The following is a 57671-nucleotide window of genomic DNA, read 5'->3' on the forward strand; positions in this document are numbered from 1 at the left end:
CGCTCGACTTGCATGTGTTAGGCCTGCCGCCAGCGTTCAATCTGAGCCATGATCAAACTCTTCAATTAAAAAGTTTTATGTCTTTCGACAGCTCAATGAATTCTGAATTTATTTTAATATCTTTCGATATTGAATTGACTGTGCCGAATAATTACCGAAATAACTATTCTGTTGGTCACTCAGTTTTCAATTGAGACTCTAATTTGTTTGCCTCGCTACCTAAGTAGGTTGGCTGTTAGAACTCAATCTGTACGAGTGCCCACACAGATGATTGCTTTATATTGTTAAAGAACGTTTTGAGTCGCTTTAGCGTCTCAAGGGATGCGAATAATACACCCTTTATTTTTCGAGTCAACACTTTGTTTTAAACTTTCTTTTTGGAAGATTTAAAACCGAAGTTTCATTTAACTCTCTGAGTTGTTCGTGCCTCGCTATGCGTTGGCGTTTCCCGTCTCAGTGGGGTCGCATTATAGGGAGCGGCGAATTTTACGCAAGCGTTATTTACACAAAAGAGTAATTAAAATTAAGCCCCAAGCAAGCACACACGATAAGCACAAGTTACCCACAAAATGCTGTTGATAACTCTTACTTTTACATAGTTAAACATTGCTAAAGCTTTTAATTAATACCCTAAAAATGCAAAAAGCACCTTATGTAGGTGCTTCTTAAAAGTAATAGGTATAAAAATCTAATATAAAATACTATATAACTTGCGACGATATTTTGCTGCGAGGGCATCACCATCGGGTAAAGAAGCAATAATGGCTAAAAAGCTTAGTTTTGCTTCATTGAAATTCAGATCTTTTTGCAGCACTGTAAATAGTATATCCAATGCTTCTTCTTTTCTGCCTGCTTCATTGAGTAAAATACTGAGCTCTTCTTTTAATTCTAGGTCATTTGGGTACTTTTCTACTTGTTGTTGCTTTTCTTTAATCTCTGGTGAGTCTTTTGCTTCAAGCGCAGCTTCGCATTTTGCTTTTATATTATTAAAGTAAGCATCTTGCTCTTGTGCATCTATAGTATTTATAAGCGCTTGGGCTTCATCTACCTTGTGAATTTGAATACATATGTCTGCAAGCACTAATTTGATGCGTGCATTGCCGTTGTCTATTTCATAAGCTTGCTTTGCATAATTAAATGCAGCATTTAAATCTGACTTTAATAACGCCTGTTTTGCTTGCTCTAACAGTAAGTCTTGTTGCGCAGGTAAATGCTTTGCTAGGGCTTCGCGTATTTGTGCCTCACTTTGAACACCTGCAAGCAAATCTACTGGTGCAGAGTCTTTTAATAATACAAGCGTAGGCAGTGTTTGGAGACCAACTTGTTGCGCAAGTTGAGAAGCGAGTGCTTGCTCTGTATCGCAATCTAGGTTTGCTACTACTATATAGCCTGCATATTCAGCCGCTACTTTATCTAAAATTGCAGCTTGTCCGATGCAGTCAGGACTTTGAGGGGAGAAAAAGTTAAGCAACACCAATTTTTGCTGTGATGTTTCACCGAGTACTTGTTGAAGGTTTTGCGCATTAATACTAACTATGTTGCTCATTGAATTGATTGCCATATTCATCTATTTAGGTTTTTATATGGTGGTGAACATAATAATTACAAGTCATATACCTAAATCACTCGGTATACATATTCAACAATGAGGGAAAACATGAAATTAACTTACCTAAGTGCAGCACTTTTATTAGCAAGTCCATTTGTACAGGCAAATGGACTCGATTTGAATTTAGGCAAAACCATGCCAGCTATTGAAAAGTTTTACCTCGATTTACACCAATCGCCAGAGCTTTCTTATCACGAACAAGAAACAGGTAATAAAATAGCGGATAAATTAACTCGGCTGGGTTTTAAAGTAACAAGTGATGTAGGTGGCTTTGGTGTTGTCGGCATTTACAAAAACGGAAACGGTCCAACCGTAATGATCCGTACTGACACCGATGGCTTACCTATTATAGAGCAGACAGGAAAGTCCTATGCCTCAAAAGTTAAAGTAATAGACGAGCATGGTGCGAAAGTAGGTGTAATGCACGGTTGTGGCCACGATATTCATATGAGCTCTTTTATTGGTACTGCTGAGCAATTGATAGTACACAAATCTCAATGGAAAGGCACTCTGATGATGGTTGCACAGCCTGCCGAAGAAGTTGGTGGGGGTGCTAAAGCTATGTTAAATGAAGGGCTATTTAGTAAATATGAAAAACCTGATCATATAATTGCTTTGCATGTAAGTGCTAGCGTCCCCGCTGGTAAGGTATCAATGAAAAATGAATACACTATGGCAAGTGTAGATTCTGTTGATATTACAATAAAAGGTAAAGGTGGTCATGGTGCTTATCCGCATACAACTATAGACCCTGTGATTATAGCTGCACGCACAGTACTTGCTCTGCAAACAATCACAAGCCGAGAACTTTCACCGCTTGAGCCTTCTGTTATTACAGTGGGGTCTATTCATGGTGGCTCAAAACATAATGTAATTTCGGATGAAGTAAAACTACAACTTACTCTCAGAAGCTATAACCCAAATGTTAGAAATGCTCAAATAACAGCAATAAAACGAATCACGGCAGGTATTGCACAAAGCTCTGGATTGGATGAATCAAACTACCCTGTAGTATATGTACATGAAGATGAATCTATTCCATCTACTTATAATAACCCTGCACAGACAGATATTGTTAGACACTCTATTGCCAGCGCAATTGGTGATACTAATGTGCTTGAAACACAAGCTGTAATGGCGGGTGAAGATTTTGGCCTATACGGACGCACCGATGAAAATATCCCTATTACCTTATTTTGGCTAGGAGGCGTAAACCAAGCACAATATGCAGATTCGATAAAAACAGGTGAAGTACTCCCTTCCCTACACTCTAGTAAATTTGCACCAGATTACAAAGTTGCCATTCCTACCGGAATAAAAGCAATGAGTAACGCTGCTGTTGGTTTATTTAATAAGTAACCTAAATTCTGGATAATAAATCTATCTCAAGCAGCTATTTTCAGCGCTAACTGCGTTGAACTATTTGCAATAGGCCAGTCAGGTTAAGTAATACCAATTCAACATTAAGCAATATCGTTTAATAAAATAGCTCTGTAGTTAACAAGCAACAGAGCTTTTTTTATAACTCGACTTTTTAAAGGTCGCTTTTCCACCTCGTTTAGCAAAACGTTTTTTAGGTGAGATTTTTGGCAACCTTGCAAATGCATTGTTATCACAGTTTGCTGCTAATTGTACAAACCCATTTAGATCAGCCAGTAACGGTTGCAAAAATTGCTGATAACTCATTACTTGCTGCGCAATATCACCTAAACTCGATTCCCACTTTGCGGTTAAATCAGGACTCGCTAAACCTTGCGGTAATACGCTAATAAGTGCAAGCCCTGTTTCGGTCGCTCTAATTGACTTACCTTCACGCTTTAAAAAACGCCGTTTAAATAGCAACTCAATTATTCCCGCACGTGTTGCCTCCGTACCTAAACCATCTGTGTCTTTTAATACTTTTTTAATTTGTGGATCTTTAACGTAACGGCTAATGCCCGTCATCGCAGCCAATAATGTAGCATCGGTAAAATAAGCAGGGGGTGATGTATGCTTTTCGACTACTTCGCCTTGCTCACAAAAAAGAGACATACCTTTTGTTAAAGGAGGTAACGTAGCTTCATCTTTTAGTTCAGACTTACCCATTAATACCTTAAAGCCTAAGCTTACATCTTGTTTTGCATTTGCTTTAAATAATCCGCCAGCAATTGTTATCTCTGCTTTAGTTTCGTTATATATATAGTCGGGATAAAACTGAATTAAGTAATGGCGGCTTATTAATTGATATACCTTCGCTTCGTCACCGCTCAAACTCGCTGACTTTAACTGTTTAGCTGTTGGCACAATGGCATGATGCGCAGCCACTTTTGAATCGTTAAAACATTTACTACGCTTTTTTACATCAGCCCCATTTACTAATTCACTACTTTGACCACCATTAGCAATTATTGCCTTAAAAATAGCGGATGCTTCTTGATGGTGATCTTTGGGTAAATAACGATTATCTGAACGCGGGTAAGTTATTAATTTATGTCGTTCATAAAGTATTTGGCAAATATCTAACACTTTTTGAGCAGGCATGCCAAATGCTTTAGCTGCATCTATTTGCAGAGCAGATAAATTATAAGGTAATGGAGCACTTTGCTTTTTTTGTTTTTGCTCAAGTGCCGTAAGCTCAGCATTTTGCTTTGTAATACGTGATGCAACATTTTCTGCAAGTGCTTTATTAAGTATTCGCCCTTCTTCATCTTGGTGTGGCTCACATGCTTTACTAGGGATCCACTTAGCAGCGAAAGGTTGATTATCTGGAGTAAGCAAATGCGCTAATACATCGTAAAAAGGCCTAGACACAAAGTGTGCTATTTCGTTATCTCTATTAACAACAAGACCTAGAATAGGGGTTTGTACTCGCCCTACCGAAAGTACATTACCAAACCCTGCTTTTTGCCCTGCTAACGTATATGCACGCGTTAAATTCATACCAAATAGCCAATCAGCACGGGAGCGCGCTAAGGCAGATACACTTAACGGAATAAAATCTCGATTAGAGCGCATAGTACCCAGTGATTTTTTTACTGCGGACAAATTTAAATCACTAATGAGTAAACGTTGCGTACTCTGCTTTTTAGCCTGACTTATTTTGGCTTCTTCTATTACTTGATCGACTAGTAGCTGGCCTTCACGGTCTGGATCGCCAGCGTGAATAAGTTGCGAGGCCTGTTTAATTAATTTTTTTAAAACAGTGAGCTGTTTGCGAGTTTTGGTTTTGGCTTTTAACTTCCACTGTTCAGGTATTATAGGTAAGTGTTCAAACTGCCATTTTTTAAAGCACTCATCATAGTCATCGGGTTCTGCTTGTTCTAGCAAATGCCCAATACACCACGATACACAATCGCCATTAGCGACTTCTATATAACCATCATGTTTTTTATGTGGTTTTGGTAAGGCATCAGCAATTGCTCTGCCTAGTGATGGTTTTTCTGCAATGTAGAGTTTCATGGGAGTCGCTCACTCACTGTTTATATAAACAGTAGTTTAGCACAGCTATTTTGAAGGTGGGGAGTTTTCTATTTTTGACCTTACACTACCTTGCTTAGTGAAAAGGATAATTAAAGGTAAATAGCATACAACCACCGTGGCAATATTGATAAATGGCATTAGGGTCTGATAAATAACGGTACTGTAAGCTAAATCCCACAAATGGCGATCAACTAATCGGAATAGTTGTAATATAGGTGCGCCAATAACAACTAGTTGCCCAATAACACATTGCCATAAATAAACTTTATCCTTTATACCCCAGTAAGCTATGAGTGCCATCCAAATAATATCTGTGATCGCCCAAACTAAATAACGATAAATATAAATGTCATCAAACGCTCGTAGGCTTGAAGCAGTTAGGTTACCAAAGAGGAAAAAAGCTGCGGTAAGTAATACAAATCGAAAGGCTAGGCGATCTTTAAATACAAAAAATATAAAAATAGCCGGACTTAGCATTAAAACCCAGCTTTTGCTTAAAATACTAACAATATATAAAAACCATTCAGGCAAAATACTCTGCCCTATTTTGTTTTTTTATCGTCATCAGTACCATCACCATTACCCGGCATGTCGCAATATTTATTGATTATTTTCACAGGCACTCCATTACATATGTTAAGGAAATGTACTGTAAGCTAAAATGATGAAATTGCCAAGATACTTAAGGCAATTAAGTACCTTAAATTAAAACAAACATAGTGAAATATAACACAAGCAATAACTTAGCGCACATCAATAGGAGCAGACTCTTTAGCCTTACCTTGCAGGATTGATATTTCTACCCGACGGTTTCTTCGGCGATCTTCATTTGAATCGTTTGGAACAAGTGGACGAGTATCAGCGCGCCCTACTACCATCATCCGATTTTTATCAAACCCTTGCACTGTTTGCAGTTCGCTTGCTACTGCTACAGCACGCTTTGACGATAAGTCCCAATTATTAATATATAACTCATTTGAAACCTGAAAATCGTCGGTATGTCCCGAAACAGTAATTTCACCAGGTACATCCTTTAACAGCACACCAATATCTTGAATAATAGGTTTAAACTTAGGTTGTAAAAACGCACTCCCTGAGGGAAATGAACCATTTTCACGAATACGAATAATAATTTGCTGCCCTAAAGATTCAAGCTCTATTGCACCATCTATAATTTGCTTTTCAAGCTGCTGCGCTATTTTTTTAACAAGCTCGTTAGTTTGTTCCTGATCGGCAGCTGAAGTTGCTTGCTCTGACGATTGTTCTTGCGATGTGCTACGAGATTCCCCCCCTCGTTTATCTCCTCGCTGCTCTTGCCTACCACCAGCGGAGCTTTCATCACCTGCTTGAAATTCAAGCATTTGCTGGGTCATTTCTACAGTTTGTTGCTGAATGGTTTCTATTGGGGTTGGTTCTGGTTTACCTGGAGTAAACTCCATGGCAATAACAGAGGTACCTTTGGGGATATCTTTTACTTCAATTTTATTCTGTACACCAAAAGCAAACTTCATTGAGCCTGCTATTTGTTTAAATTTAAGTACATCCATTTCTGAAAACGCAAGCAAGAGTACAAAGAAGCACATTAATAATGACATTAAATCGGCAAAAGTTCCCATCCATGCAGGTAAGCCTGGTGGTGGACATTTGCACTCTTGATCAGACATAGTTACTCCTCGGTATCTACTTTGCGCTTAGATTCAGCTAAGTAATTTTTCAAAATACCTTCGATTACTTTTGGATTTTGACCATCTTGAATACCTAAAATAGCATCTAAAATTAAACGTTGATTCATAGCTTCTTCGTCTTTACGCAGTTCAAGTTTTACCTGAATTGGGATTGCTACAACATTAGCTAAAAACGCGCCATATAAAGTTGTTAATAGTGCTACCGCCATTGCCGGGCCAATTGCTTTTGGGTCATCCATGTTAGATAACATTGCAACTAAGCCAATTAGGGTGCCAATCATTCCCATTGCTGGTGCTATATCGGCTAATGACTTAAATAAACCTGCGCCCATTTCATGGCGAGTCGTGGTTAGAGAAATATCTTTTTGAAGTGTAGCGCGAACTACATCTGCATCATGTCCGTCAACAAGCATGTCGACGCCTTTGCGCATAAATGGATTTGGGATTTCAGCTTCTTCGAGTGCTAAAAAGCCTCCTTTACGAGCTGAATCAGCAAGCTCTACAGCTTTTTCAATAAGTTCTTCTGGCGTTTCAATTTTAAACATAAACGCTTTAGCAACAACTTTACCTATCCCCAAAAATTGCGACATGGTGAAGTTTGATAAAACAATAAAGAGCGAACCACCAAATACAATTACACTTGAAGGGGCATCGGCAAACATAGCCATTTCGCCGCTACTACTCATAAACATAGACATGACAATTAAGCCAATTGCGCCTAGGATCCCAATTATGGTTGCTAAATCCACATATCCTCCAGAAGTTTCATGCTTAATGGCCTTATCATAAACTTTTATTATTAACTGCTTATCGGCAACATATTGAATTGCTTAAGCCATTTTTATAAATAAACATAAAAAGCAGCCTTTAGCACTATCTTAGATCAAGTTATAGAGGCTACCTAATTATCAATTGATTTATTAAATCAACAGACCGCTATTAAGGCTTTATTAATGCACTTGAAATATAATTTAACGTGATAAAGGTAAAAAACCAATATCATCCTTTGACCTAGTTTAGCATTCCCCCTAAAATTGACCCCTAAATTTATTATGTAAGCTGAAATAAAGATGGCGACTAAAAAACCTGAAAACTTAAGTTTCGAACAAGCACTAGAAGAATTATCTACAATCGTTAGTGACATGGAACAAGGTGACTTATCGCTTGAGCAATCGTTAAAGCAATTTGAGCGTGGAATTGCATTAGCAAGTGCTTCATCAGGGAAATTACAGCAAGCAGAGCAAAAAGTATCAATTTTGATGGGGAATGGCGAAAAGTCAGTACTTACAAATTTTGATAGTGATATGGAATAGCTGTGAGCATAAAAAATCATATTGAACGTGCTCAAAAAGATGTAGTAGCAACTTTACAACTGCATTTTAAACAGCCTCTCGATACAGAAGAAACTGTAAAGAACGCCACCCAGTATGGATTATTTAATGGGGGTAAAAGATTACGTCCATTTTTAGTTTATGCCACAGGTAAAATGCTAGGCGCAAACCAACAAGACTTAAACGTACTTGCTGCTGCAATTGAGTGCATTCATAGCTATTCGTTAGTTCATGACGACTTACCTGCAATGGACGATGACGATTTACGTCGCGGACGCCCTACTTGTCACATAGAATTTGGCGAGGCAAACGCAATTTTAGCCGGTGATGCTCTACAAACTCTTGCCTTTGAGCTTATTGCAAATCACAAATTTGAATGCTCATCACAAACACAAGTAAAAATGATTGCACAATTAGCCCAAGCATCAGGTCTACAAGGTATGGTTGGCGGACAAGGCCTCGATATAGCTGCTACGGATAAAGTAATTACCGTACAAGAGCTTGAGCGAATACATAAACTAAAAACTGGGGCTCTAATTAATTGCGCAATTACACTTGGTGCACTGTGCAGTGAAAAGGCAGATCAACAAACCTTAGAAAACTTAAGTGTTTTTGGGTATGCTATAGGGCTAGCATTTCAAGTACACGACGACATTTTAGATGTTGAAGGCGATACGGTTACTTTAGGTAAGCCGCAAGGCTCCGATATTGCCGCGAATAAAGCGACATATCCGGCGTTATTAGGTATGCTAGGCGCTAAAGTAAAGGCGCAGAATTTAATACAACAAGCCCATGAAGCGTTGGCAAATATAGATGCTGACACAACACTTCTTGCGTCGCTAGCAAATTATCTAATTGAGCGTGACCACTAATTTTTGCTCATACGTATTGCAATTAGCACTGACATTATTACCCAACATTAATTATTCGTAATAGCTTTGAATCAAATTAATGTTAGCGAAGGATATAAATAAAACCATGACACTTGATAGTAGCAAGTATCCATTACTTAATTTGGTTGACGAGCCAGCCCAATTGCGCGACTTAGCGCAAGACAAACTCCCTGCATTTAGCAATGAGCTGCGCGATTATTTACTCAACTCAGTATCGCAAAGTAGCGGTCATCTAGCTTCTGGTTTAGGGACGGTTGAACTAACCGTTGCGCTGCATTATGTTTATAACACTCCAGATGATCGCCTAGTTTGGGATGTGGGTCATCAAGCTTATCCGCATAAAATCCTTACTGGTCGTCGCGACCAAATGCACACTATTCGCCAAAAAGACGGTTTGCACCCTTTTCCTTTTCGTGATGAAAGCCAATACGATACGTTTAGCGTAGGCCATTCGAGCACCTCTATTTCAGCTGCTTTAGGTATGTCTATTGCCGCACAAAAAGAAGGTAAAGGTCGAAAGTCTGTAGCCATTATTGGTGATGGAGCTATAACCGCAGGCATGGCATTTGAAGCAATGAATCATTTAGGTGATGTAAAATCAGACATGCTTATTATTTTAAATGATAACGAAATGTCGATTTCTGAAAATGTTGGCGCATTAACAAATCACTTTGCTCGAATTTTATCAGGTAGCTTTTATACAAACATTCGTGAAGGTAGTAAAAAGTTACTCTCAGGAGTGCCTCCGGTAAAGCAACTTGCCAGTAAAATGGAAGAGCACATTAAAGGTATGATGATCCCGGGTACCTTCTTTGAAGAATTAGGCCTAAATTACATTGGTCCCATTGATGGTCACGATGTAAACATGCTTGTTGATACGCTGCGTAATATGCGTAATTTAAAAGGCCCACAGCTTTTACATATAAAAACGCAAAAAGGTAAGGGCTACAAACCGGCTGAAGCCGATCCTATTGGCTACCATGGTGTACCAAAATTCGATCCGAGCACAACTAGTCTTCCTAAATCTAAACCTAGTGCTGCTACTTTTTCAAAAGTATTCGGCGATTGGTTATGCGATATGGCCGAACAAGACAGCAAGTTAATGGCTATCACGCCTGCAATGCGCGAAGGTTCAGGCATGGTACGTTTTTCTAAAGAGCATCCAGATCAATACTTTGATGTAGCTATTGCTGAACAGCATGCCGTTACTTTAGCCGCTGGCTTTGCCTGTGAAGGTTTAAAACCTGTTGTTGCTATTTACTCAAGCTTTTTACAACGTGCGTATGACCAATTAATACATGATGTTGCACTGCAAAACTTACCTGTATTATTTGCCATTGACCGCGCAGGTATTGTTGGAGCCGACGGTGAAACTCATCAAGGTGCGTACGATTTAAGCTTTATGCGCTGCATTCCAAATATGATAATTATGGCACCAAGCGATACCAACGAATGCCGCCAAATGCTTTACACCGGTTATAAAGCAAACTGCCCTGTTGCAGTTCGTTACCCTCGAGGTAGTGCAGGTACTGCAGACATTGAAAGCACTATGCAACTACTTGAAATAGGTAAGGCGGATACAATTAAGGAAGGCAGTAAAATTGCCATTTTATCGTTCGGTACATTACTTGAAAATGCACAGCTTGCTGCAGATGAATTAGATGCAACGCTTGTTAATATGCGTTTTATTAAACCACTTGATACTGCACTTTTAAATGAGCTTGCAACTAGCCACGATGTAATTGTTACGCTTGAAGATAATGCGATTGCTGGCGGTGCCGGCTCTGCAGTTAACGAATTTTTAGCAACGCTAAAAGCTAATATTAATATCCTTAACTTAGGTATTCCTGATGAGTTTATTAAACACGGCACCCAAGATGAAATGCACAATGAAATGGGACTAGGCGAGCAAGGTATATTAACTGCTATTAAAGCATTTATAAATTAACTTCCTATACATCTAAAGTTCAGCACATTAAAAAAGGAGCCTAGGCTCCTTTTTTAATGTCAAATATTGCTCATCAGCGCATCCACACTTTAATATCAGCTAAACCATTACTTTGTAAAATACCCAATTGTTGATCAACGTTAGAATTTTGTTCAAACTCAAATGCATCAAGCTGATCATCAAACGTAATGTTTGCAACACCATCACCACCGCGCTTTTTAACTTGGTGCAGTGAAATATCCGCTAGGTTAATAGATGTCTCCCAACTAATTACCTGCCCACCTAGAAGTGGTAACGGATAGAATGACCACCCAATTGAAGCTGTAATATTAGTTGTTTTTCCATTTGGTAATTGGAATGAATTAGCCGCGATTACTTTACAAAGATCCGCTGCGTAGCTGTCTATTTTATTACATTTGAAGTCACGTAATAATAATAAAAACTCATCACCACTCCAACGCGCCACATAGTCAGAGCCCTGCGTACGTGAATTTAATAATGCAGCCATTTGTTGTAAGCAGCTATCACCAGCAATTGGGCCGTAGGCATCGTTAATACGACTGAAGTTATCAAAGTTAATAATTACCAGCACCAGTGACTTGCCTTGTGCCTGCAGCGATTGTGAATTACGTTGAAAGTGTTCAATATCTTTAGGGAGTTGATCAAACAAAAAGCGACGACTACGAAGCCCTGTTAGCTCATCTGAGTGACTAACTAATTTAAGCTGTGAATTCACTTGGCCTAATTTATCATTAGCTTGACGAAGCTCTAGGGTACGCTCGGTGATCAAGCCCTCTAATGCTTCTTGTTTTCTGCGCTCTTGCGCTCTAAACACCCAAAAAATGAGATAAAAAAGCAAAATAAAGCCACTGGTAATTAAAAGCCTAAAGTAAATGGTTTCATCAAAGCGCTCAGGCACTACAAAACCGTACTCTACCTCTTGTGCTTTAGCCCAGTCTTCACCCTGGCGTTTTGCTTCTAATTGAAACAAAAACGAACCTGGAGGTAAGTTAGTATAAATAGCTTCACGTCGAGTATTAGCATAGCGCCAGTCACTATCTAAGCCACTTAGTTTATATCTAAATTCAATACTGTTTGGTGCATAGTAATCAATAGCAGTGTAAGTAAGCGTTATATCACGTTCGTCTGTCTCTAATGATGGTTTTTTACCAAGTGCAGCGGTGGTTAAATGACGAAGTGGTGTTGTTATTGTTTCAATTGTTGGCTTTAATGCCAGCACGCCAAATAGCTCTACATTTTTAGGGATTTCAACAACACCTTGTAAGCTTGGATACCAAATAGAATTGCCAGTGTCAGCTACTGCATCATGCCCTAGTCCACTACAACATTGATTCGCTTTACCATCGAGTTGGCGGTCAAAAGATGAAATTACTTCTTCAACTTTTAAGCTTTTTATCTCTGTTTTAAATTGCGCTACAGGCATTCTGTAAACACCTTTCATGGTGCTTACCCAAACATGTTTTAACTTTTCATCATATTCTAGGCTGAATATAGAACCATACGGTAAACCATTAGCTGCATCGAGTTGGCGCCACTGCCCTTGTGTACTTCTGTAAAAAAGCCCATCGTTAAGAGAGCCAATTAAAATACCCACGCCATCTATATGTAGCACGCTAGTTACGTATGCACTTTCAAGTGTTGTTTGGTCACCAATTTTTTCAATGCCACGGTCTGTAAAGTAATATGCGCCTTTACTAGTACCAATCACACCAAAATTTGTTTTATCCAATACGTAGGTAATAAACTTACTACCTAAAAAAGCGTTATATGCAAAAGGTGTTAAACCAGCATAATTTAATCGGTATAAACCACGTCCTGTACCAATCCAAAAACCGCCTTTACTAGAGCGACTTATTGCAAATACCGGGTTATCGCGAAGCGCTCGACCAGGGACTGTATAGAGTGTCTTGTTTTCAAAAACAAATAAGCCGCGCCCAGTGGCTATATATAATCGCTCACCGTCAAATTGGAGATCGTGTACTGACGCGTATCCATATTTACTACTTGGAACTAAATTAATAAAACTTTTATCTAAATCGAAATAACCAATGCCACTTTTGTTAGCAACCCACAGTTTTCCATCGGGAGCTTGGCTAATAGCCATAACAGATTCGGTCATATTTGAAACTGCTGAATGCCTTTCTACTCGCCCTTCGTGGGCAAGCCATAAGCCTTCACTAAAACTTGCTAACCAAACGTTATTTTTATCATCTCTAAAAATATCAGCAAACCATATGCTTTGATCAAGTTGGCTTGGCTCTACCCATTGCCACTCACCAGTTTTATCTCTGAACAATAACCGCCCGTAAGTTGAGACCCACAACCCACCATCGGTATCACTCATAAACTTATAAACGGCTGAGTTATTTGCATTAGGTAAAGGAAAAGGTCTTAGTTCGTCATCTAAATCTAAAAAGTATGCACCTAGCTCAGAGGCTATATACAAATTACCATTTAAGAATGATAAATCGTGCACTATGGTTTGCGCTAAGCGCTCTGGTAACGATATTTTAGCGGTAAGTTCTAAACGTAGTTTAGAAAAATCAGATGAATTTTTTGTAAGGCGTAATAAATGACGATCGTTAACCAGCCAAATACCTTCAGGAGAGAGTGCCATTTGGCTAACAGAGCCAACAATTTGGGTAATTACGGTAGCATTTACAATAGGTAGGGGTCCATTTACTTGAGTGCGTAAATCAACTTGCCCTCTATCTACATAGTACAAACCATTGGCTGCAATCCATATGCTGCCTTTAGAGTCCTCAAGAATATCTCTTACTGGACCTTTAATATTAAACTCTTGCGCTGCAAATGTGGCTGGATTAATAACTACTAAACCACTTTTGGTACCCACCCACAACAAACCACTTGAATCGACTAAAAGTTTATTAATACCATTACTAGGCAAGAATGGGCTATTCTGCGTATTGTAGTTTGTAAATGTTGTACCATCAAAACGACTTAAGCCAAACTGAGTACCAAGCCACATATATCCTTGCTGGTCTTGTACTACGCTTTTAAGCGATTGCGAAGGTAAACCATCTTTTATATTCCATTGCTTAACTACGTAATCAGTAATTGAAGCCCAACTTGGTGTCGCGCACAACATCAGTACACAAACCAGTAAAAATCGCATCATATTGCTGCCACCTAGTTAAACAAATCAAATATAAAAAATTAAAAGGGTAGTAAACCCACTTTTATTAACGCCTGTAAGCATATAAGCGAAAAAATGCCCGCTAGTATATCGTCGGCCATAATACCTAAACCACCATGTACTCGCTTATCTAGCATACGGATTGGGCCAGGTTTAGCTATATCAAAAAAGCGAAATAACAAAAAACCCACGAGTAATGTTTGCCAGCTAAGTGCTGCGCCAATCATTGTAATGTAATAACCCGCCACTTCATCCCATACAATAGCAGGATGGTCATGTACGCCTAAATCATCAGCTGTTTTACCACACGCCCATATACCAAATATACTGATCACTACAGCAAACACAATTTGCAGCCATAGTGGATAATACATAGTCATAAAAATAAATGGCAGTGCAGCAAATGTACCAAATGTACCAGGTGCTTTAGGGGCTAACCCAGTACCAAAGCCCAGACCAAAAAACTGATGTGGACGCTTTAAATTAAACTTTCGGTTTTTGTTCAAACCAGCTCCTTTGCAAAATGCTCAAAACCTTGCTGCTTAAAATCAAACTTTTCACCGTTGTGTAAAAGCTCAATTTGGCCATCGCCACTTTTAATTTGGCCTATGCATGTTGCATCTACGCCATACTGACGTAGTTTTATATCTAACATACTTTTATTACTATCAGGTACAGTAAAAATTAATTCGTAATCATCACCGTAACTGAGAATAAATGGAAGCTGCTGATTAAAATCAAGGCTTGCTTGCATTGCATCTGAGGTCGGAATGCTTTCAATGTTCACCACAGCGTTTACTTGCGACATATCTAGTATATGACTTAGATCTGCGATTAAACCGTCCGATACATCAATAGCGGATGATGCAAGGCCTCGTAACACCTGCCCTGCAGCAACTCGTGGTGTTGGAAAGTCAAAGCGTTTATTTAAGTACTTTAAATGCTCTGGCTCAATATTTATACCTTGCTTGCGAGATTCAATTGCAAGTCCAGCATCACCTAGCGGACCCGTAACATAAATCCAATCACCTACTTTTGCACCACTACGGCGAAGTGCAGTACCTTCTGGAACAGTCCCTTTAGCACAAATAGTAATAGTTAATGGACCTTGTGTGGTATCGCCACCTATAATTTGCACATTAAAGTACTCAGCAATTTCATGCATGCCTTCAGTAAACTCTTCAATCCACTGTGGGTCAATACTTGGCAAAGTTAACGCAACTGAAACCCATGTTGGCTCAGCGCCCATTGCCGCTAAGTCACTTAAGTTAACAGCAAGCGCTCTGTGACCTAATGCTCGAGGGGAAATATCATCGAAAAAGTGTACGCCAGCAACAAGAGTGTCTGTTGTAACGGCAAGTTGGCAGTTTTGTGGAACGGTTACTAAAGCGCAATCATCCCCTATACCTAGGTTTACATCACGACGGGTGATCCCGCGACCTTTAAAGTAGCGGTTAATTAATTCAAATTCCTTCATACACAAAAAAGCCGGCCTATGCCGGCTCCCCTCTTTAACGGTTACTTACTTGCGTAAATGCTTAACAGCTTTATCAAGTACACCGTTTACAAATTTATGACTATCTTCAGCGCCAAATATTTTGGCCAGCTCAATACCTTCGTTGATAGCAACCTTGTAAGGTACATCGTCACGGAACTTAAGTTCATAGCTGCTTAAACGTAAAATTGCGCGCTCAACCATATCTAAGTCATTAAACGGACGTGTTAAATGTGGTGATACAGCTTCATCTAGTTGCTTGTAATTTACAGCAACCCCTGTCGCTAAATCTTTAAAGTATTCAACATCTATTTTAGTAACGTCTGTCTCGATCAACATTTGTTGTTCGATATCGGCAATTAGATTGCCACTTATTTGCCAAGAATAAACGGCTTGGAGTGCTAAGATACGTGCTTTACGTCTTGCTGCTGGTTTCACAAAAATTCCTTAAACTTAAATTTTATCTAACACATTAACCATTTCAAGCGCGCCTAAAGCAGCTTCGCCGCCTTTGTTGCCCATTTTGGTGCCAGCACGCTCAATTGCTTGTTCAATGCTTTCTGTGGTTAATACGCCAAATGCAACCGGGATATCATACTCAAGTGATACTTGCGCAAGACCTTTGTTTGATTCGCCAGCAACTAGGTCAAAGTGTGGTGTCCCACCTCTGATCACTACGCCTAATGCGATGATTGCATCATACTCTTTTTTTGCCGCAACGCGTTTAGCCGCTAAAGGTAATTCTACCGCGCCTGGTACATAAATAACGGTAATGTCGTCATCAGATACGCCACCAGTGCGTTTTAGCTCATCAACAGCACCTGCAAGGAGACTGCTACCAATAAAGTCATTAAAACGAGAAATGACAATGGCAAACTTCTTGCCTGGAGCGTACTTATTACCTTCAATAATTTTCATTTGATAACCCTAAAAATAAGTTCAAGCGGTTGCGATTGCGCAAAAATTGCTGCGCATCATACCATAAAAATAAAATAATAGACTAGTTAAAAGCAGAGCGCTTATTGCGGCTCAACGTAATCAACAACTTCTAAATGAAAGCCCGAAAGTGCATGGTACTTTTTAGGCCGACTCATTAATCGCATTTGTTTAATTCCAAGATCTGCAAGTATTTGCGAGCCTACGCCAACAGTACGCGATGTACCTTTAAATTTACGTGGCGTAACACTTTCGCCAGCATCAGCTGCTGCGAATGCTTTTACAGTCGCCTCTAATTCTTCAGTGCTTTCTTGTTTACCTAAAATAACTAAAGCACCTTTGTTTTTAGCAATATAAGCCATTGCTTCTGAAAGGCCCCAACTACGGTCAGCACTTCTATCTGAAAGTAGAATATCGTTAAAGGTACTTTGCAAATGTACACGTACATTTGTCGGCTCTTGCTCTTTTATATCGCCTTTAAGCAAAACGTAATGTAATTGGCCGTCAATTGTGTCTTTGTAAGTAACTAAATCAAATTTACCGTGAATAGTTGGTAACTTACATTTTGCAACTTGCTCAATTGTTGTTTCGTTTAAGTTACGGTATTCGATTAAATCAGCAATAGTACCAATTTTAATACCGTGCTCTTTCGCAAAAACTTCTAAATCAGGGCGTCGTGCCATAGTGCCATCGGCATTAAGTATTTCAACAATAACAGATGATGCTTCAAGCCCAGCTAAACGCGCTAAATCACAACCTGCTTCAGTGTGTCCTGCACGAGTTAACACGCCACCAGGTTGTGCCATAATAGGAAAAATATGACCAGGCTGAACAATATCACTTGGGACTGCGCCTTTAGCTATAGCCGCTTGTACTGTACGCGCTCTATCTGCAGCTGAAATACCGGTTGTAACACCTTTTGATGCTTCTATCGACATTGTAAAGTTAGTCGAAAATGCAGCACCATTGTTTTTAACCATTAACGGTAAATCAAGTTGCTCGCAACGCTCTTGCGTCATGGTTAAACATATTAAACCACGGCCATGAGTGGCCATAAAGTTAATCGCTTCTGCGCTAATATGCTCAGCAGCTATTATTAAATCGCCTTCATTTTCTCTATCTTCATCATCCATTAAAATAACCATTTTACCGGCTTTAATATCATCGATGATTTCTTGCGCGCTGTGTAAATTCATAAATTTGCTCGTGTAAGTTGTCAGTTTCGTTATTTAATAAAACCCGCTTTAGCGAGTAAGCTCATCGAAATATCAGAGCCCGTTGGTTGCTCTGCACCCTTTATAAGGCGCTCTAAATAACGTGCAATTTGATCGACTTCTAAATTAACTTGGGTACCTACTTTAAAATGAGCAATTGTGGTTTGCTCACTCGTGTGTGGGACAATTGTTAATTTGAATTTATTGCCCTCTACAGCGTTTACTGTCAGGCTTATACCATCAATACATACCGAACCTTTGTACGGAATGTATTTCATTAAACTTTCTTCGGTTGTAAGCCAATATTCTGTTGCTCGAGCGTTTGCTGTAATGCTTGTAATAGTTGCTATGCCATCAACATGGCCAGACACTAAATGACCGCCCAAACGCGATACAGGTTGCATGGCTTTTTCAAGATTCACCGTTTGCCCTAAAGCATAGTGAGCAAAACCGGTTAAACCAATCGTCTCGTTAGATAAATCAGCACTAAAACCGTCAATATGTTTATCAACTACGGTTAAGCAAACGCCATTGGTTGCAATGCTGTCGCCTAGCTTTACGTCTTTCATATCAAGATCAGCACTTTGGATACGAATGGCTAAGTCGCCTTGTTTTTTTTGTAATAAAGCAATTTTGCCTGTGGCTTCTATTATCCCAGTAAACATAGCGCTACTCTTTTTTATTAAGTGATTTTAATGAGTTTTTAACGCGGTGATACGTAAATCGTCACCAATGCGCGCACATTCATTAAATGTTAAATCAACGGTGTTTTGCATACTCGTCAATTCAGGAAAATTAACTAAACTTTTTGCATCATGACCCATGAGTTTAGGCGCTAAATAAAAAACAAACTCATCTATTAAATCAAGCTCTGTCATTTTACCAGCAAGTGTTGCCCCAGCTTCAAGCCAAACATTATTAAACTCTAGTTGCCCAAGCTTTTCTAAAACAGCCTGCAAATCAACTTTGCCATTGCTTTCACATACTTCAATATGTTTTACAAAATGCGGCCATTGCAATGATTTATCAACCTTAGTCGTAAATATTATTACATCACTTTGGATTTTAAATAAAGCAAGGTTGGGCGTTAAACGGTTTTGAGAGTCAATTATAACACGCACGGGCTGGCGAAGCGGTAAATTGGTAGGTAGCGTGCAAGGCAACTCGCTTAGTCGCACATTAAGTTTAGCATCGTCTACTAACACGGTATCGGCACCAGTTAAAATAGCGCAACTTTTCGCTCGGTATAATTGTACGTCTTGGCGAGCCGCTGGACTTGTGATCCACTTACTTTGTCCATTTTTAAGCGCTGTTTTACCATCTATACTTGCTGCCATTTTACAGGTCACATAAGGTAAGCCTTGCTCCATTCGCTTAAAAAAGCCAACGTTAAGTGCGCGTGCTTGTGATTCAAGTAATCCATAAGCAACTTCAATACCGGCATCGCTCAGTATTTTAAGGCCTTTGCCCGCAACCTGTGGGTTTGTATCAACCATAGCGGCAATTACTTTTACAACGCCCGCCTTTTTTAAGCCTTCAGCACACGGTGGCGTACGCCCATAATGACTACAAGGTTCAAGCGTTACATAAGCCGTTGCACCTTGTGTATTATTACCCGCTATTGCCAGTGCATTTACTTCTGCATGGCCTTGACCTGCTAATTGATGAAAACCCTCGCCAATTATTTGATTATTCTTAACTAATACACAGCCAACATTAGGGTTAGGCGTGGTAGTAAACTCGCCTTTTTTGGCAAGTTCTATGGCGCGTGCCATATACATTTCGTCATGTTCGGTAAAAGTAGTTTGGCTTTGCATTGTTATACCAATTGCGTTAAATAAGTGATCTATTATAGCGCTAAGAAAATAGCGTAATAACAAGGCGAAAATTATGACATATAGCTATTCTATATAAATAATTTTTAACGCAGTGAGTGCGCTATTTAATGCGATAGAATGATCATGTTTCATAAAATTGGTATTACTCCCCTAAGCGGGCAATCTCTTCGCCAAATTCGCGTATATCTTCAAACGAGCGATAAACAGAGGCAAATCTTACGTACGCTACTTTATCGAGCTTTTTGAGGGCTTCCATAATACATTCACCCACCAAATGGCTTGAAATTTCTCGCTCGCCCGTTGCGCGTAGTTGCGATTTTATTATATTCACTACTTCATCTACTTGCTCTGTGCTCACTGGGCGCTTTTCGAGTGCGCGATTTAAGCCATTTAATAATTTATCTTCGTTAAATGGTTCACGGCTGCCGTCTTGTTTAATAACACGAGGCATGACCAGTTCAGCGCCTTCAAATGTAGTAAAGCGCTCGTGGCAGTCGTTACACTCACGACGCCTGCGAACTTGATGGCCTCCGCCAACAAGGCGTGAATCAATAACTTTAGTATCTTTTGCGGTACAAAATGGACAATGCATAACTCGGTACTTCCGTTTTAAAACAAAAAAGACCGCTAAATAGCAGTCTTTTATCTTAGCAAAAAATTAGGGCCTGTTGTGCTCTAAATTACTGCTGCTTATGCAATTAAGCGTAAACAGGTAATTTTGCACAAATTGCTTTAACTTTTTCTTTAACTTGCGCCTGTACAGATTCATCAGTGATGTTATCTAGTACGTCACAAATCCAGCCAGCAAGCTCTTTTGATTCTGCTTCTTTAAAACCACGGCGAGTAATTGCAGGAGAACCAATACGCAAACCAGATGTTACAAACGGTGAACGTGGATCGTTTGGCACTGAGTTTTTATTAACTGTGATGTTAGCGTTACCAAGGGCTGCGTCTGCATCTTTACCAGTAATATCTTTGTCGATTAAATCGAGTAAGAATAAGTGGTTTTCAGTTTTGTCAGATACGATTTTGTAGCCACGTTCTTGCATAACTGCGACCATTGCTTTTGCGTTTTTAACAACTTGTGTTTGGTATACTTTAAACTCTGGTTGAAGTGCTTCTTTAAATGCCACTGCTTTTGCTGCAATAACATGACATAAAGGACCGCCTTGGCCACCAGGGAAAACAGCGCTGTTAAGCTTTTTGTAGATTGCTTCGTCGCCACATGCAGAAATAATCAAACCACCACGAGGGCCTGCAAGTGTTTTATGCGTAGTTGTAGTTACAACGTGTGCATGAGGAACTGGGCTTGGGTAAACGCCTGCCGCAATTAAACCCGCAACGTGAGCCATATCAACAAACAGATAAGCACCGATTTTGTCAGCAATTTCACGGAATTTAGCCCAATCAACAATACCTGAGTACGCTGAGAAACCACCAATGATCATTTTTGGTTTGTGCTCAAGTGCTAGTGCTTCAACTTGTGCATAATCAATTTCGCCCGTAGCTTCATCTAGTCCGTATTGGATTGCGTTGTAAAGCTTACCAGAAAAACTTACGTGAGAACCGTGAGTTAAGTGACCACCATGAGCTAAGCTCATACCTAGTACAGTATCGCCAGCATCTAATAATGCTAGAAAAACAGCTGCATTTGCTTGCGAACCAGCATGTGGCTGTACGTTAGCGTAGTCAGAACCAAATAATTCGTTAGCACGGTCAATTGCTAATTGCTCAACAACATCTACATGCTCACAACCGCCATAATAACGTTTGCCAGGGTAACCTTCTGCGTATTTGTTTGTAAGCTGTGAACCCTGCGCTTCTAGTACGCGTGGGCTACAGTAGTTTTCTGAAGCGATTAGTTCGATATGCTCTTCTTGGCGAGCAGTTTCTTTGGTTATCGCGTCAAATAACTCTGGATCAAAATCCGAAATATTCATGCTACGTTCTAACATTGGGGTCTCCTAGGGCAACGTGTATGGTGTTTTTTAGAGGCTTTATTGTACGCTTTAAACGACTCTTTGCCTACGCTCTTAAGTTGAGGATATTTAAACAGGGATTGAAACTATTTCACAGCCCTTTTAAGATGATATTTTTTTATAAAGCCATAATAATTTTAAATGAATTATATTTACTACATTTAATTAGTAAATATAACTAAATGTATTCATCCGTTTAAAGTTATAAAAAAAGCGGCTCAAGCCGCTTTTTCTTGTAATTTAACTTAGCCTAGTTTATCAAGTATTTCGGTACGTAACGCGTCGTAATCGGCGTTCATATCGCTTGCTAGGCATGGTTTTGCTAGTGCATCAGCAAGTGGTTTTGGCATACCTAATTCAATATTTAGAATACCCTCTACGCTTTCTTTAAACTTAGCAGGATGAGCGGTCGCTAAAAAGATACCCGCGGCACCAGGTGCACGATTTTCAACAAGACCTTGGTAAGCAATAGCAGTATGAGGCTCTGCAATATAGCCAGTTTGTTGAATTTTTTTCATCACGGCTTGCGTGTCTTGCTCGTTTACGCTTGTTGAATAAAAATTATCGTAGCTAAACCAGTTATTATCTAACATTGTTTGTACACGCGGCCAATTGTTTGGCTTACTTACATCCATCGCATTTGAAAGCGACTCAAGTGTTGCATTTGGCGTCCAGTTTTTATCAAGCATAAAGCGCGGCACAGTATCGTTTTGGTTTGTTGTTGCGCTTAATTTACCTACAGGTAAACCAATAACCGCACCAATCATTGCGGCGCACACATTACCAAAGTTACCACTAGGCACTGATATATGCGCTGTTGCGCGTTTTTCTTTCGGTAACTGTGCAATGGCTTCAAAGTAGTAACAAACCTGAGCAACTAAACGGCTAATATTAATTGAGTTAGCTGAGTTAAGCCCAAGTGTTGATTTAACTTCTTCATCTAAAAAGGCATTTTTAACTAGCTCTTGGCAATCATCAAAGCTGCCCTCAACTGCATAACAATGAATATTGTTACCTAGCGTAGTAAATAGCTTTTGCTGAGCAAGTGAAATTTTGCCTTTAGGGTATAAAATTACTACGTCGATATTTGGTTTATTGTAAAAAGCATGCGCTACAGCTGCACCGGTATCGCCCGATGTTGCTGTTAAAATAGTTACTTTTTCATCTTTATTAAACTGCGTTAAACACTCTGCCATAAAGCGACCACCAAAGTCTTTAAACGCAAGTGTAGGACCATGAAACAGCTCTAAACAGTATGTGTTATCTTGTACTTCCACCAGCTTAACGGGAAAGTTAAATGCATTTTTAACCATTTGTGCCACAGTATCGCTTGGTAGCTCATCTCCAATTAGGTGAGATAATATTTTGCCGCTGCGCGTAACAAAGTCCATATCAAGCAATGCATCAACATCGGACAGTGGGGCTAGTGATTCTGGAAAAAATACACCTTGGTTACGACCCAAACCTGTTTTTACGGCTTCAACGAACGACACTTTTTGTGAGCTATCTTTTAAATTATGTAATTGCATGACTACCTATCCTATAAAACTGTTAGTTGACGCGTGCCGTCGTTATCTAATTTACAAATGTGGCAAAAGCCTTGCTCGTTAATGTAATTGGTTTCTAACCACTGCGCGCATTGCTGTGCAGCTTCAAGTGTTTTACATACGCTAAACAAGGTGGGTCCTGCGCCCGAAATACTGACTATTTCAGCGCCCAGCGCTGGCAAGCTTGCTTTGGCTTCACTAAAACCTTTAATAAGCGGTGCGCGGTAAGGTTCTGCTATTTCATCTTTCATTATGCTTAGCGCATCGTCAAAACGATTAGTTAACAGCAAGCTACTAAATGCCGATAAACGCTGAGCAAACTCAACACTTGCATGCATGCTCAACTCTTTTGGTAAAACAGAGCGCGCTTTTGCGGTATTAAGCGAAAAACCAGGAAACGCAGCAACGTAGTACCAGTTTTCATCAACAGGCAGTGTAATTGATTTATCAGGAATTAAATCACCAGTTAACTGCAAACCACCTAAATAACATGGTGTGATGTTGTCGTAATGACGACCGCCGCTTACTACAGCTTCAAAGTCAGCCATCAGTTCAATAAGCTCAACCTGACTTAAATTAGTTTTTGCAAACTTATCAAGGGCAGCAAAAGTAGCCACAACCGAACACGCACTAGAGCCAAGTCCAGATCCAATTGGTAAGTTCTTTTTAAGCTCGAGCTTTACGCTTGGCATATTAGGCGCAACATGCGCTCTAAAATGCACTAAGCACTGGTACGCTAAATTTTCATTAGCATCACTTGGTAACTTGTGAGCGTACTCGCCTGTGCAAATAAATTCGTCGCTTGGTGCTGCGCTTACAACGGCTACATCGCCTAATAAACTGCCATCAATTGGCGCAAGCGCTGCGCCAAGTGCATCAAAACCTACAGCAAAATTACCAATAGACGCCGGAGCATATACTTCAATCATAACGATCTCCTAGCGCGATAACGTTTTTAAAATATCAGCAAATACACCTGCGGCTGTTACTTCTGAGCCAGCGCCATAACCACGAATTACAAACGGACGTGGCTGATAATATTGGCTTAAAATAGCCAGCGCGTTTTCACCATCACGAATGACACTAAGTGCATGTTTGGCATCTACTGCTTCAATACCTACTTTACAGTGGCCTTCTTTAATTGTGCCTACATAGCGAAGTACTTTGCCTTCACTAGCAGCACTTTGAATAAGCTTGTTAAAATCAGCATCTAAGCTTGGTAGTTTTGCCATAAACTCATCAACGCTATCGCCCTGTGCAAAACCTGGTGGTAATACAGACTCAACTTCAATATCGCTTAACTCTAATTTCATACCGGCTTCGCGAGCAATGATCAATAACTTACGTGCTACATCGGTACCCGATAAATCATCACGAGGATCGGGCTCAGTAAAACCGCTTTCTTTGGCTTTAATAGTTGCCTCAGAAAGTGATAAACCATCTTGAAGTGCGCCAAACATATACGAAAGTGAACCTGATAAAATACCGCTAAACTCTAATAACTCATCACCCGCACCAAATAATGACTGTAAGTTGTCGATTACTGGTAAGCCTGCACCTACGTTTGTTTCGTATAAAAATTTACGATTATTCTTTTGCGTTGCTGCAATTAAATCTTGGTAATACGTGTATGAGCTTGTTGTTGCTTTTTTATTGGCAGCAACCACATGAAAACCTGCATTTAAAAAGTCTACATACTGCGCAGCAAGTGCATCCGACGACGTACAATCAACAAGTACAGGATTTACTAAATGATTTTGCTTAACAAACTGCTCTACTAGTTTTAAATCAAATGCCTGCTCAGATGAGGCCAATTTTTGCTGCCAATCGCCAAAAGCAATACCTTCACTATCTAGGTGTAATTGACGAGAGTTAGCAACACCATACAAGTTAAGTTTAATATTACGTTTTTCAAGCCACGCTTGCTGACGCTCAAGCTGATTAATAAGCTCTTGCCCTACTAAGCCACAACCTAGTAAAAACACATCAATTGACGGCACATGCGTGAAAAAGTTTTCATGGCATATTTTCACGGCGTCGTTACATAACTCACCATCAATTACCGCAGAAATAGCACTTTCTGTAGAATCCTGTGCAATTGCCACAATATTTACTTGAGCTTGTGCAAGAGATGCAAAAAACTTAGCCGCTAAGCCACGGTGCGCGCGCATGTTATCGCCCACTAAAGTAACAATGGCTAAATTGCGCTGCACTTGTACAGGCTCAATAAGCCCTGCTTGTAACTCAAGCTCAAATGCAGTTTGTAGCGCGTCAAGTGCAAGTGCTAGGTCTGTTTCGTGCACACAAAAGCTAATGCTAAACTCGCATGATGACTGAGTGATTAATACAATTGATACGTTATCGTGAGCAAGCGCGTTAAATACCTTAGACGCCATACCTACTTTGCCTTTCATGCCTGGCCCTGAAACAGTTAACATTGCAAGGTCTTGTAGGCTCGAAAGCGCTTTTACTGGCTCATCTGATGAATAATCGTTACCAATTAATGAGCCTTGTGCGTCTGGGTTATGCGTATTTTTAATTTCGCACGGCACGCCCGCTTTAGCACATGGTAAAATTGTTTTAGGGTGAAGTACTTTTGCACCAAAGTAAGAAAGCTCCATCGCTTCTTTATAAGATAAAAAATCTACTTTAGTCGCTTTTTTAATATAACGAGGATCAGCACTGTATACACCATCAACGTCTGTCCAAATTTGGCAAATTTCAGCTTCTAAACATGCTGCTGCAATTGCTGCTGAGTAATCTGAGCCATTACGACCAAGCGTTGTAAGCTCACCTTTATCATTACTCGCTGTAAAACCAGGCATGATATAAATAGTTGCAGGGCTTTCTTTAAGCACAGCTTGAAAGCGCGCTTTACTTGTTACTAAATCAGCCTCTGCATCAATGTAGCCACCCGTTGAAGCAATACAGCTGGTTGCTTCTAAGTATCTTGCATCATGCGAGCTCAATAAAGCCTGCATTAAAGAAACGCTCACGCGCTCTCCAAAGCTAATCACAAATGCGCGAACCTGATCAGGGCAACACTGTATAAGTGACACGCCATCTAGTTTATTTTTAAGCTCGCCTAAGTTTGGCCAACTTGTAACTACACCACCACTTTTTTCAACGTCAGCTTTTAAACCTTCACAGCGGCTAACCAATGCTTGCCATTGTTGCGAAAAGTCTGAGCCTTGCTCTGCGGCACTTGCAAGTGCAACTAGCGAATCGGTCATTCCACCGGGAGCAGAAAGTACCAATAACATTTCATCTTTTAATTGTGCTTTAACTAGCTGAGCTACCTGTTGTAAGCATGCATAGTCGGCAAGCGAAGACCCACCAAATTTTAAAACTCGCATTATTTATGTTCCTCATCCCATAAAACGAAAAAAGGCCTGTGTTCTAAGTGAACACAGGCCTTTAAATTTGTTGCACCGACCTATGCCACTATCCAGTAAGAATGATGGTTGTAATAATAATGGTCAGTACGCGATTAATTGTTTTCATATGTTAAGACTGCCTTAACAAAGGCTATGCTGTCAACCCTAAATCAAAAGATAAAACATCCTTTTTTAACATGAAAAAACCTAATGAATGCCAAATTTATGCAATATTTCGTTTAAGTTAGATTTATTGATAGGTTTATCGATAAAGTCTATTGCGCCAAGTTGAGCGACTCGTTGCTTCATTTTCTCTTGTATATCGGCGGAAATAACTAAAACAAAACACTCTATTTTTTCTGTTTTTATAGTCTCGAGTACTTGTATACCATCAACTTCGGGCATCGTGAGGTCTAAGCATAGCAAATCAAAGCTTTGTGCCCGTAAAAGTTCTAGAGCATGCGCTCCATTTGTAGCTTGTTGTATTTGAGCGTCTATACATTCATTCAAACACCGCACAACTTGTTTACGGGCGACTGCAGAATCGTCACAGACTAATATCGAAAATTTCATCATGTTTACTACTACACAACCATCAAATTTATTAAAAGGTTACTAAAATACCTTCCTTCGCATTTTAGACACTTTAACACGCCTCCAAGCACTCAGCGCATTAATAATTTAATACAATGATAAATATAGAATAAATCCGTTTAAGATATAATTAACCAAGGCAAATACCAATAAAACCTTAAATACTTAATAGATAACAAACTTACTAACTCATAGCTTGTTTTAATTGCTTTGATGCTACACGCCTGCTTTTTGGGCTTATCTTGTTAAATTTTAACTTTTTTATTTATTTTTAGAGGTTTATTGACTAACTTTTAAATTACTATCGTAACGTTACAAAAATAATAAAGGATGAACAAGTCACTCATGTTACAAAAAAGTCTTTCTAAGAAGCTGCTGACTAGCGTTTTATCCGTCTATTTTTTGCTTACCTTTGTAGTGACTTGCGGACAAGTGCTTGCTGAATACGTTAATACTAAAGACTATATCCGTGATGAATTGAGTACATTACAAAAAACCTTTAGTCGCAGCTTAACACGCGCTATTTGGGAACTTAATACCAAGCAAACAATTACAACAGCAGAAGGTCTACTCGCCATCCCCATGATTGAAGGGATTATAGTTCGAGATGACAGCGGTGAAATTATTTCACAGCTAGGACGTTCGCTCGATATACATAAACTATATAACCAACAATTAGTACAAGAAGAAGTAATTTTAGAAGATAGTAAATCGGGTTTATTTGGTTATACCTTTCCACTTATTTTCGAATTTTCAGGCCGTGCAACCCAAGTTGGCGACGTTACCTTATTCTCAAGTCGAGAAGTTGTTTTTAGCCGCATTATGGTATCAATCTACTTTTTGATTGGTAACGCAATGATTAAAACCACTTTTTTGATCATTTTATTTTTAATGGCATTTAGAAAACTTCTTACAGACCCTTTAGCTGAGCTCACTGAGCAGCTAGAAAATTTAGAACTGGATGAGCTAGAAGGTCAACACATAGAAATAGAAACAGAGGAGCATAACGAACTAAAAGTGATGGAGCAGTCGTTTAACAAACTAATTGATAAAGTAGTTCAGTATAGAAAAGAGCTGGAGCACACCCAAAAAGAACTCATTATAAGTAACGAAAAGCTCGATCAGCACAACATACAACTTGAACAAGATGTAGCCCGTAAAACATCAAATTTAAGCCAAGCAATGATGGATTTACAGCAGCAAAAGTACGAACTCGAAAAACAAAAAATTGTACTCACAGAAGAAGTTGATTTACGCCGAAGTACAGAACAAGAACTAATTACAAAGCAAACTGAATCTCAACGTTATATAGAAGAGTTGAGCCTTGCACAGGAACGTTTATTAGGCACAGAAAAAATGGCCGCGCTAGGTGGACTTGTCGCAGGTATTACACACGATATAAACACCCCTATTGGTATAGGTGTAACGGCAATATCATTTTTACAAGAACGCTTAAATAAACTCGAAAACGCTTATACCGAAAAAACGCTTTCGCCAAAAGCACTAGAAGAATTCATTAACGAAGCGAAGCAAAGCGCTAGCTTACTAACAACTAATTTAGATAGAGCCTCTGAACTTATTGCTAGCTTTAAACAAATAGCGGTCGATCAGGCCAGTGAGGCAGTGAGAACAATTAACTTCAAAGATTACACTAACGAAGTCATACGCTCACTGCACCCAAAATTAAAAAAGACATCTCATACTATAAAATTAGAATGCCCAGATGATTTAGTTTTAAATTTACCCGCAGGGGCTATAAGCCAAATTTTTACCAACCTAATTATGAACTCACTTATTCATGGCTTTGAAGGTAAAAGTAACGGTGTAATGGATATTAAAATCAGCGCAGATGACACCAATTTAACTATTGATTACAAAGATGATGGGAATGGTGTTACCAACGAGCAATTGAAAAAATTATTCGACCCATTTTTTACTACCAAGCGCGATGAAGGCGGTAGCGGATTAGGTACCCATATAATGCTTAATTTAGTTAAGCAAACCCTAAGTGGATCGATTGATGCAACGAGTGAACCAGGCAGAGGTCTGCGTTACTATATTCAATTTCCGAAGAACATGGCTAAGCCACTGCCTATTTTTGATAAATATGAATAAATAAAACTACATGCGTTAAATTTGTTCATATTCAACAGTAACAAATCAGTCATTTCGAGATACTGTTTTTATTGCTATGATTGTACAAATTTTTAAATGGATCAATTCCCCTATGTGGTTTAGTAACCTTATTTGTTACCGCTTTAAGCAAGACGTTTCATACACTCAAGAAGATTTTGATAAAGCATTAGAGCAAGATTTATTTCGCCCATGTACTGGTCAAGAGCTTGCAACATTTGGTTGGACAAAAGCATTTGGAAAACACGGCGAAACACTAGCTCACTTTTCTCAAAAAAGTATTTTAGTTTGCGCTAAACGTGAAGAAAAAGTACTCCCTGCTTCTGTTATCAACGAACTAGTCGCTGAGAAAGTTGATCTGATAGAAGCTGAAGAAAACCGCCCAGTTAAAAAGAAAGAAAAAGACGAATTAAAAGAAAACATTCTTCATACTCTTCTACCTCAAGCATTTAAAAAGTCGAGCTTACAATTTGCCTTTATTGACCAAGAAAACGGTTGGGTTGTTGTAAATAGTGGCAGCTTTAATAAAGCAGAAGAGCTACTAGCACTACTTCGTAAATCGCTAGGAACGCTTCCGGTTGTACCTGCGTTTGCTAACTACGATTTAGATGTGTTTTTAACTGATTGGTTAACTAACTTTAGTACACCAGAAGGCTTTGCTATTGGCTCAGACGCTGAACTTGAAGAAGCAGACGACAGCGGCGCACAAGTAAAGCTCAAAGGTCATGACCTATCGTGTGATGAAGTTAAATCGCATTTAGAAAGTGGTAAACGCGTAACTAAACTTGCACTTGATTGGCAAGAGCGTCTTAAGTTTATGCTACAAAACGATGGCTCTATCAAACGTTTAAGCTACTCTGAAACTCTAAAAGAAGAAAACGCAGATATTCCTAAAGAAGATATGGCTTTAAAACTTGATGCTGACTTTATTTTAGCTTCTGAAGAGATAAAGCAATTACTTGAAGAACTAACTGCTGGCTTAGGTGACGTTGAAGATTTAGAAAAAGCGTAAATACCTAAATACCATAGTACCAACCTGCGTAAATATTTAACAATTTAACGAGTTAAATAGCCCCATATATAAGCAGGTTGTTATAACAGATAAAAAATCCGATAGCAGTTTACTGCTATCGGATTTTTTTATGGAATTTTTTGAAGCACTTATTTATATATTTATTAACCGCGAACAGAGTTTATACCAATCTGCTTATATACGGGGTCTATTTAACGTTGAGAAAATTACGCTAGAACTAGGCAAAAATTTTTGTATCTAGTTGTTCTAAATAAAAAATTTTTAACGACGTTATAGTGCAATTTAATTCGTTAAATTGATCAAAGATTTATGCAGGTTGGTATTAGCTAACGTTCGACGTATTAAAACCTATGGTAATCACCTTTCAAATAGGAGGTTACAGAATGGTTCAAAGGATCATCAAGGTAAGTTATATAAAGTGGTGTGAAGTTATTTATATACGCTTCAAGCTGGACTGCACAAAAACTAAAGTTTTTGATTTTAATTAAAACCATTAACTTACTTTGTGCAGATAACTTATTTTAGCTTTTAGCGTCTTCAACTTTAGGTTGGCGATATATTTTTATAATGTGGTATAAATTTACAAGCGACAATAAGCCGTTGGTAAAAATAACAGGCACTGCGCCAATGGCAACACCGTATGCAGTAAATACAATACAACCAAACATGTTGTACCAACGTAGTTTTACTACATCTGTCATTGTTAACGATGCAACCAATAAAGCTGATGCAATATAACCTAAATATTCCCAACTCAATTGTTCTCTCCTAGCCTTTAGGTTAGCATTACATGTACTGCTAGCTTATGGCACTTATAAGTATTGCAAAGTTACAACAAAATAAAAAAGCTAACCTGCTTAAAAAACCTGAAAAAGTTTGCCGGAAAATACCAGCAAATTCTTAAATCATTACACGGGAAATGAAGGTAAAATAATACTCTTAGCAAAGCTAATAATATTAATAGCAAGTTAGCGTAAATTCTTAGTGTCTTAATGCTATCGTCATTAAGATGTAATAAATAGGACAAATGTCCGAAGAGCACATTGATGTTTCAATACCATTTTTCTAGTTACCTTGTTGATCAGCTTTTAACCTTTGCCGGTAGTAGCTATCAACAATCAAAAAAAGAAGTCCTGATCCATCAAGATCAGCCTTTAAGCAAGCTTGTGCTTGTACGCAGTGGCACTGTGTCGTTTAGTTACGACGTAGGTAATGGACGACGCCTGCTGTTAGGTCAATTGGATTGTAACAATACCCTTATTGGTGAAATAGAAGCGCTAAATAATAATCCATGTATTTATACAGTTACGTGCTTTAGCGATGTAACCTATAACCTTATTGAATTAAGACATTGGCGTGCTCTGCTACTTGAAAAACCAGAACTGAGCTTATACACCGCACAAACCATTGCGGCTAAGTTTCAGGAAAACCAAAAAATCAATCTAGATAAGTTATTACTACCACTTAGCTATAACATAGCTAAAGATTGCTTGCTAAGAGCCGAGAACAACAACCCTACGCTACTTAGGGCCTACCCTACCGTGAATGCTGAAGCAGAACGCTTTGCTACCACTGAGCGAGCTTACAGACGTGTTGTTACAGAACTCGTAGAAAAAGGCTTGGTACTTAGAAGTAACGATGGCTTACAAGCCGTCGATATTCCAAAGCTAAGTGAATATGTAGATAGCTTTGCTCAGCTTTAAAATAAAAAAAGGCCTTAACGGCCTTTTTTTATTTATACAAATTACTAATTACTTCTCTAGCAAAATGTCATGAATTTTCGCAAGATCAGATTTACCAGCAATAATTTCATCCGGTGTTAAACCCGATAGTTCATGCGGGAACACTAACCACTCTTCAGACTCATGAATATAATAATCTGGAACAGTGTCTACTTTTGAGTTTTTTGGCTTGTAGTACGGACATGCAATACGAATATCACGTGGCAAGTTTAAGCGCATAAGCTCTGAAAGCTTTTCTTTTAATGCAACAATACTACGACCTGAGTCAAATACATCATCAACAATTAGTAATGAATCACCTGCATTTGCGTTCTCTACAATGTAATGTAAGCCGTGTACTTTAATTTCTTTCGACTGCTTACCAATACCGTAATAAGAAGATGTACGCACTGCAATGTGGTCAGTCTCAATGCCTTTGTAATCGTAATACTCTTGAACAGCAATACCGATCGGTGCACCACCTCGCCAAATACCAATAATAAAATCAGGACGAAAGCCATCTTGGTATACTTGTGCCGCTACGCGGAACGAATCTTCAAGCAGCTGTTGAGCTGTGATGTAGCACTTATCTGACATAATTAGAAACCCCAGTGGTGGATATAAGATTTGAGCGCAGCTTAGAGTTAAGCAAAAATTAAACTCAAACAGGTATTGGCGACGGATTTTACCGTAAATGAAATAAAATTGCTTGCCTGTAAATTAAAAAATAGGCACCCAAGGGTGCCTATTTTTAGCGTAAAAAGCGTAATTTAGTAAATATTATGCTTTTTCTTGTAGTGTACGAGCAACCGTACGCATACCTTGCGTTGTTGCGCCCGCTGCCCATTGGCTTGTACTGCCCATGTTAAATGCAGCCGCTAAATCGATGTGTACCCAGCCTTTGCCATCGTTTGGCACAAAGCGCGATAAAAAGCCTGCCGCATTCGATGCACCGCCATAACCGCCACCTTTTTGTGCACGGCTATTTGCCGTATCAGCATAAGGAGATGGGCAGTTTTGTTGATGCCATTTTTCAAGAGGCAGTGGCCAAGCAGCTTCCATTTCTTGAGATGCAAAACTCTCAACTTCACGTACAAGTTCTTTATCAAGTGCAAATAATGCATTGTACTCTTGGCCAACAGCAACAAGCGCTGCACCAGTTAGTGTTGCTGCATCAATAATAAGTGGAGCGCCAGTCTCCCCAGCTGCCATTAAACCATCAGCAAGTACTAAGCGACCTTCAGCATCCGTGTTTACAATTTCAACTGTTGTGCCATTTTTATAAGTAAGAATGTCACCTAATTTGTATGCATGACCTGAAATTAAGTTCTCAGCACAACATAAAAACAGCTTAATACGTTTTTCAATACCACGGTTAATAGCCAATGCTAAACCTGCAGTTACTGTTGCAGCGCCGCCCATGTCGCACTTCATACCAAGCATACCTTCGCTTGATTTAATTGAGTAACCACCTGAGTCAAACGTAATACCTTTACCTACAAGCGCTGCACTTACTGGTGCATTTTCGTCGCCTGTTGGGTTGTAATCAAGCTCAAGCAATACTGGTGGGCGAACACTACCGCGACCAACAGCATGAATACCTATCCACTGTTGTTCTAGTAACGCATCACCTTTAATGATTTGGTAACTTACGTGTTCAGGCGCTAATGATTGAATAAACTCAGCTGCTTTTTCGGCTAGGCTCTCTGGGTAAATGTCATCGGCTGTCCCGTTAACCATTTCACGTGCCCAAATTGCTGACGTTTTTAAGTGAGCAAGTTCTTTAATATCTGATTGTGCGTTATCAACAAACTCAACACCGTTTAACGATTTTGGTGTTACAAAGCCTTGATAAAAAGCCCACTGGCTTTCTGTACACCAAGCATCGCCTGCTAATTCAACGTTTTTAATACCTTGGATTGCAATAGTACGACCAGCTTTTTGAACATTTTTCAATGTTTCTTGCTCAGACAAATGAACAGTTGCACCGCGCTCATTAAAAGACAATGACGCATTATCGCCCCAATGACTCGCTGCTGCTTGTTCGCTTAGTTGAACAACAAATTTTTCACTCATGTTAGAATACCCTTGCACTTAAATGTGCCACCGAGTTTACTATAGAGCGCTTAAGTTCCCAACAGCTTGAGATAAATAACATAAATCACACTGCTGTGCAGTATTTACACTTTGGAAGTTATCATGAAGTACACGCCAACTCTGCAACCTGCTACCTTATTAAAACGCTACAAACGCTTTTTAGCTGATTTACAACTAAGTGATGGCAGTGAATTTACCGCCCACTGTGCTAATACAGGTAAAATGACGGGATGCGCAGAGCCTGGTTTTGCTGCTTTTTATTCAACAAGCGATAACGCAAAACGAAAATACCCGCATTCATTAGAGCTTACGCAAAATAACCTATCGCAGCTTATTTGTGTAAATACAGCGGTGGCTAATAAAGTAGTAGAAGAAGCAATAAACAATAATGTGATAAGCGAGCTACTCGACTACAGTCAATTGCAAAGCGAAGTAAAGTACGGCAGCGAAAACAGCAGAATCGACTTTTTACTCACAGACGAAAATAAGCCTGATTGCTACGTAGAAGTTAAATCAGTCACATTATTAAGCGAAGATGCACCACAAAGCGGGCAAGGCTACTTTCCTGATGCGCAAACACTGCGTGGACAAAAACATATCCGCGAACTAATAGAAATGATCGAACAAGGCCACCGAGCAGTATTACTGTTCGCTGTTTTACATGAAGGAATAAATACCGTGAGTGCAGCTGCGCATATTGATAAAAAATACGCCACGCTATTAAGCCAAGCAATAATAGCCGGCGTTGAAGTATTAGCATACAAAGCCACTATTTCTGCTAATGAAGTTTTACTTCATAAAAAAATAGTATTTGAACAGTAATGTATTAAACCAAGGGATTGAACTAAGCGTAATCTGCAAAATAAGCAAAGTACTCAAATTAAAAAAAGTTATACAAAGTGAATTATAAAAATTAACTTGTTTTTAAAGCTTTTGCCCATATAACAAGGCAAGTTTTAGAAAGCGAATATGTGAATTAATTAAAAGTGTAAATAAACTATTAATACACTTTTTACTCAGTAAGCATGGTTGAAGCTAATTCGATTAATTAAAAATAAATTTGCCTAGGGTATAAGATTCTGTTATTTATACCGCCGGCTAATGCTGAGGCATTAAATTAAGGATTTAGGAGAGAGTTATGCCAGACCAAAAGAAACATGGTTTATTGGCTCAAGCCGGTTTAGAACCATACCAAGAAAAACCAGGCGAAGAGTACATGAATGATGCACAACGTGCTCATTTTAGAGCGATTTTAGAAACTTGGCGTAATGATTTACGTAACGAAGTTGATCGTACTAAATCACACATGCAAGACGAAGCTGCTAACTTTCCTGACCCAGTTGACCGCGCTGCACAAGAAGAAGAGTTCTCGTTAGAACTTCGTACTCGTGACCGCGAACGTAAATTAATCAAAAAAATTGAAAAAACAATTAATTTGATTAAAGAAGATGATTTTGGCTTTTGTGAGTCTTGTGGCATCGAAATTGGCATACGTCGCTTAGAAGCACGTCCTACTGCCGATTTATGCGTAGACTGCAAAACACTTGCAGAAATCAAAGAAAAGCAATCTGGACGCGGCTAATTAATACTTATTAATTAGTTATGTCTCCTACAGCCGTTACTGCGCCTATGCGTAAATATCGCGGTCGTTTTGCACCGTCTCCTTCTGGGCCATTACATTTTGGCTCACTTGTAGCGGCTGTGGGTAGTTATCTAGATGCAAAAGCTAACCAAGGAGATTGGTTAGTTCGTATAGAAGACATTGACACTACGCGCGTGGTTAAAAACGCCGACTCCGATATTCTGAATACCTTACATGCCTACGCCCTTCACTGGGACGAACCTGTTGTATATCAAACGCAGCGTCAGCCTTTATACCAAGATATTACCCACTCACTTTTAAAACAAAAGCTTGTTTATGGTTGCACTTGTACTCGCAAACAAATTAAAGCCATTGGCGGTATTTATCAAGGGCATTGCCAAGCACTTAACCATAATACGGAGTCCGGTGCGCTTCGCTTAGTTCAGCAACATCCAACTACTCAATTTAATGATTTAATTCAAGGTGATATAACAGTAAATAGCGCCCTTTCCCATGAAGATTACTTAATTAAACGCAGCGATGGCTTATTTGCATATCAACTTGTTGTGGTCGTCGATGATATTGATCAAGGGATTAATCGAATTGTAAGAGGCGCTGATTTGATTGAGCCAACCGCAAGGCAAATTAGTTTGTTTAAACAACTAAATAGCCCTGTGCCTGAATTTGCTCATTTACCTTTAGCGGTTGCCAAGCCTGGTTTCAAATTATCTAAACAAAACTATGCTCCCGCCATTAGCAAACAAAATCCAAAGCCAGCTTTAATTAGTGCATTTGAGTTTTTAGGGTTGCCTGTTATAGCTGATTTAATCGATTTAAATATTGAACAATTAATCGCTTGGGGAATTAAAAACTTTAGCTTAAAACAGGTACCACAAGTATCCGAAATACAAATTTCTCAGCATCCACGTAGTCAGAAAGTCCAATTTACACATTTAAGTAAATAAAATAGCTAAAAACGGCTTAATTTCAACACATCAACTTAATTTTTAAACCCTGCTGGTATATGATAGCCGCCTAAATATATGCTAATTACGTCAAACAGCTAGTACTGGGCTATAACCGCCTTATTTGCTGTAACTTTTGATTGCGATGCAGAGTCAATCACACCTTCTAGGAGACAGACTATTATTTCCAAGCTTTTTCAATTTTGCCGACAAATAATCGGCCCGAATACCAGTGCCGAAAGCGCTTCTGTAAGCAGTGAACCTATTGTTGTCACTCGTGGTGAGCATGGTATTTCTCGCAAACAATTTAGCCCAAATGCAATCAAAGTATTATACCGCTTAAAAGACGGTGGCTACGATGCCTACCTTGTTGGTGGTTGTATTCGCGATATATTGTTAGGCCAACAGCCAAAAGATTTTGACGTAGTTACTAACGCAACGCCAGATCAAGTAAAAAAACTATTTAGAAACTGTCGCCTTATTGGCCGTCGCTTTCGCTTAGCACATATTGTATTTGGCCGTGAAATTATTGAAGTGGCGACTATGCGTGGCCATCACGAAGCGCAAGAAGACAAAAATCAAATAAGCCAATCAAGCGATGAAGGCCAATTACTACGTGACAACGTATTTGGCAGTATTGAAGAAGATGCAGAGCGCCGCGACTTTTCAATCAATGCACTTTATTACTCAATCAAAGATTTTAGTATTCACGATTACGCCAACGGCTTAGCGGCAATTAAAGCTAAACAAATTGAGCTAATCGGCGACCCTGAAACGCGTTACCGCGAAGACCCTGTTCGTATGTTACGTGCAGTTCGCTTTGCTACTAAACTTGATATGAGCATTGCGCCTAAAAGTGAAAAGCCAATTAGCGAGCTTGCAAGTTTGCTTGATAACATTCCGCCAGCACGTTTATTTGAAGAAATTCTTAAGCTGTTTTTAAACGGCAAGGCCGAAGCTAACTTTTTAATGCTGCGTAAATACGGCTTATTCCGCTCACTGTTTCCTGAGCTTGATAAAATCTTAGATAAAAACCCAAGTGGCTTAGAACACACGCTTATTCAGCAAATGTTTCAAAATACTGACAAGCGCATTAATGCTGATAAAAAAGTAACACCAGCGTTTATTTTTGCCGCACTACTTTGGTTTCCGCTGCTTGAACGTACTAAAAAGATTCAAAGCCAAGAGCAACTTGCAGAATACGACGCTTTCGCACAAGCAATGAATAAAGTACTCAGCGATAACTCACAACACATTGCGGTTCCTAAACGCTTTACTCTAGGCGCCCGCGATATTTGGCATATTCAGCACCGCTTAGATAAACGCGCAGGCCAACGTGCTTACAGACTAACGCAGCAACCTCGCTTTAAAGCCGCCTACGACTTTTTACTCTTACGCGTAGACGCAGGCGAAACACAGCATACTGAGCTTGCCCAGTGGTGGACACAATACTTAAGCCAAGATATAAACGGCCAAAAAGAGATGGTTAAAAACTTAGGTCATCAAGGTGGTCCTAAGCCGCGAAGGCGCCGTCGACCTACTAAAAAGCCAGCTGAGTAATAACATGTACTGTGTTTATTTGGGTTTAGGTGCCAACCTAAACTCACCAAAAGAGCAGCTTGATAACGCGGTAATCGCGCTTAAAAAGCTGCCCAATTGTGAATTTATAAGCGTATCGCATTACTATGCTAGTAAGCCTATGGGCCCACAAGATCAACCTGACTATATCAATGCAGTAGCGTGTATTAAAACGACCCTTAAGCCAGAGCAATTGCTTGATTTAACACAAAGCATTGAGCTTGAGCATGGACGAGTAAGAAAAGCTGAGCGTTGGGGTCCACGCACTCTTGATATAGATACTCTATTATTTGGTGATCAAATTATAAATACGGTGCGCTTAACTGTGCCTCATTATGGTTTGAATAATCGCGAGTTTGTGGTTTATCCACTATTAGAGCTTGCACCTGAACTTATTTTACCAAGCGGCATTGCATTAAAAACCATTGCAAATAACTTACCGCTCAACGACTTACAACAATTACCTCTGTAATTAACCTAGGCTTTTGCCTGCGAGGATATTATGTCTAAAATAACCGTTTCTACTTTAAATAAAATGAAAGCAGAAAATAACAAAATTACTGCATTAACAGCCTACGACGCTAGTTTTGCAAAGTTATTTCATGATAACGGCGTTGAAGTTATTTTAGTGGGCGACTCTTTGGGCATGGTACTACAAGGCGGCGATGACACCCTTGGCGTAACCAATCAAGATATTGCATATCATACCCGCTGTGTACGCGCCGGTAGTCGCGAATTATTTGTAATTGCTGACTTACCGTTTATGACCTACTCAAGCGTAAGTGATACTTGTAAAAATGCAGCTGAACTTATGCGCGCTGGCGCAAACATGATTAAGCTTGAAGGCGGAGAATGGCTTTACGAGAGCATTAAAACGCTTACTCAACAAGGTATTCCAGTTTGCGGGCATTTAGGCCTTACACCACAGTCAGTACATGTATTTGGTGGCTTTAAAATACAAGGTCGCGAAGAAGACAAAGCACAAAAAATGATTGATGATGCAAAAGCCCTAGAAGCCGCTGGCGCACAATTATTAGTACTTGAATGTATTCCAAGTGCATTGGCTAAACGCATTACAGACGCTCTAAGTATCCCAACTATTGGTATTGGTGCTGGTAGCCTAACTGATGGCCAAATACTGGTAATGCATGACCTTGTTGGTATTTCCGCAGGTTACATTCCTAAATTTTCTAAAAACTTTTTGCTCGAAACAGGCAATATGCCTACAGCCGTTCAAAAGTATTGTACAGACGTTAAAAATGGCGCATTTCCAAGCGCTGAACACGAGTTTAAATAATGCAGTCAATTACTGAAATTAGATCGTTACGTAGTCAAATTAAAGCATGGCGCCAAGCTGGCCTTAGCGTGGCACTTGTGCCAACAATGGGCAACTTGCACCGTGGGCATTTTTCGCTAGTAGAAAAAGCAAAAAACTTAGCCGATAAAGTCGTTGTGAGTATTTTTGTTAACCCAATGCAATTTGGTGCTAACGAAGATTTAGATAACTATCCTCGTACGCTAAACGAAGACAAGCAAGGCCTTGCTGAACTAGGCACTGATATTGTGTTTACTCCAAGTGTAGATACAATCTATCCAAATGGACTTGGTGCACAAAGCTTTGTAGATGTGCCTGATATTTCATTAGGTTACTGTGGTGGCTCACGTCCTGGCCACTTCAGAGGCGTTGCTACAATAGTGACTAAGTTATTTAACCTTGTACAACCAGACTACGCCTGCTTTGGTGAAAAAGATTTTCAGCAACTGCAAGTAATTAAAACCATGGCACGCGACTTATCAATTCCGGTTGAAGTTATTGGTGTACCTACAATGCGAGAAGTTTCTGGCCTTGCTATGAGCTCGCGTAATGGTTACTTATCGAACGAGCAAAAAGCGACAGCAACCGTATTATTTAAAGCACTTAATACGTGCGCTGAGCAACTTAAAAGTGGCGATAAAGACTTCGTAAAACTTGAAAGCTTAGCTAAACAAAGTTTAGAGCAAGCAGGCCTAAAGCCAGACTATTTTGAGATTGCTCAACGAGATACATTAAAAACTGCTACAATCGAAGATACTCAATTTGTTATTTTAGCCGCAGCCTATTTTGGTGGTGTTAGATTGATCGACAATATTCAAGTCGAAATTTAATATTATTGCGACTCCATTTTAAGGATAAGAAGCATGCACACTTTAATAAAAACAAGCGTAGTCGCCCTTACTTTTGCACTATTAGTAGGTTGCCAAAACCAAGTTGAAAACCCTGAAATGAATCAGTGTGCTCAACAAAATTACCAATGCGAAAGTACATGTGAACAGCAAACAACTGCTGATAGCTTAAAGCAACAAGTATGCTCTGGTAAATGTGTTGAGAGCTACAATCAGTGTAAAGTGCAAGCCGAAAAATTAGGTAATATTTAATCCCCTAAAACTTTTAATTTTAGGCACAAAAAAACCGCTCAGTGAGCGGTTTTTTATTGCTTATGGTTTATTAGTTCAAACCAAGCTTTTTAAGTTCTGTTTTTACTAGCTTTGCAGAAAGTGGTACATAACCATCTTTTTCTACAATTTGCTGACCATCTTTTGAAAGTACCATTCTTAAAAATTGTTCTTCCATAGGTGATAGCGGCTTATTCGGGTGTTTATTCACATAAACATATAAAAAGCGCGATAGCGGATATTTACCTTGCGCAACGTTATCAAGTGTTGCATCAACAAAGTTATCGCCTTTTTTAGCTAGCGGTACTGTACGTACGCCCGATGTTTTATAACCAATACCAGAGTAACCAATTGCATTTAATGAAGATGAAATTGACTGTACTACCGATGCAGAACCCGGTTGCTCATTTACGTTATTACGGAAATCACCTTTACACAGTGCTTTCTTTTTAAAGTAACCGTAAGTACCTGATACTGAGTTACGTCCGTAAAGTTGAACGTCTTTAGCTGCCCAGTCACCTGTCAGACCAACATCGCTCCAACGGTTAACTTGCTCTGATGCGCCACATTTACGAGTAGATGAAAAAATCGCATCTACTTGGTCAATACGAAGGCCTTCAATTGGATTATCTTTATGTACAAATACTGCAAGTGCATCAATAGCTACACGTACTTCTGTTGGTTTGTAACCGTAACGTTTTTCGAACGCTTCGATTTCTTTAGATTTCATTTTACGGCTCATTGGACCTAGGTTAGCTGTACCTTCGGTAAGTGCCGGTGGCGCAGTAGAAGAACCTGCCGCTTGAATTTGAATATTTACATTTGGGTAAATACGTTTGTACTCTTCAGCCCAGAACGTCATCATGTTGGCTAAAGTGTCAGAACCTACTGATGAGAAGTTACCTGAAACACCACTAATTTTTTGATACTCAGGAATATCTTGGTCTAAAGCAACTGCTTGTGCAGATACGAAAGTTGTAACAGCCACACCCATTGCGGCAACTAAGTTTTTAAATTTCATGTAGGGTTCTCCGGTTTGTTCGTCCCATTTTCTAACTGCTGCCCACTCTAAAGTGAGTACATGACAGTTACATTACTCTTAAATGACACTTTTATGACTTTGCTTTTCAGCCTAATTACTTAGCTAGCGAAACTATCTTATCTATTGAAAATTCAAAAGAAAAACACGAACCTTTGTTAACTTCACTACTAATATTTAATTTACTATCGTGGCGCGTTAGTACATGTTTTGTAATCGCAAGCCCTAAACCTGAGCCACCTGTTGTTCTGCTGCGGGCTTTATCAACACGATAAAAACGCTCAGTTAAACGGTTAATATGCTCAGGCGCAATACCATCACCATTATCGGTAACACTAAAACATGCTTTATTGTTTTTGCGTTGCCAACATACTTCCACTTTGCCACCGGGTTTTGTGTAATGAATCGCGTTAAATACTAAATTAGAAAACGCACTACGCAGTTCATCCTCAGAGCCTTTAATATCAAGGGTTTTATCAATATTAAAAATAAGCTCATGGCCTTTGTCTTGGTTAATTGAATTTGCTTCAGTGTGAATATAACCAAGTAATTGCGGTACGTTTATAGCTTTATCGTTGTCTTGACGCCGTGCCCCCTCAATACGTGAAAGCGATAGTAACTGGCTGACTAAGCTATCCATGCGCTTACATTGTTCAAGCATGGTATTTTGCGCTTTGTTCCACATTGCTGGCGGCGGCATCATGTCACCTTCCATCATCTCAAGATACCCTGTAACCACTGTAAGCGGCGTACGTAGTTCATGTGACACATTGGCTACAAAGTCTTTACGCATCTGTTCTAGCTGTTTTAAGCGCGTTACATCACGCACAACAACCATAAGTTGCGTGCTTGCATAAGGCATTACCCTAAACTCAAGTACCTGTTCAACGCTATGACCATTATCCAGCTCAAGCGCATCATCAAACTCGCCTTTGTGCATGTATTTAGCAAACTTAGGTTCGCGAATTAAATTATCAAGACGCTGACCGTGATCGGTTGGCCACTGCAGGCCAAGCACTTTAAGCGCTAATTGATTACACCACACAATACTTAAATCGTTTTGTAATACCACAACCGCATCAGGTACTGCTTCAGCTCCATCGCGAAAGCGACGAATTAAATCAGCAAGCTCATTACGTTTTTTACGATTACGGTGCTGCAGATGATAAATACCTTCAAACACTTGCTCCCATGCACCCTCGCCCTCTGGTGGATTAAAGCTACGTTGATTAAGTAGCCAATCGCTCAAACGATAAAGTTGATGGTAGTGCCAAATAAGGAGGGAAAAAGATCCTAAAAATAAAAGCAAAAATGGCGCGCCAACCAGCACACCAATTAATAGTAAGGGTAAAAAATAGATAAACAGGCGCTTTACTAACGCCTGCTTATTAACAACTCGATACATACACTCACTTTACCTTAGAGTAGTAATACATGCATATTTCACACATTAGCTAAGCTTTAAGCTGATCACAGCTTACTTGAAAAACGATACCCAGCACCACGTACAGTTTGCACTAAACGGTCGTGTCCAAGTGGGCCAATTGCTTTACGCAGACGACGAATGTGCACATCAACCGTGCGATCTTCTACGTAAACGTTAGTTCCCCATACATGATCAAGCAGTTGTTCACGACTATAAACACGCTCTGGGTGGGTCATAAAAAAGTGCAGTAATCTAAATTCGGTTGGCCCCATATCAAGCTCGTTACCTTCTGAGGTAACACGATGCGAAATAGGATCTAAACGCAGGCCATGTACTTCAATAGCCTCTTCTAATGAGGTTGGCGATACACGGCGAATAACCGCTTTAATACGTGCCATAAGCTCTTTAGGAGAAAATGGCTTAGTGACGTAATCGTCAGCACCTACTTCAAGGCCGCGTACTTTGTCTTCTTCTTCGCCACGGGCTGTAAGCATAATAATTGGGATTTGGCGGGTGTGTTCGTTTTGCTTAAACTTTTTAGCAATTTGAATACCGCTTCCACCTGGTAACATCCAATCAAGTAAAACCATATCTGGGTAAGGTTCAACCATAGCTGCAATAGCAGAGTCGTAATCTTCTGCTTCAATTGCTTGAAATCCATTTTGCTCTAAAACAAAAACCAACATCTCCCTGATAGGAGCTTCGTCATCTACGACTAGTACTTTACGTGACATTCCAATTTATCTCTTACGCTATCGAATTAGTTTTCATTATTATGACTAAGTATGACATTTTTATGAAAGTGTAACGTGTAAATTAAAATGGTGGTAAAAAAAACACAAATTAGTGACAAAAAACCTCATTAACGTCATATTTTTAAAACCTTTTTAATATTTAACGTAATAATTAGAGATTTACGATAAATTTATAAAATAGCTAATTTTTGAAATTATCTACTTTTTGTCGCTAGTTAAATCATTAAATAATACAAAATTAGCTGGGATCATTGTTTTACTAACCAATACTTTTTTACAGATCGATCGTTTAAAAGTAACTTTAAAGCTATTTTAAAATTAACAAACCCGCCTGTGTAACAATCAATACGTTTAAAAATAGATCTAAATTTTACTAAGCTCCAAATAAAGGATCAGATTTTTACCAAGCCGATCTACCCTCAGATCAGAGTTGTACCTAGTCAAAGCCATAAGTTGTTGATTGTTTGTACAAATAAATAACGATCAAATTATCTCAGAGCCTAAAATAGCGAAAAAGTGCATTTGGCTTAGTAAAGTAATGATCCGAAAAGGCTGTGTTAGTAAATGCGTGATCCCAAAGTAAGGTGTTGGTAATACAGTGATCTGATCAACAGAGGCAGTAACCTGTAATATAAAAGTACAGGCATTAAAAAAGCCAGCAACTGGGTTACTGGCTTTTAAACTATTTATTTTAAAATAGACTTATTATCTAATTTTAGGATCAAGTTCGCCGCTTAAGTATTTAAGGTGCATTTCATCAAGTGAAATTGGCTTAATTTTACTAGCCTGACCAGAAGTACCAAACGAGTTATAGCGTGCAACACAAATCTCTGTCATTGCTTTTGTAGCTTCAGCTAGGTATTTACGTGGATCGAAATTAGATGGGTTTAGCGCCATATGACGGCGAATTGCACCGGTAGATGCTAAACGTAAATCGGTATCAATATTTACCTTACGAACACCAAACTTAATGCCTTCAACAATCTGTTCAACCGGCACACCATAAGTTTCTGGAATTTCGCCACCATACTGATTAATAATTTCTAACCATTCTTGTGGAACAGAAGACGAACCATGCATCACTAAATGCGTGTTAGGAATACGCGCATGAATCGCTTTAATACGATCAATCGCTAAAATGTCATCGGTTGGTGGGCGAGTAAATTTATAAGCACCATGCGAAGTACCACAGGCAATTGCAAGTGCATCAACGTGTGTTTTATTTACAAAGTCAGCTGCTTCTTCAGGATCTGTTAGCATTTGCTCAGTGGTTAGTAACCCTTCTGCGCCAACACCATCTTCTTCGCCAGCTTCACCTGTTTCTAGTGAACCAAGCACACCTAGCTCGCCTTCAACCGATACGCCACAGGCATGCGCCATAGCAACAGTTTCGCGCGTTACTTCTATATTGTATTCGTAGCTTGAAGGGGTTTTACCGTCGCTCATTAACGAGCCATCCATCATTACTGATGAAAAACCAAGCTGAATTGAACGCTGACATACACCTGGCGATGTGCCGTGATCTTGGTGCATAACAACGGGGATATGTGGCCATTCTTCAACGGCTGCTAAAATCATATGACGAATAAATGGAGCACCAGCATAAGCACGTGCACCAGCTGATCCCTGAACGATTACTGGGCTGTTTGTTTTGTCAGCCGCTTCCATTATTGCGCGCATTTGCTCTTGATTGTTAACGTTAAAAGCAGGTACGCCGTAACCATGCTCTGCTGCATGATCTAAAAGTTGTCGCATACTGATTAAAGCCATTGGGTATTCTCCAATTTATCGACAGTAGTTCCCTACCATCTAGTTTGAACGGATGTGTTAGTTTGGCGTTATAACAACGCCACGAAAAACCACTGCTTTGCAGTAATATTCCGTCTAAATTAACTATTAAATTAGGGTGAGAGGTATTTAATAATTAATTGTCGGTGAGGGCTATTAACCCTCACCTTACGCTACTAAAATTACTTAGCGCGCGACTCTAGCATTTCAACTGCTGGAAGTTTTTTGCCTTCTAAAAACTCTAAGAACGCACCACCACCAGTAGAAATATAAGAAACTTTATCGGCAATGCCGTATTTATCAATTGCGGCTAAGGTATCACCACCACCCGCAATCGAAAATGCATTTGAGTTAGCAATTGCTTGAGCAATAGCACGAGTACCATTACCAAACTGGTCAAACTCAAACACGCCAACAGGACCATTCCATACAACAGTGCCCGCATTTGCAATAATTTTTGCAAGCTTGCTCGCTGTATCAGGACCAATATCAAAAATCATATCATCGCTTGTCACTTCGCTTACATCTTTAAGCGTAGCTACAGCAGACTCAGAAAACTCATTACCAACAACTACGTCAGTCGGTACCGGAATTTCACCATTATTAGCAATCGCTGCTGCACATAAACGGTTAGCTTCATCCATTAAATCAGGTTCGTAAAGCGATTTACCAACTGGGCTACCTGATGCAGCAATAAAGGTATTTGCAATACCGCCGCCAGTAACTAATTGGTCAACAATTTTAGAAAGTGAATCTAAAACGGTTAGCTTAGTAGATACTTTAGAACCACCAACAATCGCTACTAATGGACGCGCTGGGTTATCAAGTGCTTTGCCTAACGCTTCTAGCTCAGCTGATAACAATGGACCTGCACATGCCACATCAGCAAATAAGCCAACGCCATGGGTAGATGCTTGTGCACGATGAGCCGTACCAAATGCATCCATTACATATACATCACACAGTGCTGCAAGTTGCTTAGATAAGGCTTCGTCGTTTTTCTTCTCGCCTTTGTTAAAGCGCACATTTTCAAAAACAACAACTTCGTTATCAGCAATATCAACACCGTTTAGGTAATCTTTTTCTAAACGTACAGTTTGCTCAAGGGCATCGTTTAAGTAATCAGCGACAGGTGCTAGCGAAAACTCTTCATCATATTCCCCTTCCGTAGGACGGCCAAGGTGTGACATAACCATTACTTTAGCACCCATCTCAAGCGCTAATTTAATAGTAGGTAGTGCTGCACGAATACGCGCATCTGACGTCACTTTACCTGCTTTAACTGGTACATTTAAATCTTCACGAATTAATACGCGTTTGCCGTTTAAATCTAAATCTGCCATTTTTATGACCGACATGAACATCTCCTTAGTTAACGATACTGAACCTGAAAAATACGTTTAAAATTATTATATTAATAAATTACTTATTCACTGCCATCATAGCACGCGCTGTGTCGAGCATGCGATTAGCAAAACCCCATTCGTTATCACACCATACTAATAACTTTATCAGTCGTTTGTGACTAACACGTGTTTGTGTGCCATCAATAATACAAGAATGTGGGTCGTGATTAAAATCAACCGATACAAGCGGCTCTTCGGTATAACTTAAAATACCTTCTAAGCGGTCTTTTGCTTGTGCTTTAAGTGCGTTATTTACTGCGTTTAAATCTACATCGGTATTAACCGTTACACTTAAATCCATTGCCGTTACATTTATAGTAGGAACACGTACGGCGATGGCTTCAAAACGGCCTTTAAATTTAGGTAAAATACGGTCTATACCACGGGCGAGCTTTGTATCAACTGGAATAATTGATTGGCTTGCAGCGCGTGTACGGCGTAAATCATGATGATAACCATCAATCACTTGTTGATCGTTCATCGACGCATGAATCGTTGTAATAGCGCCCGACTCAATACCAAATGCATCATCTAATACTTTAATAACCGGCACAACACAGTTAGTTGTACACGAGCCGTTAGACACAATTGTGTGCTCGCGTTTAAGCTCATCGTCGTTAATGCCATACACAATCGTAGCATCAACATCGTTATCAGCCGGGTGTGAAAACAACACCTTTTTAGCGCCTGCAGTAATATGTAGCTGCGCATGTTCACGCGAGTGATAAACACCCGTACATTCAAGTACAACGTCTACATCGAGCGTTTGCCAAGGTAATTCAATTGGGTTTTCTTCACAAAAAAGTGCAATGGTATCGCCTGCAACACTAATGGTGTCTTCACCAAGTTTTACAGGAAAAGAAAAACGACCGTGGGATGTGTCGTATTTTAATAAATGAGCAATAGCTTCAGGATCAGCAAGTTCGTTAATCGCAACAATTTTTATATCGTCGCTCAAACCAGACTCGTATAACGCGCGGACAATATTTCGACCAATACGACCAAAACCATTAATTGCAAGTTTGATTGCCATGAAATATAAAATCCACTCTTTTAGCGTGCAGATAAAGGCAATACGCCTTTTAGATGGCTGTATTGTAATCGACCTTGAGCATTATTATAAGAGGGTAGCATTAGAAACTTTAAATTAAGGTTAAAGAGCTTACGCATTGCAAGCTCTTTGATGGTTCTGACTTTTTAAATTAAGTTTTTATACTAAATTTTTTAATGCGTTAATTATATCTTCTGGCTCAGAACGAGTACGGTAATCAACATCAACATAACGCCAAGTCACTTTACCTTGTTTATCTAAAACAAAGGTGGCAGGGATCGGTAAAACACGACTATTGCCATTATTAACCGACTCTAAATCTAGGCCTCGGTCTACTCGCATATGCTCTAGTAAAAATGTAGGTACTTGCCATGCTACGCCGTAGCTTGCTGCTACATCGGCATTTTGATCACTCAGTACTAAAAAATCCATGTTACTTATTTCATCATCACTAAGTGAGCCATCGGGTACTTGCGGGCTAATAGCCACCAATTGTGCGCCTAACGCATGAATTTCAGGCAAGCGTGCTTGAAGCGCTTTGAGCTGTAAATTGCAGTACGGACACCAACTACCACGATAAAAAGTAACAACTACAGGCCCTTTAGCAAGTAACTCGGTTAACTGCACCGATTGACCATGTTGATTTGGTAACTCAAAACTTGGTGCGCTTTGGTTTAAATCAAGTGCATTAGCACCTTGTTGAAACGCTTTTGCCTGTGCAATCGTTTCATCAACACCTTTCATAAAATCAGGATTACCTTTACGCCCTGCTGCTATTTTTGCCTCAGTTTGGGCTTTTAACGTGTTATTTTCATCGCTCATAATATGGCTACCTTCAAATTAATCAAAAACTTAAAGCCAGCTTACATTATGTAAATGTATTTGAAATGAAAATTTTAACTTATTCATCTACCTCTAAATCAAATACCACGTTTATTGATGATTTAAAGCTTATCGTTTGTTGTAAATAATTTTTGCGAGCTTTAGGAAATGAATCGCTCATTGGATTTACTCTATCTATTTTTTTAACCGCTGCACCAAAGCCACTGTAAACGCTTTTTTGAGTTGAGCTAATAGTGCGTACTTCACCCACTTTTGTACCAAAGGACTTAGCAAGTACGTTTGCTTTTTCTTTTGCGTTATTAAGTGCTTGTTGTGTGGCTTGTGCTTGTAACAGCTCAGCTTTTGAAGATAAAAACTCAGTATTTTGAATCGCATTTACTTTTAAATTCAATAAAAAATCACTTAAATCATTCACTCTTTCAATGTTTTTTAGTGTTACTTCAAAGGTCCTTATAGCTGCGTATTCAGCAGGAGCTTGATGCCCTGTTTCAATGTAATCCATACCCGTTTTTTCAACTTTAACACTTGAGGCAACTACATCATCGGCAGTTATTTCAAATTGATTTAGTCCGTCAATTAGTAAATTAACTTTATTATCAAGATCGTTCTTAGCTGCTAAAGGTTCGTTTTTAATACTTATAATTTGAAATAGTATTTTAGCGATATCAGGATTGGCAATCACCTCTGCAGTCCCTTGAACCGAAATTTGACGGCTTGTAGGTAAGCTTGAATTGGCAAAAGTGATAAGAGGAAATAAGGTTAGAAAAATAGTGGTAATGAGTTTCATAATTTGCCCTGAATAAAGTGCCATGCTGAGTTATGCGTTAATAAATAACAGTCAATAGTATTTCTGCGAATGTTTAATTACTGTGTGCTTGATGCAGCTTTTGACTTTGGCTTAATCGTTTTTTCTTGGTGTAGGTTAGGTATTAATGCTGAAATATTTTCTTGTGAAATAATAAGTAACTTATCTTGTTTATTATCATAAACAAATAAATTCCCAATTGTTGAGGCTACTATTTGAACATTTTGAAGTTGAGTTACTTTACTCTGAGCAATTGGATAATTTAATGATAAGTGATAACTCATTGTTTTTTCGTTTACTATATCTTTACTATGAAAATGCGCCAATATAGTAGGGTATGTAGGTATTATAAGTGCTAAAAATAATACCGCTGTATAACTAGGTTTTAATAAATAGTACGGGTAACAAAAGCCATAATAAAGTCTTTTTAAAATGTTTGTTTTACTAGGGTCTGGTGTGTGTCCTGAGCGCCAATTGAAATAAATAGCAGTTATAACGATGAGCGTAGTATAAAGAGTAATAAGTAAAGGATTTGAAATCAGTGCCAGTAAAAAGTCACTTATTTCAATAAAGTTGAATACATCAATCGAGAAGTTATTAAGTAAAACGTAAAGATACACGACACCTGACAAACTACCCAGTAAGTAAAGAATAGTAAGAAACACACCAAAATTATTATGAATGTATTTTTTAACTGCTTTAAGGTCATTGTTTAACTGGTTGTAATACTTACTGGCGGCTTCAATTACCATAATAAATCCTTTTAAAATTCTTATCTTAACAAAGTAATTAGTAAATGCTGTAGTTTTGTTAAATTATTGACCTCAACTGCAACTCTTTGCCACGGCTTATTTGATGGCACTGGGCTAGCAGTAACTCGGCGGTCGCTTGTGCGTCAGTAAGGGCATGATGGCAATGATAGCTCGGTAACTCATAACGTGTGCGACAGGCATTTAGGGTTAAATCATCTTGTTTTATTTCAGTTGAATGATGAAGTAAGCGCTTTTGTTCAATATGGAGTGTGTCGATTATGAGTTTGGGACGTATCGTTATATTGGCATTTTTAAGCGCTATTTTTAAAAATCCCCAGTCGAGCATGGCATTATGAAACACTAAAATACAGTCGCTAAAATGTCTGCTTAACTGCGTTAATATACTATTTAGGCTTTGCCCTTTTGCTATAGCATCATCACTAATCCCATGAAAAACAGGACTTTGCTCAAGGCTTTTTACGTCTTTATTTATAAGGTGCTGCGACTCGCTCATTTTTATACATTGGTTATCTATTATCACCCACGCTAGTGATACAATTTCGTGCTGTTTTGCATCAAGGCCAGTGAGCTCTAAATCAATCACCAAATAACGTTGTTGTAAGGCATTTTTGCCTAGTAATTTACGGCGCTTTAAATACCGAGTGAGCAGCTTTTTTACCATGTTAGTAATCCATCATTATAAGCTGCCGCGAGCAAACTTAAACGCGGCGGCTTGCTGCGCTTGTTTAACAAGGTAAAACGCTTCTTTTAGTTGATGGCGCTCTAGTGAGTTTAATTTATTAGGGTTAATGCAGTTACTCGGTAAGCCCTCTTCGTTTATTTGTGTACTCAAGCGAAGCTGCGTTAAGAACCGCCAGCAGTCTTTTAGGTTGTATATATCTTCTTTGCTGATCAGTTTATGTTTTAGTAGTGCGTCTAATCGCTCTTGTGTGTTGGCGCGCCTAATACCCGCTTTTAAGGCGTATAACCGCACTATGTCATTTATAATTACGACACCGCGTTTTTTTAAATCTATGTATTTGTCGTTTTTTTCTGTTTTTTCGGTTTTAAATTTATTAAATAAACCAATTGGCACGCTGTTGCTACTTATGTCGGTTGCCATTGCGGCATAGAATAAGTCGTTACGCGATATACGAATTAATTGCTCGCAAAAAGCGGTGTATAAAGTATTTGAGCCTTCAATAAATCGCAGGTCAAAAAATATTTTACAGTTAAGCATTGCATCAGGTGTGGGGCTTTTTATCCATTTAAAAAATCGCTCACTCCAGTCGTTTACGCTCATTCGGCACTCATCGCTGCTTGCCATAATATTACCTGGGCAACGCCTAATACCGCATTCAACTAAGTTTTCACATACAAACTCTCCCATACTTTTAAAGTAAGCGTGTTGCTCGGGAGTTAAGTCGTTTGGAAGTAATAAGCCGTTATCTTGATCTGAATGCAGGGTTTGTTCTTCTCGTGCTTGTGAGCCAAAGCAAATAAAACTAAAGCTGGTCGGTGCTGCGCCATGATCTTCTTGAAATAAATGAATAAGGCGCGATGTAAGCGCATCAGTTAAACCACTGAGTAATTTACCAATTAGCGATATGTCGTCAATATTGTACGAAAAGCCACGCAAAAGTTCGGGGATTTCTTTTGCGTAGCGTTTTAAATCAGTAACAGTATGCGCTTTGTATATGCGCCCAATAAGCTGTACGGGGTCACTTTTTTGTTGGCGCAGTAAATCGGTGCTGGTTATCATTCCTATCGGGTTATGGTTTTCGTCGAGCACGGGCAAATGATGAATATTGTATTTAAGCATTAAGTGCAGCGCCGAAAACACCCGGTTATTTTCAAATATAAACTTGGGCTTGGCGGTCATAATACTGCTGACTGCATCTTGTGGGTCTACCTCGTCAGCAAGTACTCGATTACGTAAATCGCGGTCAGTCACAACTCCCACTAAGTGTGCGTGCTGCGTTATCATTATTGACGAGACACCATGCTCTTTCATTTTTTTAGCGCTTTGCCTAATACTTGCATCGGGCGAAAGTGTAATTGCTGTGCGGGTCATCAGCTCTGATATTTTACGTTCAGACCAACTATCGTTTTTACTTTTATAATGCGATGACAACAACCGGTTAGCATGAGCGCGTACAAAATATTGCTCAAACGATTTGTATTCTCGGCGTAAATAATCAAAATGCGTTTGAGAGAGCATATACACTATGCCTTCTTTTTGTACCTCTAACCTATTTTGAATTGCTTCGCCGGTTAACAGCGACGGAAAACCAAAATAATCACCTTGCGCTAAGCGTGTAACAACATCCCCCTTGCCATCAACTAGGTCGTACAAACCAGAGCGAATTAAAAATAGTTTAGGGTTTTCACTTTGTAACCACTGCGTTTGGTTTTCGCGGGTGAGGTAAATAATATCAAGATGATTTACAAAATATTCGTATGCGCTGCTATCAAGCAGTGTAAAAGGCGCTTGCAAACAAACGTATTGGGCTATTTCTTGTTGCTCTACACTCATTGTTGTACTCATTAAAAAGTATACACAACACCAATGTACTTATTTATTAAACAAATAAAAAGCCCGACTAAAGTCGGGCTTTTGGTGCTTTATGTTTTCTAAACTGTAACTTATAAATTGTGGCTAATGGTCATGCGCTTCAGCCGATCCTTTAGGGTTACGAATACCTTCAACCATTAGTTGAATTTCAACTGGTGTAGGTTTAGTAAACTTAAGAACAATTGCAGCTACTGCAAAGTTAATAATCATACCAATTAAGCCAATACCTTCAGGTGAAATACCTAAGAACCAGTTTTCAGGGCTGTTTAGCTCTGGGCTAACAAACTTGAAGAAAATGATATACGCAGCGGTAAAGCCAATACCCGTTACCATGCCTGCAATTGCGCCTTCGCGGTTCATTGTTTTAGAGAATATACCCATAATAATTGCTGGGAAGAAACTCGCTGCCGCCAAGCCGAATGCAAATGCCACTACCGATGCCACAAATCCAGGCGGGTTAATACCAAAGTACGCGGAGATAACAATAGCGACCATGGCTGCCAACCTCGCTGCAAGTAACTCTTGCTTGTCGGTAATATCGGGCTTGAGAGTTCGCTTGAGTAAATCGTGCGAAACGGAGGTCGAAATAACCAGTAGTAAACCTGCTGTTGTAGACAGTGCAGCGGCAATACCACCCGCAGCTACAAGTGCGATTACCCATGCTGGTAAGTTAGCAATTTCTGGATTAGCTAATACCATAATGTCGCGGTCTACGTTTACTTCGTTAGCACTGTTCGGATCGGTGATTTTACCCGCCGTGTAGAACATTTTTCCATCGCCGTTTTTGTCATCAAATGTAATTAAACCTGTGCGTTCCCAGTTTTTAATCCACCCTGGTGCTTCTGCGTAAGCTGTACCACTACCATCTTTACCGTTTATGGTATCAATCATGTTTACACGAGCAAACGAGGCAACCGCTGGTGCTGTGGTATAAACAATCGCGATGAACACAAGTGTCCATGCTGCAGAAATACGCGTGTCTTTTACGCGAGGTACAGTGAAAAAGCGAACAATTACATGTGGTAAACCAGCAGTACCTACCATTAACGCGCCAGTAATAGCGAACACGTCAATCATGCTCTTAGAGCCTTCGGTATATTGTGCAAAACCAAGTTCAGCGCTTAAGCCGTCTAGTTTATCAAGTACGTACACACCATCACTGCCAATTAATGTGGCACCAAAACCGGTTTGTGGGAAGAAGTGACCCGTCATCATCATCGAGATAAAAATGGCTGGTACAAGGTATGCAAATACAAGTACACAGTACTGCGCTACTTGCGTGTAGGTAATGCCTTTCATACCGCCAAGAACGGCGTAGAAAAATACAATCACCATACCAATGTAAACACCGGTTTCAATTTCTACTTCTAAAAAGCGTGAAAATACCACGCCTACGCCACGCATTTGCCCTGCAATGTAAGTAAAGCAAATGAATATGGCACATACAATTGCCACTAAACGTGCGGTGCGTGAATAGTAACGGTCGCCAATAAAGTCAGGCACGGTAAACTTGCCGAATTTACGTAAGTAAGGCGCTAAACACATAGCTAATAGTACATAACCACCAGTCCACCCCATTAAGTAAACGCTGCCATCGTAACCTGCAAACGAAATAATACCCGCCATTGAAATAAACGACGCGGCGCTCATCCAATCCGCGGCTGTTGCCATACCATTAGCAAGAGGAGGTACGCCGCCGCCTGCTACATAAAACTCTTTAGTTGAACCCGCTCGGGCCCAAATTGCTATGCCGATATAAAGCGCAAAGCTTAAACCAACAATTATAAACGTGAGTGTTTGAACATCCATTGCTTAGCTCCTATTCGTCTACGCCGTATTTTTTATCTAACGTATTCATTTTGAAAACGTACACAAAAATCAAAGCAACAAAGGTATAAATCGCGCCTTGCTGGGCGAACCAGAAGCCAAGTTTAAACCCAAAAAAACGCACTTCATTAAGTACATCAACCAGTAATATGCCAAAGCCGAAAGACACGATAAACCACACTGCTAATAGTTTAAATAACAGTGAAATGTTTTCTGCCCAATAAGCTTTTGCTTGTTCTTCATCTTTAAAAGCCATTTTTGTTTTCCCCTTTAAGCACCGCAATATCGCGATGAGTGGTTTTTTATCTTCGCTTACCAATTTAGCAACGCTGGTTAAATATTGAATTGAGACCATAGTCGTAACAGCTTGTTAACGTTTACGTAAACTGCAGATTGAATTTTATTTAAAAAACCAAAAACCTTTTAATTACATAAAGTTAATCATTTATGGATATTTAAAATACAGGAAATGTTACAAATTAGTTAATACTGCGACATTAGTCTAATATAATTACAAATTTAAATTTAACCACTTAAATTCAACAACTTAAAATATAAATACCATTTAGAAATAAAAATCTGCACGCACACTCGCTAGGAGTTCTGGTATTGTGTTAATTCCTCATAGGGTTGAGGAACTATTTAAAATAATAAGGTTTAATAACAACATGACTGCCGTACTCATTATTGTTGCTTTAAGTTATATAGGTGTGCTGTTTTGGCTTGCCAACTGGGGCGATAAAACAACACCTTTGGCAAAGCGTATTAGCCACCATCCTTTTGTATATTCACTGTCATTAGGCATTTATTGTACGTCGTGGACTTATTACGGCTCGGTAGGTACAGCGGCCACCAGCAGTTGGAGTTATTTACCCATTTTACTTGGCCCTGCTTTGTTGTTTTTTTTCGGCCAAGGGTTTTTACGTAAATTGGTACTTGTGAGTAAAAAGCAAAACATAACCACTATTGCCGATTTTATTTCAGCTCGTTACGGCAAACGCCAAACTACGGCGATTATGGTTACTGTAATCGCGTTACTAGCGACTATTCCCTACATTGCACTGCAATTAAAAGCGCTCAGTACCAGCTTTTTACTGCTGCAAAGTAGCACTAAAATATCCGGTGATATGCTCGCGCTTTCGGCTACATTAATTATGGCTTTGTTTGCCATATTTTTTGGTACACGCAAGGTTGATGTAACTGAATATCGTTCTGGGTTAATGCTTGCTGTTGCATTTGAATCAATGATTAAACTGATTGCCCTTATTGCTGTTGCTGGACTTGCAGTATTTACACTATTTAACTTGCCCGAAACCGCTGCAAATAAAGTAACCGAATCGATTTGGGATCACTGGACTAACTTTAACTTTTTTAGTTTTAACTTTATTGGTCAGTCTTTAATGGCTGCGGCGGCTATTATATGTTTACCACGTCAGTTTCATGTAACCGTGGTCGACAATCAAAATAAACGTCACTTACTTACCGCTCGCTGGGCTTTTCCGCTGTATTTACTATTAACCGCCGCAATGATTTTACCTATTGCCACAGCGGCTATTCATCCTGAAATTGGCAGTGGCTATTCACCCGACAGCTTTGTACTTGCCCTACCTTTAATTAACGACAATGCCTTTTTAACCACCTTTGTATTTATAGGCGGTTTATCTGCCGCTACTGCAATGATAGTGGTAGCCACGCTAACGTTGAGCACGATGATTTCAAACGATGTGGTATTACCGTTAATGCTACGTCGTAAATTTAAACGCAACTTAATTACCACCAGTTATAAGTCTCGTATTTTACTAGTAAGGCGCTTTGCTATTGCAGGCATATTAATTTTGGCTTATTTCTATCAACAATGGTTTGGCCACAGCAGTGCACTGGCAAGTATGGGCTTGGTGGCTTTTTCACTTGTTACACAATTACTGCCCTCTATTGTGGGTGGTTTATATTGGCGAAAAGGTCATGCTTATGGGGTTTATGCAGGTTTAGTGGCTGGCTTTATTTGCTGGATACTATTTCTAATGCTGCCAATACTCGATGCCAGCACAACCCTTGATAGCGAGCTACAACAAACACTTATCACGCGTGGAACCTTAATAGCTTTGTTTGCCAATATTGGTTGTTATATTAGTTTTTCACTAGGGGCTGAGGAGCGCTTAATTGATAAAATTCAGGCAGCTGCTTTTGTTAATCCTAAAGATCAGGCTATTTTATCAAGGCGCTTAAATAAAGACGTAAAAGCCACTGTTTACGACTTTAAAATACTCCTACAAACCTTTTTAGGTATTCAGCGCAGCCAACAAGTATTGGCCCATTACGCACTCGCCCATCACTTAAGCGATAATAACGCACACCCAGAACCTGAATTTATAGCCTACTGCGAACGCGCTTTAACAGGCGTGCTGGGCGCATCGTCGGCTCAAGCATTAATACACACGGTATCGTCAGGTAAGCGCATGGCGTTTGAAGAAGTTGTAAACTTTTTTGACGAGACCACACAAGCGCTGCAGTTTAATCAAAACCTGTTATTTACCTCACTCGAAAATTTAAGTCATGGTATTTCGGTTGTCGATAAAGATTTAAAGCTAGTGGCTTGGAATAAGCGCTACAGCGAAATGTTCGGCTACCCTGAAGGGTTTTTAGAAGTAGGCCAACCCATAGAAGATATTATTAGATACAACGCTAACCGGGGTGAATGTGGCCCTGGCGAAATAGAGCGCCAAGTAGAAAAACGTGTGCAGCATTTAAAATACGGCAGCTCGCATCACTTTATTCGCCA

At 39.4% G+C, this 57671-nt stretch carries 51 protein-coding genes and 1 rRNA gene (1 of these 52 running past the window's edge); 16 read left to right on the forward strand and 36 right to left on the reverse strand.

The window, feature by feature from the left end; translation table 11 throughout:
• Together I6E80_RS17395 and I6E80_RS17400 are read right to left on the reverse strand one after the other, a co-directional pair.
• Positions 1-68, reverse strand: a 16S ribosomal RNA gene (locus tag I6E80_RS17395); the annotation flags it as partial.
• Positions 69-688: 620 nt separating this feature from the next.
• Complete coding sequence (locus tag I6E80_RS17400; protein WP_197186085.1) at positions 689-1546, reverse strand: tetratricopeptide repeat protein; 858 nt, start codon at positions 1544-1546, stop codon at positions 689-691.
• A 111-nt stretch (positions 1547-1657) separates the two neighbouring features.
• On the opposite strand from I6E80_RS17400, the gene I6E80_RS17405 reads away from it, so the two are divergent.
• Complete coding sequence (locus I6E80_RS17405) at positions 1658-2968, forward strand: M20 family metallopeptidase (protein WP_024599841.1); 1311 nt, start codon at positions 1658-1660, stop codon at positions 2966-2968.
• A 138-nt stretch (positions 2969-3106) separates the two neighbouring features.
• Here I6E80_RS17405 and I6E80_RS17410 read toward each other — a convergent pair whose 3' ends face one another.
• From I6E80_RS17410 to pomA, 4 genes are all read right to left on the reverse strand, one after another.
• Positions 3107-5047, reverse strand: a complete 1941-nt coding sequence (locus I6E80_RS17410) for a DNA topoisomerase III (RefSeq protein ID WP_197186086.1) — start codon at positions 5045-5047, stop codon at positions 3107-3109.
• A gap of 45 nt (positions 5048-5092) precedes the next feature.
• Positions 5093-5599: a hypothetical protein gene (locus I6E80_RS17415; RefSeq protein ID WP_024599855.1), complete on the reverse strand. Its 507-nt coding sequence runs from the start codon at positions 5597-5599 to the stop codon at positions 5093-5095.
• A gap of 212 nt (positions 5600-5811) precedes the next feature.
• Positions 5812-6732, reverse strand: coding sequence for a flagellar motor protein MotB (locus I6E80_RS17420; protein WP_024597196.1), 921 nt, complete (start codon positions 6730-6732; stop codon positions 5812-5814).
• 2 nt (positions 6733-6734) lie between these two features.
• Positions 6735-7502, reverse strand: a complete 768-nt coding sequence (gene pomA, locus I6E80_RS17425) for a flagellar motor protein PomA (RefSeq protein ID WP_024597197.1) — start codon at positions 7500-7502, stop codon at positions 6735-6737.
• 321 nt (positions 7503-7823) lie between these two features.
• Here pomA and I6E80_RS17430 point away from each other — a divergent pair, with 321 nt between their 5' ends.
• The 3 genes from I6E80_RS17430 (at position 7824) to dxs (ending at position 10925) form a co-directional block, all read left to right on the forward strand.
• Positions 7824-8066 carry an exodeoxyribonuclease VII small subunit gene (locus I6E80_RS17430; RefSeq protein ID WP_024599856.1) on the forward strand — a complete coding sequence of 81 codons (243 nt, stop codon included), beginning with the start codon at positions 7824-7826 and terminating at the stop codon, positions 8064-8066.
• 2 nt (positions 8067-8068) lie between these two features.
• A complete protein-coding gene (gene ispA, locus I6E80_RS17435; protein WP_024599857.1) occupies positions 8069-8956 on the forward strand; it encodes a (2E,6E)-farnesyl diphosphate synthase in 888 nt (295 codons plus the stop codon).
• Positions 8957-9062: 106 nt separating this feature from the next.
• Complete coding sequence (gene dxs / locus I6E80_RS17440; protein ID WP_197186087.1) at positions 9063-10925, forward strand: 1-deoxy-D-xylulose-5-phosphate synthase; 1863 nt, start codon at positions 9063-9065, stop codon at positions 10923-10925.
• Positions 10926-10998: 73 nt separating this feature from the next.
• Here the strand turns inward: dxs and I6E80_RS17445 are convergent, their stop codons facing one another.
• The 14 genes from I6E80_RS17445 to I6E80_RS17510 form a co-directional block, all read right to left on the reverse strand.
• Positions 10999-14085 carry a ligand-binding sensor domain-containing diguanylate cyclase gene (locus I6E80_RS17445; RefSeq protein WP_024599859.1) on the reverse strand — a complete coding sequence of 1029 codons (3087 nt, stop codon included), beginning with the start codon at positions 14083-14085 and terminating at the stop codon, positions 10999-11001.
• A 38-nt stretch (positions 14086-14123) separates the two neighbouring features.
• Positions 14124-14609, reverse strand: coding sequence for a phosphatidylglycerophosphatase A (locus I6E80_RS17450; protein ID WP_024599860.1), 486 nt, complete (start codon positions 14607-14609; stop codon positions 14124-14126).
• Complete coding sequence (thiL, locus tag I6E80_RS17455; protein ID WP_024599861.1) at positions 14606-15580, reverse strand: thiamine-phosphate kinase; 975 nt, start codon at positions 15578-15580, stop codon at positions 14606-14608. The genes I6E80_RS17450 and thiL overlap by 4 nt, the downstream gene beginning before the upstream one ends.
• Positions 15581-15625: 45 nt before the next feature.
• The gene (gene nusB, locus I6E80_RS17460; RefSeq protein WP_024599862.1) at positions 15626-16036 is read right to left on the reverse strand and encodes a transcription antitermination factor NusB; all 411 of its coding nucleotides are present in this window, start codon (positions 16034-16036) and stop codon (positions 15626-15628) included.
• Positions 16037-16051: 15 nt separating this feature from the next.
• Complete coding sequence (gene ribE / locus I6E80_RS17465; protein WP_002961753.1) at positions 16052-16516, reverse strand: 6,7-dimethyl-8-ribityllumazine synthase; 465 nt, start codon at positions 16514-16516, stop codon at positions 16052-16054.
• Between the two features lie 101 nt (positions 16517-16617).
• A complete protein-coding gene (ribBA, locus tag I6E80_RS17470; RefSeq protein ID WP_024599863.1) occupies positions 16618-17730 on the reverse strand; it encodes a bifunctional 3,4-dihydroxy-2-butanone-4-phosphate synthase/GTP cyclohydrolase II in 1113 nt (370 codons plus the stop codon).
• Positions 17731-17759: 29 nt separating this feature from the next.
• The gene (locus I6E80_RS17475) at positions 17760-18413 is read right to left on the reverse strand and encodes a riboflavin synthase (protein WP_024599864.1); all 654 of its coding nucleotides are present in this window, start codon (positions 18411-18413) and stop codon (positions 17760-17762) included.
• Between the two features lie 27 nt (positions 18414-18440).
• A complete protein-coding gene (gene ribD / locus I6E80_RS17480; protein WP_197186088.1) occupies positions 18441-19565 on the reverse strand; it encodes a bifunctional diaminohydroxyphosphoribosylaminopyrimidine deaminase/5-amino-6-(5-phosphoribosylamino)uracil reductase RibD in 1125 nt (374 codons plus the stop codon).
• Between the two features lie 163 nt (positions 19566-19728).
• The gene (gene nrdR, locus I6E80_RS17485; RefSeq protein WP_002961761.1) at positions 19729-20178 is read right to left on the reverse strand and encodes a transcriptional regulator NrdR; all 450 of its coding nucleotides are present in this window, start codon (positions 20176-20178) and stop codon (positions 19729-19731) included.
• A gap of 106 nt (positions 20179-20284) precedes the next feature.
• Positions 20285-21541, reverse strand: coding sequence for a serine hydroxymethyltransferase (gene glyA, locus I6E80_RS17490; RefSeq protein ID WP_024599866.1), 1257 nt, complete (start codon positions 21539-21541; stop codon positions 20285-20287).
• A gap of 269 nt (positions 21542-21810) precedes the next feature.
• Positions 21811-23094 carry a threonine synthase gene (gene thrC / locus I6E80_RS17495; RefSeq protein ID WP_024599868.1) on the reverse strand — a complete coding sequence of 428 codons (1284 nt, stop codon included), beginning with the start codon at positions 23092-23094 and terminating at the stop codon, positions 21811-21813.
• A gap of 11 nt (positions 23095-23105) precedes the next feature.
• A complete protein-coding gene (gene thrB / locus I6E80_RS17500) occupies positions 23106-24041 on the reverse strand; it encodes a homoserine kinase (protein ID WP_024599869.1) in 936 nt (311 codons plus the stop codon).
• Between the two features lie 9 nt (positions 24042-24050).
• On the reverse strand, positions 24051-26468 hold the full coding sequence (gene thrA / locus I6E80_RS17505; protein ID WP_197186089.1) for a bifunctional aspartate kinase/homoserine dehydrogenase I: 2418 nt from the start codon (positions 26466-26468) through the stop codon (positions 24051-24053).
• A 228-nt stretch (positions 26469-26696) separates the two neighbouring features.
• A complete protein-coding gene (locus tag I6E80_RS17510; RefSeq protein WP_007587152.1) occupies positions 26697-27065 on the reverse strand; it encodes a response regulator in 369 nt (122 codons plus the stop codon).
• 363 nt (positions 27066-27428) lie between these two features.
• Here I6E80_RS17510 and I6E80_RS17515 point away from each other — a divergent pair, with 363 nt between their 5' ends.
• Positions 27429-29198 carry a sensor histidine kinase gene (locus tag I6E80_RS17515; protein WP_024599871.1) on the forward strand — a complete coding sequence of 590 codons (1770 nt, stop codon included), beginning with the start codon at positions 27429-27431 and terminating at the stop codon, positions 29196-29198.
• Between the two features lie 112 nt (positions 29199-29310).
• Positions 29311-30228 carry a recombination-associated protein RdgC gene (gene rdgC, locus I6E80_RS17520; protein ID WP_024599872.1) on the forward strand — a complete coding sequence of 306 codons (918 nt, stop codon included), beginning with the start codon at positions 29311-29313 and terminating at the stop codon, positions 30226-30228.
• A gap of 542 nt (positions 30229-30770) precedes the next feature.
• Here rdgC and I6E80_RS17525 read toward each other — a convergent pair.
• Positions 30771-31007, reverse strand: coding sequence for a YgjV family protein (locus I6E80_RS17525; protein WP_002962663.1), 237 nt, complete (start codon positions 31005-31007; stop codon positions 30771-30773).
• Positions 31008-31295: 288 nt separating this feature from the next.
• Between I6E80_RS17525 and I6E80_RS17530 the strand changes: the two genes are divergently transcribed.
• Positions 31296-31952 carry a Crp/Fnr family transcriptional regulator gene (locus I6E80_RS17530; RefSeq protein WP_002962665.1) on the forward strand — a complete coding sequence of 219 codons (657 nt, stop codon included), beginning with the start codon at positions 31296-31298 and terminating at the stop codon, positions 31950-31952.
• Between the two features lie 48 nt (positions 31953-32000).
• Here the strand turns inward: I6E80_RS17530 and I6E80_RS17535 are convergent, their stop codons facing one another.
• Positions 32001-32567, reverse strand: coding sequence for a phosphoribosyltransferase (locus tag I6E80_RS17535; protein WP_007377478.1), 567 nt, complete (start codon positions 32565-32567; stop codon positions 32001-32003).
• A 183-nt stretch (positions 32568-32750) separates the two neighbouring features.
• Positions 32751-34046 (reverse strand): aminopeptidase PepB, encoded by a 1296-nt coding sequence (gene pepB, locus I6E80_RS17540; RefSeq protein ID WP_024589754.1) that lies wholly within the window; start codon positions 34044-34046, stop codon positions 32751-32753.
• A gap of 123 nt (positions 34047-34169) precedes the next feature.
• On the opposite strand from pepB, the gene sfsA reads away from it, so the two are divergent.
• The 8 genes from sfsA to I6E80_RS17580 all read left to right on the forward strand — a co-directional run bounded on the left by sfsA (position 34170) and on the right by I6E80_RS17580 (position 40607).
• On the forward strand, positions 34170-34889 hold the full coding sequence (gene sfsA / locus I6E80_RS17545; protein WP_197186090.1) for a DNA/RNA nuclease SfsA: 720 nt from the start codon (positions 34170-34172) through the stop codon (positions 34887-34889).
• 316 nt (positions 34890-35205) lie between these two features.
• Entirely contained in the window at positions 35206-35649 is a 444-nt protein-coding gene (gene dksA, locus I6E80_RS17550; RefSeq protein ID WP_002962671.1) for an RNA polymerase-binding protein DksA, read from the forward strand.
• Positions 35650-35669: 20 nt separating this feature from the next.
• Entirely contained in the window at positions 35670-36614 is a 945-nt protein-coding gene (gluQRS, locus tag I6E80_RS17555) for a tRNA glutamyl-Q(34) synthetase GluQRS (RefSeq protein ID WP_197186091.1), read from the forward strand.
• Between the two features lie 216 nt (positions 36615-36830).
• Positions 36831-38174 (forward strand): polynucleotide adenylyltransferase PcnB, encoded by a 1344-nt coding sequence (gene pcnB / locus I6E80_RS17560; protein WP_331459347.1) that lies wholly within the window; start codon positions 36831-36833, stop codon positions 38172-38174.
• A 4-nt stretch (positions 38175-38178) separates the two neighbouring features.
• Positions 38179-38664, forward strand: a complete 486-nt coding sequence (folK, locus tag I6E80_RS17565) for a 2-amino-4-hydroxy-6-hydroxymethyldihydropteridine diphosphokinase (protein ID WP_197186092.1) — start codon at positions 38179-38181, stop codon at positions 38662-38664.
• Positions 38665-38694: 30 nt separating this feature from the next.
• Positions 38695-39489: a 3-methyl-2-oxobutanoate hydroxymethyltransferase gene (panB, locus tag I6E80_RS17570; RefSeq protein ID WP_197186093.1), complete on the forward strand. Its 795-nt coding sequence runs from the start codon at positions 38695-38697 to the stop codon at positions 39487-39489.
• Entirely contained in the window at positions 39489-40337 is an 849-nt protein-coding gene (gene panC / locus I6E80_RS17575) for a pantoate--beta-alanine ligase (RefSeq protein WP_024598973.1), read from the forward strand. The genes panB and panC overlap by 1 nt, the downstream gene beginning before the upstream one ends.
• Positions 40338-40370: 33 nt before the next feature.
• A complete protein-coding gene (locus I6E80_RS17580; RefSeq protein ID WP_024598974.1) occupies positions 40371-40607 on the forward strand; it encodes a hypothetical protein in 237 nt (78 codons plus the stop codon).
• A 70-nt stretch (positions 40608-40677) separates the two neighbouring features.
• Here I6E80_RS17580 and I6E80_RS17585 read toward each other — a convergent pair whose 3' ends face one another.
• The 13 genes from I6E80_RS17585 to I6E80_RS17645 form a co-directional block, all read right to left on the reverse strand.
• The gene (locus I6E80_RS17585; RefSeq protein ID WP_024598975.1) at positions 40678-41646 is read right to left on the reverse strand and encodes a PstS family phosphate ABC transporter substrate-binding protein; all 969 of its coding nucleotides are present in this window, start codon (positions 41644-41646) and stop codon (positions 40678-40680) included.
• Positions 41647-41761: 115 nt separating this feature from the next.
• Positions 41762-43069: a phosphate regulon sensor histidine kinase PhoR gene (gene phoR, locus I6E80_RS17590; RefSeq protein ID WP_024598976.1), complete on the reverse strand. Its 1308-nt coding sequence runs from the start codon at positions 43067-43069 to the stop codon at positions 41762-41764.
• Between the two features lie 65 nt (positions 43070-43134).
• On the reverse strand, positions 43135-43824 hold the full coding sequence (gene phoB / locus I6E80_RS17595; protein WP_006791869.1) for a phosphate regulon transcriptional regulator PhoB: 690 nt from the start codon (positions 43822-43824) through the stop codon (positions 43135-43137).
• Between the two features lie 726 nt (positions 43825-44550).
• Positions 44551-45615 (reverse strand): class II fructose-bisphosphate aldolase, encoded by a 1065-nt coding sequence (gene fba, locus I6E80_RS17600; protein ID WP_197152563.1) that lies wholly within the window; start codon positions 45613-45615, stop codon positions 44551-44553.
• A gap of 200 nt (positions 45616-45815) precedes the next feature.
• Complete coding sequence (locus tag I6E80_RS17605) at positions 45816-46991, reverse strand: phosphoglycerate kinase (RefSeq protein ID WP_024598977.1); 1176 nt, start codon at positions 46989-46991, stop codon at positions 45816-45818.
• 64 nt (positions 46992-47055) lie between these two features.
• Positions 47056-48072, reverse strand: a complete 1017-nt coding sequence (gene epd / locus I6E80_RS17610; protein ID WP_024598978.1) for an erythrose-4-phosphate dehydrogenase — start codon at positions 48070-48072, stop codon at positions 47056-47058.
• Positions 48073-48249: 177 nt separating this feature from the next.
• Complete coding sequence (locus I6E80_RS17615) at positions 48250-48912, reverse strand: peroxiredoxin-like family protein (RefSeq protein ID WP_197186094.1); 663 nt, start codon at positions 48910-48912, stop codon at positions 48250-48252.
• Between the two features lie 79 nt (positions 48913-48991).
• Positions 48992-49720, reverse strand: coding sequence for an SIMPL domain-containing protein (locus I6E80_RS17620; RefSeq protein ID WP_197186095.1), 729 nt, complete (start codon positions 49718-49720; stop codon positions 48992-48994).
• A gap of 77 nt (positions 49721-49797) precedes the next feature.
• Entirely contained in the window at positions 49798-50490 is a 693-nt protein-coding gene (locus I6E80_RS17625) for a hypothetical protein (protein WP_197186096.1), read from the reverse strand.
• A 58-nt stretch (positions 50491-50548) separates the two neighbouring features.
• Positions 50549-51172, reverse strand: coding sequence for a 3'-5' exonuclease (locus I6E80_RS17630; RefSeq protein ID WP_024603713.1), 624 nt, complete (start codon positions 51170-51172; stop codon positions 50549-50551).
• Positions 51173-51187: 15 nt separating this feature from the next.
• Positions 51188-53026 (reverse strand): DUF294 nucleotidyltransferase-like domain-containing protein, encoded by a 1839-nt coding sequence (locus I6E80_RS17635; RefSeq protein WP_197186097.1) that lies wholly within the window; start codon positions 53024-53026, stop codon positions 51188-51190.
• A 123-nt stretch (positions 53027-53149) separates the two neighbouring features.
• The gene (locus I6E80_RS17640; RefSeq protein WP_197186098.1) at positions 53150-54874 is read right to left on the reverse strand and encodes a sodium:solute symporter family protein; all 1725 of its coding nucleotides are present in this window, start codon (positions 54872-54874) and stop codon (positions 53150-53152) included.
• Positions 54875-54884: 10 nt separating this feature from the next.
• Positions 54885-55148 (reverse strand): DUF4212 domain-containing protein, encoded by a 264-nt coding sequence (locus tag I6E80_RS17645; RefSeq protein WP_007377498.1) that lies wholly within the window; start codon positions 55146-55148, stop codon positions 54885-54887.
• A gap of 412 nt (positions 55149-55560) precedes the next feature.
• Here I6E80_RS17645 and I6E80_RS17650 point away from each other — a divergent pair, with 412 nt between their 5' ends.
• Positions 55561-57671, forward strand: the 5' portion of a protein-coding gene (locus I6E80_RS17650; RefSeq protein ID WP_197186099.1) for a PAS-domain containing protein. The gene runs 1330 nt beyond the window's last position; only the first 2111 of its 3441 coding nucleotides appear in the window; it begins with the start codon at positions 55561-55563; its stop codon lies beyond the right edge, outside the window.

This window comes from Pseudoalteromonas sp. NSLLW218, assembly GCF_015864775.1.
In the GTDB taxonomy this organism is placed as follows: Bacteria; Pseudomonadota; Gammaproteobacteria; order Enterobacterales; family Alteromonadaceae; genus Pseudoalteromonas.

Bases quoted from the DNA above. Each gene is read 5' to 3' on its own strand.
- I6E80_RS17400 (WP_197186085.1), bottom strand. From the start codon at position 1,546: ATGAGCAACATAGTTAGTATTAATGCGCAAAACCTTCAACAAGTACTC.
- I6E80_RS17405 (WP_024599841.1), top strand. From the start codon at position 1,658: ATGAAATTAACTTACCTAAGTGCAGCACTTTTATTAGCAAGTCCATTT.
- I6E80_RS17410 (WP_197186086.1), bottom strand. From the start codon at position 5,047: ATGAAACTCTACATTGCAGAAAAACCATCACTAGGCAGAGCAATTGCT.
- I6E80_RS17420 (WP_024597196.1), bottom strand. From the start codon at position 6,732: ATGTCTGATCAAGAGTGCAAATGTCCACCACCAGGCTTACCTGCATGG.
- I6E80_RS17430 (WP_024599856.1), top strand. From the start codon at position 7,824: ATGGCGACTAAAAAACCTGAAAACTTAAGTTTCGAACAAGCACTAGAA.
- dxs (WP_197186087.1), top strand. From the start codon at position 9,063: ATGACACTTGATAGTAGCAAGTATCCATTACTTAATTTGGTTGACGAG.
- I6E80_RS17445 (WP_024599859.1), bottom strand. From the start codon at position 14,085: ATGATGCGATTTTTACTGGTTTGTGTACTGATGTTGTGCGCGACACCA.
- thiL (WP_024599861.1), bottom strand. From the start codon at position 15,580: ATGAAGGAATTTGAATTAATTAACCGCTACTTTAAAGGTCGCGGGATC.
- ribE (WP_002961753.1), bottom strand. From the start codon at position 16,516: ATGAAAATTATTGAAGGTAATAAGTACGCTCCAGGCAAGAAGTTTGCC.
- ribBA (WP_024599863.1), bottom strand. From the start codon at position 17,730: ATGAATTTACACAGCGCGCAAGAAATCATCGATGATATTAAAGCCGGT.
- I6E80_RS17475 (WP_024599864.1), bottom strand. From the start codon at position 18,413: ATGTTTACTGGGATAATAGAAGCCACAGGCAAAATTGCTTTATTACAA.
- ribD (WP_197186088.1), bottom strand. From the start codon at position 19,565: ATGCAAAGCCAAACTACTTTTACCGAACATGACGAAATGTATATGGCA.
- nrdR (WP_002961761.1), bottom strand. From the start codon at position 20,178: ATGCATTGTCCATTTTGTACCGCAAAAGATACTAAAGTTATTGATTCA.
- glyA (WP_024599866.1), bottom strand. From the start codon at position 21,541: ATGTTAGAACGTAGCATGAATATTTCGGATTTTGATCCAGAGTTATTT.
- thrC (WP_024599868.1), bottom strand. From the start codon at position 23,094: ATGCAATTACATAATTTAAAAGATAGCTCACAAAAAGTGTCGTTCGTT.
- thrB (WP_024599869.1), bottom strand. From the start codon at position 24,041: ATGATTGAAGTATATGCTCCGGCGTCTATTGGTAATTTTGCTGTAGGT.
- thrA (WP_197186089.1), bottom strand. From the start codon at position 26,468: ATGCGAGTTTTAAAATTTGGTGGGTCTTCGCTTGCCGACTATGCATGC.
- I6E80_RS17510 (WP_007587152.1), bottom strand. From the start codon at position 27,065: ATGATGAAATTTTCGATATTAGTCTGTGACGATTCTGCAGTCGCCCGT.
- I6E80_RS17515 (WP_024599871.1), top strand. From the start codon at position 27,429: ATGTTACAAAAAAGTCTTTCTAAGAAGCTGCTGACTAGCGTTTTATCC.
- rdgC (WP_024599872.1), top strand. From the start codon at position 29,311: ATGTGGTTTAGTAACCTTATTTGTTACCGCTTTAAGCAAGACGTTTCA.
- I6E80_RS17530 (WP_002962665.1), top strand. From the start codon at position 31,296: ATGTTTCAATACCATTTTTCTAGTTACCTTGTTGATCAGCTTTTAACC.
- I6E80_RS17535 (WP_007377478.1), bottom strand. From the start codon at position 32,567: ATGTCAGATAAGTGCTACATCACAGCTCAACAGCTGCTTGAAGATTCG.
- pepB (WP_024589754.1), bottom strand. From the start codon at position 34,046: ATGAGTGAAAAATTTGTTGTTCAACTAAGCGAACAAGCAGCAGCGAGT.
- sfsA (WP_197186090.1), top strand. From the start codon at position 34,170: ATGAAGTACACGCCAACTCTGCAACCTGCTACCTTATTAAAACGCTAC.
- dksA (WP_002962671.1), top strand. From the start codon at position 35,206: ATGCCAGACCAAAAGAAACATGGTTTATTGGCTCAAGCCGGTTTAGAA.
- gluQRS (WP_197186091.1), top strand. From the start codon at position 35,670: ATGTCTCCTACAGCCGTTACTGCGCCTATGCGTAAATATCGCGGTCGT.
- folK (WP_197186092.1), top strand. From the start codon at position 38,179: ATGTACTGTGTTTATTTGGGTTTAGGTGCCAACCTAAACTCACCAAAA.
- panB (WP_197186093.1), top strand. From the start codon at position 38,695: ATGTCTAAAATAACCGTTTCTACTTTAAATAAAATGAAAGCAGAAAAT.
- panC (WP_024598973.1), top strand. From the start codon at position 39,489: ATGCAGTCAATTACTGAAATTAGATCGTTACGTAGTCAAATTAAAGCA.
- I6E80_RS17580 (WP_024598974.1), top strand. From the start codon at position 40,371: ATGCACACTTTAATAAAAACAAGCGTAGTCGCCCTTACTTTTGCACTA.
- I6E80_RS17585 (WP_024598975.1), bottom strand. From the start codon at position 41,646: ATGAAATTTAAAAACTTAGTTGCCGCAATGGGTGTGGCTGTTACAACT.
- phoR (WP_024598976.1), bottom strand. From the start codon at position 43,069: ATGTATCGAGTTGTTAATAAGCAGGCGTTAGTAAAGCGCCTGTTTATC.
- phoB (WP_006791869.1), bottom strand. From the start codon at position 43,824: ATGTCACGTAAAGTACTAGTCGTAGATGACGAAGCTCCTATCAGGGAG.
- fba (WP_197152563.1), bottom strand. From the start codon at position 45,615: ATGGCTTTAATCAGTATGCGACAACTTTTAGATCATGCAGCAGAGCAT.
- I6E80_RS17605 (WP_024598977.1), bottom strand. From the start codon at position 46,991: ATGTCGGTCATAAAAATGGCAGATTTAGATTTAAACGGCAAACGCGTA.
- epd (WP_024598978.1), bottom strand. From the start codon at position 48,072: ATGGCAATCAAACTTGCAATTAATGGTTTTGGTCGTATTGGTCGAAAT.
- I6E80_RS17615 (WP_197186094.1), bottom strand. From the start codon at position 48,912: ATGAGCGATGAAAATAACACGTTAAAAGCCCAAACTGAGGCAAAAATA.
- I6E80_RS17620 (WP_197186095.1), bottom strand. From the start codon at position 49,720: ATGAAACTCATTACCACTATTTTTCTAACCTTATTTCCTCTTATCACT.
- I6E80_RS17625 (WP_197186096.1), bottom strand. From the start codon at position 50,490: ATGGTAATTGAAGCCGCCAGTAAGTATTACAACCAGTTAAACAATGAC.
- I6E80_RS17630 (WP_024603713.1), bottom strand. From the start codon at position 51,172: ATGGTAAAAAAGCTGCTCACTCGGTATTTAAAGCGCCGTAAATTACTA.
- I6E80_RS17635 (WP_197186097.1), bottom strand. From the start codon at position 53,026: ATGAGTGTAGAGCAACAAGAAATAGCCCAATACGTTTGTTTGCAAGCG.
- I6E80_RS17640 (WP_197186098.1), bottom strand. From the start codon at position 54,874: ATGGATGTTCAAACACTCACGTTTATAATTGTTGGTTTAAGCTTTGCG.
- I6E80_RS17645 (WP_007377498.1), bottom strand. From the start codon at position 55,148: ATGGCTTTTAAAGATGAAGAACAAGCAAAAGCTTATTGGGCAGAAAAC.